Origin of the sequence: Pseudomonas sp. StFLB209, from assembly GCF_000829415.1 — a bacterium.
Taxonomy (GTDB): Bacteria; Pseudomonadota; Gammaproteobacteria; order Pseudomonadales; family Pseudomonadaceae; genus Aquipseudomonas.
On record NZ_AP014637.1, the window covers coordinates 3,625,481 to 3,680,366 of the forward strand.

At 59.3% G+C, this 54,886-nt stretch carries 61 protein-coding genes, 3 tRNA genes and 1 pseudogene (2 of these 65 cut by a window edge); 48 read left to right on the forward strand and 17 right to left on the reverse strand.

The window, feature by feature from the left end; translation table 11 throughout:
* Positions 1–22 carry the start of a S24 family peptidase gene (locus PSCI_RS16170; protein ID WP_331711507.1) on the reverse strand. It extends 647 nt beyond the left edge of the window, so 22 of the gene's 669 nt are visible here — the first part of the coding sequence; the start codon lies at positions 20–22; its stop codon lies off the left edge, out of view.
* A 204-nt stretch (positions 23–226) separates the two neighbouring features.
* Between PSCI_RS16170 and PSCI_RS16175 the strand changes: the two genes are divergently transcribed.
* From PSCI_RS16175 to PSCI_RS16185, 3 genes are read left to right on the forward strand one after another with little or no spacing between them, the layout of a single operon-like run.
* Positions 227–442, forward strand: coding sequence for a Cro/CI family transcriptional regulator (locus PSCI_RS16175; RefSeq protein ID WP_231906431.1), 216 nt, complete (start codon positions 227–229; stop codon positions 440–442).
* Positions 439–1,068: a hypothetical protein gene (locus tag PSCI_RS16180; RefSeq protein WP_045488826.1), complete on the forward strand. Its 630-nt coding sequence runs from the start codon at positions 439–441 to the stop codon at positions 1,066–1,068. Before PSCI_RS16175 ends, PSCI_RS16180 begins: the two co-directional genes overlap by 4 nt.
* 5 nt (positions 1,069–1,073) lie before the next feature.
* Positions 1,074–1,964 (forward strand): hypothetical protein, encoded by an 891-nt coding sequence (locus PSCI_RS16185; protein ID WP_144403264.1) that lies wholly within the window; start codon positions 1,074–1,076, stop codon positions 1,962–1,964.
* A 652-nt stretch (positions 1,965–2,616) separates the two neighbouring features.
* On the opposite strand, the gene PSCI_RS16190 is transcribed toward PSCI_RS16185, so the two are convergent.
* The 3 genes from PSCI_RS16190 to PSCI_RS16200 form a co-directional block, all read right to left on the reverse strand.
* Positions 2,617–2,877 carry an ogr/Delta-like zinc finger family protein gene (locus tag PSCI_RS16190; protein WP_045488829.1) on the reverse strand — a complete coding sequence of 87 codons (261 nt, stop codon included), beginning with the start codon at positions 2,875–2,877 and terminating at the stop codon, positions 2,617–2,619.
* A gap of 78 nt (positions 2,878–2,955) precedes the next feature.
* Entirely contained in the window at positions 2,956–3,810 is an 855-nt protein-coding gene (locus PSCI_RS16195) for a phage portal protein (RefSeq protein ID WP_045488833.1), read from the reverse strand.
* Complete coding sequence (locus tag PSCI_RS16200; RefSeq protein ID WP_045488836.1) at positions 3,737–5,812, reverse strand: terminase large subunit domain-containing protein; 2,076 nt, start codon at positions 5,810–5,812, stop codon at positions 3,737–3,739. Before PSCI_RS16200 ends, PSCI_RS16195 begins: the two co-directional genes overlap by 74 nt.
* A gap of 163 nt (positions 5,813–5,975) precedes the next feature.
* Between PSCI_RS16200 and PSCI_RS16205 the strand changes: the two genes are divergently transcribed.
* From PSCI_RS16205 to PSCI_RS16325, 25 genes are all read left to right on the forward strand, one after another.
* Entirely contained in the window at positions 5,976–6,908 is a 933-nt protein-coding gene (locus PSCI_RS16205; protein WP_045488839.1) for a GPO family capsid scaffolding protein, read from the forward strand.
* 1 nt (position 6,909) lies between these two features.
* The gene (locus tag PSCI_RS16210) at positions 6,910–7,938 is read left to right on the forward strand and encodes a phage major capsid protein, P2 family (protein ID WP_045488842.1); all 1,029 of its coding nucleotides are present in this window, start codon (positions 6,910–6,912) and stop codon (positions 7,936–7,938) included.
* Complete coding sequence (gpM, locus tag PSCI_RS16215) at positions 7,935–8,759, forward strand: phage terminase small subunit (protein ID WP_045488845.1); 825 nt, start codon at positions 7,935–7,937, stop codon at positions 8,757–8,759. Before PSCI_RS16210 ends, gpM begins: the two co-directional genes overlap by 4 nt.
* Positions 8,760–8,859: 100 nt before the next feature.
* On the forward strand, positions 8,860–9,324 hold the full coding sequence (locus tag PSCI_RS16220; RefSeq protein ID WP_045488848.1) for a head completion/stabilization protein: 465 nt from the start codon (positions 8,860–8,862) through the stop codon (positions 9,322–9,324).
* Positions 9,321–9,815, forward strand: a complete 495-nt coding sequence (locus PSCI_RS16225) for a hypothetical protein (protein ID WP_045488851.1) — start codon at positions 9,321–9,323, stop codon at positions 9,813–9,815. Before PSCI_RS16220 ends, PSCI_RS16225 begins: the two co-directional genes overlap by 4 nt.
* Complete coding sequence (locus PSCI_RS16230) at positions 9,812–10,255, forward strand: phage tail protein (RefSeq protein WP_045488854.1); 444 nt, start codon at positions 9,812–9,814, stop codon at positions 10,253–10,255. The genes PSCI_RS16225 and PSCI_RS16230 overlap by 4 nt, the downstream gene beginning before the upstream one ends.
* A complete protein-coding gene (locus PSCI_RS16235; protein WP_045488857.1) occupies positions 10,248–10,925 on the forward strand; it encodes a phage virion morphogenesis protein in 678 nt (225 codons plus the stop codon). Before PSCI_RS16230 ends, PSCI_RS16235 begins: the two co-directional genes overlap by 8 nt.
* 12 nt (positions 10,926–10,937) lie before the next feature.
* On the forward strand, positions 10,938–12,056 hold the full coding sequence (locus PSCI_RS16240; protein ID WP_045488860.1) for a DUF2586 domain-containing protein: 1,119 nt from the start codon (positions 10,938–10,940) through the stop codon (positions 12,054–12,056).
* Positions 12,057–12,059: 3 nt separating this feature from the next.
* Positions 12,060–12,515 carry a phage protein gene (locus PSCI_RS16245; protein WP_045488862.1) on the forward strand — a complete coding sequence of 152 codons (456 nt, stop codon included), beginning with the start codon at positions 12,060–12,062 and terminating at the stop codon, positions 12,513–12,515.
* Positions 12,512–12,721 (forward strand): TraR/DksA C4-type zinc finger protein, encoded by a 210-nt coding sequence (locus PSCI_RS16250; RefSeq protein WP_045488865.1) that lies wholly within the window; start codon positions 12,512–12,514, stop codon positions 12,719–12,721. The genes PSCI_RS16245 and PSCI_RS16250 overlap by 4 nt, the downstream gene beginning before the upstream one ends.
* Entirely contained in the window at positions 12,721–13,023 is a 303-nt protein-coding gene (locus PSCI_RS16255; RefSeq protein WP_231906433.1) for a hypothetical protein, read from the forward strand. The genes PSCI_RS16250 and PSCI_RS16255 overlap by 1 nt, the downstream gene beginning before the upstream one ends.
* Positions 13,020–13,553 (forward strand): lysozyme, encoded by a 534-nt coding sequence (locus PSCI_RS16260; protein WP_045488868.1) that lies wholly within the window; start codon positions 13,020–13,022, stop codon positions 13,551–13,553. The genes PSCI_RS16255 and PSCI_RS16260 overlap by 4 nt, the downstream gene beginning before the upstream one ends.
* Positions 13,550–14,047, forward strand: a complete 498-nt coding sequence (locus PSCI_RS16265; protein WP_045488872.1) for a lysis system i-spanin subunit Rz — start codon at positions 13,550–13,552, stop codon at positions 14,045–14,047. Before PSCI_RS16260 ends, PSCI_RS16265 begins: the two co-directional genes overlap by 4 nt.
* Before the next feature lie 22 nt (positions 14,048–14,069).
* Entirely contained in the window at positions 14,070–14,360 is a 291-nt protein-coding gene (locus PSCI_RS16270; RefSeq protein WP_045488875.1) for a putative phage tail assembly chaperone, read from the forward strand.
* Between the two features lie 23 nt (positions 14,361–14,383).
* Positions 14,384–14,524 carry a DUF6890 family protein gene (locus PSCI_RS29530; protein WP_045488878.1) on the forward strand — a complete coding sequence of 47 codons (141 nt, stop codon included), beginning with the start codon at positions 14,384–14,386 and terminating at the stop codon, positions 14,522–14,524.
* 6 nt (positions 14,525–14,530) lie between these two features.
* Positions 14,531–16,573, forward strand: coding sequence for a phage tail tape measure protein (locus PSCI_RS16280; RefSeq protein ID WP_045488881.1), 2,043 nt, complete (start codon positions 14,531–14,533; stop codon positions 16,571–16,573).
* Entirely contained in the window at positions 16,573–16,896 is a 324-nt protein-coding gene (locus PSCI_RS16285; protein ID WP_045488884.1) for a DUF2590 family protein, read from the forward strand. The genes PSCI_RS16280 and PSCI_RS16285 overlap by 1 nt, the downstream gene beginning before the upstream one ends.
* Positions 16,886–18,058 carry a baseplate J/gp47 family protein gene (locus PSCI_RS16290; RefSeq protein WP_045488887.1) on the forward strand — a complete coding sequence of 391 codons (1,173 nt, stop codon included), beginning with the start codon at positions 16,886–16,888 and terminating at the stop codon, positions 18,056–18,058. Before PSCI_RS16285 ends, PSCI_RS16290 begins: the two co-directional genes overlap by 11 nt.
* Positions 18,051–18,650, forward strand: coding sequence for a phage tail protein (locus PSCI_RS16295; protein ID WP_045488890.1), 600 nt, complete (start codon positions 18,051–18,053; stop codon positions 18,648–18,650). Before PSCI_RS16290 ends, PSCI_RS16295 begins: the two co-directional genes overlap by 8 nt.
* 10 nt (positions 18,651–18,660) lie before the next feature.
* Positions 18,661–20,922 (forward strand): Kelch repeat-containing protein, encoded by a 2,262-nt coding sequence (locus PSCI_RS16300; protein ID WP_045488893.1) that lies wholly within the window; start codon positions 18,661–18,663, stop codon positions 20,920–20,922.
* A gap of 7 nt (positions 20,923–20,929) precedes the next feature.
* Positions 20,930–21,436: a DUF4376 domain-containing protein gene (locus PSCI_RS16305; protein ID WP_045488896.1), complete on the forward strand. Its 507-nt coding sequence runs from the start codon at positions 20,930–20,932 to the stop codon at positions 21,434–21,436.
* Complete coding sequence (locus PSCI_RS16310; RefSeq protein ID WP_045488898.1) at positions 21,433–22,359, forward strand: hypothetical protein; 927 nt, start codon at positions 21,433–21,435, stop codon at positions 22,357–22,359. The genes PSCI_RS16305 and PSCI_RS16310 overlap by 4 nt, the downstream gene beginning before the upstream one ends.
* Positions 22,356–22,907, forward strand: coding sequence for a baseplate complex protein (locus PSCI_RS16315; RefSeq protein WP_045488900.1), 552 nt, complete (start codon positions 22,356–22,358; stop codon positions 22,905–22,907). Before PSCI_RS16310 ends, PSCI_RS16315 begins: the two co-directional genes overlap by 4 nt.
* Positions 22,904–23,599, forward strand: a complete 696-nt coding sequence (locus PSCI_RS16320) for a hypothetical protein (RefSeq protein WP_045488903.1) — start codon at positions 22,904–22,906, stop codon at positions 23,597–23,599. The genes PSCI_RS16315 and PSCI_RS16320 overlap by 4 nt, the downstream gene beginning before the upstream one ends.
* Positions 23,584–24,555, forward strand: a complete 972-nt coding sequence (locus tag PSCI_RS16325) for a hypothetical protein (protein WP_045488906.1) — start codon at positions 23,584–23,586, stop codon at positions 24,553–24,555. Before PSCI_RS16320 ends, PSCI_RS16325 begins: the two co-directional genes overlap by 16 nt.
* A gap of 230 nt (positions 24,556–24,785) precedes the next feature.
* On the opposite strand, the gene PSCI_RS16330 is transcribed toward PSCI_RS16325, so the two are convergent.
* A complete protein-coding gene (locus tag PSCI_RS16330; RefSeq protein WP_045488909.1) occupies positions 24,786–25,481 on the reverse strand; it encodes a hypothetical protein in 696 nt (231 codons plus the stop codon).
* A 532-nt stretch (positions 25,482–26,013) separates the two neighbouring features.
* Between PSCI_RS16330 and PSCI_RS28680 the strand changes: the two are divergent.
* Positions 26,014–26,193 (forward strand): annotated as a pseudogene (locus PSCI_RS28680) (DNA adenine methylase); the annotation flags it as partial.
* Between the two features lie 178 nt (positions 26,194–26,371).
* Here the strand turns inward: PSCI_RS28680 and PSCI_RS16335 are convergent.
* From PSCI_RS16335 to PSCI_RS16345, 3 genes are all read right to left on the reverse strand, one after another.
* A complete protein-coding gene (locus PSCI_RS16335) occupies positions 26,372–26,773 on the reverse strand; it encodes a type II toxin-antitoxin system HicB family antitoxin (RefSeq protein WP_045488912.1) in 402 nt (133 codons plus the stop codon).
* Between the two features lie 106 nt (positions 26,774–26,879).
* Complete coding sequence (locus PSCI_RS16340) at positions 26,880–27,062, reverse strand: type II toxin-antitoxin system HicA family toxin (RefSeq protein ID WP_045488915.1); 183 nt, start codon at positions 27,060–27,062, stop codon at positions 26,880–26,882.
* Between the two features lie 81 nt (positions 27,063–27,143).
* Positions 27,144–27,485: a hypothetical protein gene (locus PSCI_RS16345; RefSeq protein ID WP_045488917.1), complete on the reverse strand. Its 342-nt coding sequence runs from the start codon at positions 27,483–27,485 to the stop codon at positions 27,144–27,146.
* Positions 27,486–27,679: 194 nt separating this feature from the next.
* On the opposite strand from PSCI_RS16345, the gene PSCI_RS16350 reads away from it, so the two are divergent.
* Positions 27,680–28,138, forward strand: a complete 459-nt coding sequence (locus PSCI_RS16350; protein ID WP_045488920.1) for a hypothetical protein — start codon at positions 27,680–27,682, stop codon at positions 28,136–28,138.
* Between the two features lie 469 nt (positions 28,139–28,607).
* Positions 28,608–30,503, forward strand: coding sequence for a potassium transporter Kup (locus PSCI_RS16355; protein WP_045488922.1), 1,896 nt, complete (start codon positions 28,608–28,610; stop codon positions 30,501–30,503).
* A gap of 58 nt (positions 30,504–30,561) precedes the next feature.
* Here PSCI_RS16355 and PSCI_RS16360 read toward each other — a convergent pair whose 3' ends face one another.
* The 5 genes from PSCI_RS16360 to PSCI_RS16380 all read right to left on the reverse strand — a co-directional run bounded on the left by PSCI_RS16360 (position 30,562) and on the right by PSCI_RS16380 (position 35,633).
* The gene (locus PSCI_RS16360) at positions 30,562–31,899 is read right to left on the reverse strand and encodes a virulence factor family protein (RefSeq protein ID WP_045488925.1); all 1,338 of its coding nucleotides are present in this window, start codon (positions 31,897–31,899) and stop codon (positions 30,562–30,564) included.
* The gene (gene mprF, locus PSCI_RS16365; RefSeq protein ID WP_045488928.1) at positions 31,899–34,541 is read right to left on the reverse strand and encodes a bifunctional lysylphosphatidylglycerol flippase/synthetase MprF; all 2,643 of its coding nucleotides are present in this window, start codon (positions 34,539–34,541) and stop codon (positions 31,899–31,901) included. Before mprF ends, PSCI_RS16360 begins: the two co-directional genes overlap by 1 nt.
* Positions 34,542–34,976: 435 nt before the next feature.
* Positions 34,977–35,053, reverse strand: a tRNA-Met gene (locus PSCI_RS16370).
* Positions 35,054–35,188: 135 nt separating this feature from the next.
* Positions 35,189–35,265: transfer RNA gene (locus tag PSCI_RS16375), tRNA-Met, on the reverse strand.
* A gap of 291 nt (positions 35,266–35,556) precedes the next feature.
* Positions 35,557–35,633 (reverse strand) — tRNA-Met (locus PSCI_RS16380).
* A 224-nt stretch (positions 35,634–35,857) separates the two neighbouring features.
* Here PSCI_RS16380 and dinB point away from each other — a divergent pair.
* Positions 35,858–36,913, forward strand: coding sequence for a DNA polymerase IV (gene dinB, locus PSCI_RS16385; RefSeq protein ID WP_045488930.1), 1,056 nt, complete (start codon positions 35,858–35,860; stop codon positions 36,911–36,913).
* 3 nt (positions 36,914–36,916) lie between these two features.
* Here dinB and PSCI_RS16390 read toward each other — a convergent pair whose 3' ends face one another.
* The 3 genes from PSCI_RS16390 to PSCI_RS16400 all read right to left on the reverse strand — a co-directional run bounded on the left by PSCI_RS16390 (position 36,917) and on the right by PSCI_RS16400 (position 41,151).
* Positions 36,917–37,873 (reverse strand): lipoprotein, encoded by a 957-nt coding sequence (locus PSCI_RS16390; protein WP_045488933.1) that lies wholly within the window; start codon positions 37,871–37,873, stop codon positions 36,917–36,919.
* Positions 37,874–37,944: 71 nt separating this feature from the next.
* Entirely contained in the window at positions 37,945–39,660 is a 1,716-nt protein-coding gene (locus PSCI_RS16395) for a proline--tRNA ligase (protein ID WP_045488936.1), read from the reverse strand.
* Positions 39,661–39,828: 168 nt separating this feature from the next.
* Positions 39,829–41,151, reverse strand: a complete 1,323-nt coding sequence (locus tag PSCI_RS16400) for an OprD family porin (protein WP_045488938.1) — start codon at positions 41,149–41,151, stop codon at positions 39,829–39,831.
* A 708-nt stretch (positions 41,152–41,859) separates the two neighbouring features.
* Here PSCI_RS16400 and PSCI_RS16405 point away from each other — a divergent pair.
* Positions 41,860–42,288: an HIT family protein gene (locus PSCI_RS16405; RefSeq protein WP_045494454.1), complete on the forward strand. Its 429-nt coding sequence runs from the start codon at positions 41,860–41,862 to the stop codon at positions 42,286–42,288.
* On the forward strand, positions 42,285–42,491 hold the full coding sequence (locus PSCI_RS16410; RefSeq protein WP_045488941.1) for a SlyX family protein: 207 nt from the start codon (positions 42,285–42,287) through the stop codon (positions 42,489–42,491). The genes PSCI_RS16405 and PSCI_RS16410 overlap by 4 nt, the downstream gene beginning before the upstream one ends.
* 46 nt (positions 42,492–42,537) lie before the next feature.
* Here PSCI_RS16410 and PSCI_RS29990 read toward each other — a convergent pair whose 3' ends face one another.
* The gene (locus tag PSCI_RS29990; RefSeq protein ID WP_045488945.1) at positions 42,538–43,143 is read right to left on the reverse strand and encodes a cold-shock protein; all 606 of its coding nucleotides are present in this window, start codon (positions 43,141–43,143) and stop codon (positions 42,538–42,540) included.
* Positions 43,144–43,443: 300 nt separating this feature from the next.
* On the opposite strand from PSCI_RS29990, the gene PSCI_RS16420 reads away from it, so the two are divergent.
* The 14 genes from PSCI_RS16420 to ybgF form a co-directional block, all read left to right on the forward strand.
* Entirely contained in the window at positions 43,444–43,917 is a 474-nt protein-coding gene (locus tag PSCI_RS16420) for a Dps family protein (protein WP_045488947.1), read from the forward strand.
* A gap of 261 nt (positions 43,918–44,178) precedes the next feature.
* Entirely contained in the window at positions 44,179–44,514 is a 336-nt protein-coding gene (locus PSCI_RS16425; RefSeq protein ID WP_045494457.1) for a ribbon-helix-helix domain-containing protein, read from the forward strand.
* Positions 44,515–44,758: 244 nt separating this feature from the next.
* The gene (gene aspS, locus PSCI_RS16430; protein WP_045488948.1) at positions 44,759–46,534 is read left to right on the forward strand and encodes an aspartate--tRNA ligase; all 1,776 of its coding nucleotides are present in this window, start codon (positions 44,759–44,761) and stop codon (positions 46,532–46,534) included.
* Between the two features lie 119 nt (positions 46,535–46,653).
* The gene (locus PSCI_RS16435; RefSeq protein ID WP_045488949.1) at positions 46,654–47,400 is read left to right on the forward strand and encodes a YebC/PmpR family DNA-binding transcriptional regulator; all 747 of its coding nucleotides are present in this window, start codon (positions 46,654–46,656) and stop codon (positions 47,398–47,400) included.
* A gap of 110 nt (positions 47,401–47,510) precedes the next feature.
* The gene (gene ruvC, locus PSCI_RS16440; protein ID WP_045488951.1) at positions 47,511–48,035 is read left to right on the forward strand and encodes a crossover junction endodeoxyribonuclease RuvC; all 525 of its coding nucleotides are present in this window, start codon (positions 47,511–47,513) and stop codon (positions 48,033–48,035) included.
* A 90-nt stretch (positions 48,036–48,125) separates the two neighbouring features.
* A complete protein-coding gene (ruvA, locus tag PSCI_RS16445; protein ID WP_045488954.1) occupies positions 48,126–48,734 on the forward strand; it encodes a Holliday junction branch migration protein RuvA in 609 nt (202 codons plus the stop codon).
* Positions 48,735–49,793: a Holliday junction branch migration DNA helicase RuvB gene (gene ruvB / locus PSCI_RS16450; protein ID WP_045488957.1), complete on the forward strand. Its 1,059-nt coding sequence runs from the start codon at positions 48,735–48,737 to the stop codon at positions 49,791–49,793.
* A gap of 136 nt (positions 49,794–49,929) precedes the next feature.
* Positions 49,930–50,409, forward strand: coding sequence for a tol-pal system-associated acyl-CoA thioesterase (gene ybgC / locus PSCI_RS16455; RefSeq protein ID WP_045488960.1), 480 nt, complete (start codon positions 49,930–49,932; stop codon positions 50,407–50,409).
* Positions 50,410–50,428: 19 nt separating this feature from the next.
* Complete coding sequence (gene tolQ / locus PSCI_RS16460; protein ID WP_045494459.1) at positions 50,429–51,094, forward strand: protein TolQ; 666 nt, start codon at positions 50,429–50,431, stop codon at positions 51,092–51,094.
* Between the two features lie 14 nt (positions 51,095–51,108).
* Positions 51,109–51,573, forward strand: a complete 465-nt coding sequence (gene tolR / locus PSCI_RS16465) for a protein TolR (RefSeq protein ID WP_045488962.1) — start codon at positions 51,109–51,111, stop codon at positions 51,571–51,573.
* Complete coding sequence (tolA, locus tag PSCI_RS16470) at positions 51,573–52,679, forward strand: cell envelope integrity protein TolA (protein WP_045488965.1); 1,107 nt, start codon at positions 51,573–51,575, stop codon at positions 52,677–52,679. Before tolR ends, tolA begins: the two co-directional genes overlap by 1 nt.
* 47 nt (positions 52,680–52,726) lie before the next feature.
* Positions 52,727–53,977 (forward strand): Tol-Pal system beta propeller repeat protein TolB, encoded by a 1,251-nt coding sequence (gene tolB / locus PSCI_RS16475; protein ID WP_231906435.1) that lies wholly within the window; start codon positions 52,727–52,729, stop codon positions 53,975–53,977.
* A 55-nt stretch (positions 53,978–54,032) separates the two neighbouring features.
* Positions 54,033–54,533, forward strand: a complete 501-nt coding sequence (gene pal, locus PSCI_RS16480) for a peptidoglycan-associated lipoprotein Pal (protein WP_045488968.1) — start codon at positions 54,033–54,035, stop codon at positions 54,531–54,533.
* Positions 54,534–54,539: 6 nt separating this feature from the next.
* On the forward strand, positions 54,540–54,886 hold the 5' portion of the coding sequence (gene ybgF, locus PSCI_RS16485) for a tol-pal system protein YbgF (RefSeq protein WP_045488970.1). Its footprint extends 463 nt past the window's final position; only the first 347 of its 810 coding nucleotides appear in the window; its start codon is at positions 54,540–54,542; its stop codon lies beyond the right edge, outside the window.

Sequence of the window (54,886 nt, forward strand, 5' to 3'; positions counted from 1 at the left end):
TGGCAGCGTTTGCCTCAGCCATTAACTCTGGGGGGAGTGGTTTTTTTGTGTATGCCATCAACAAATTATAAGCCGTTGGCTAATTGAAAGGGATGAGCCTGAGGGTGGCAAATCATGAGATTTTCATAAGCCTTAGGCATATAAAGCTTGTTTATGTGTATGCCTGAGGCTAATATTCGCCCATTCATAGGCCCAGGATGGGGGTAATGGTGTGGAAACAATCTCGTTGAGTGACTTCGTCAGGAAGATCGGGCAAGCCCGAGTTGCTCGCGCGCTCGGCGTGAAACCGGCGTCAATCGCCAAGGCTCTGAAAACCAAGAGAAACATCCAGGTAATGGTTGAGGAGGATGGCTCGTGTGCCGCACAGGAGATCCGCCCATTTCCATCAAATATCCATGATCTGCAAGCCGCGCAGCAGCCTATCGACGCGGTTTCCGTATGACTACGTCTGGTTCCGGACAGGCGCTCACGTCCCGCGACCAGGTGCTGGTGGCCCACGCCGCCGGCATGATCGCCAGAACTGGATTCAGCCAGGACGGATTTGCCAAAAGCCTGAGCCAGAACCTGCATCGCATGGCGCCGGAAAAGGCCAGCAGCAAAGACGTACCGGACTTTGATCGTCTCTCCCTGGGCGACTGCACCACGTTCATGAGAGCGTCGGCCACTTGGTCACGTCGCCTATGCCGCTGGTTAAGCGGTGAGGTCGACCTGCCATGCTGGATCGAGGAAGCTTGGGTTCAGTCGCTTACTGGCGAGTTCCAGGAGCACTGTCTGAACGAGCTGGCCAGTCGGCACGGCCTCACCGGTGCGCGTGAGTTGGACAGCGACGACAACGCCCTGGGCGAGTTTGGCCAACTGGTGACAAAGCTGGGCCAGACCATCCAGATCGGCAGTGAGATCCTGGCGGACGGCCGCATTGATGCCGGCGACCTGGCCAAGCTGCCGGAGTTCGTTGATCAGCTTCGTGCTGTCGAAGCCCGCTGCAGCGGCTTACGGTCGCACGCAGAAGAAGTCCTCGAGCAGCAGACAATGCCGGCGCCGCCGCCGGCGCTTCACCAGGTGAACTAGCGCACGTGAGTTCCCTGGATAAGGATGTCCCCCCGCGAAACAGTAAGGCCGGCCCCAAAAAGGGTCGGCCTGCTGCTATCGACAAGAAACTGCCGCACTCAGGCCTCTACGCGCCGACCAGGCCGGCGCGGTATCGCGAGAAACGCTATCTGACCGAAGAGCAGCGGCGAGTCCCGCTCATACGCACGGCGTTCAAGCGCCTGAGCGAGATCGACAAACTTCGTGGCCAATACCTTCGGGAGTTGGACACAGTCCATGGCGGCCGTCGTACACGCTCTGAAAAGTTTGTCACGTTGGCCAAAGCGGCTGAGCAGATCCTTGTGCGTCTTGACCTGGCCACGGGGGTATTGGGATGGCTCGACGTTGATAAGATGCAGTATTGCCTCAGCACACAGTGTAACGTCGCCGAAGACTCTGACATTGCGCCGTCGGTGTTCTGTCGTCTGTTGCACACAATGGAGCGGGCAGACTACGTGTACCTGCGCTCCGAGAGGGTACGCCTGGAGGAAAAGGACGAGAATGGACTGCATATGGTGCGTACCCGCATGCTGGTGCGGTTCACCGAGAAGTTCTTTGCAGATCTGGGTGTTCGGTATCTGTGGTTTCGCGCAAAGAAGGCTGCGAGAAAGAAGCGAGAGCAGCAGCTCCTTCAGATTAGCGGCGCAATAATCGCACGTCAAGAGCGAGCCTCGATCGAGGAACTTAGGCGACAAGAGTCCCGAATGAACTGGGAGCGCAGCCAGGCGCGCCAGGCGGGGCATGGCGAACTGGAGGCGTCCAACGCTAGCCTCGGCGGGCCAGAGCCGCCCAGGGAGCCTGACAGAGGCCCAGTTAAGCCCGACGAGCTGCTGGCCAACGTCATGGCCAAGTACGGCAAGACCCCCCCTTCGAAATAATCGCGGCTCCCGCGAGGCCTGGTCACGCCTGGCCGGCCAAAAAACTCACCATCCCCTGACTTCTACAGCCGGCGTACAGGCAAATTGCCACGCGGCCGCCTATTCTCGCCCACAGTTTCCTGCCGACGCCGGCGCCTGGCCCGGGCATCCAGGTGCCTGAAGTATTAAATGGAATTTTAAGGTCCACTCAGTAACCCCTTCGGGTATAGAAAGAGATTTTCGAGGTGTCCACACCCTCCCATGCTTGGTACCAATTAGGCCTTCGTCCCAAGGGACTCAGTTCGCTGCGCTCAGCTTTTTATGACCATCGCGGGCACGCGCCCGCACGGCGGCAGGGCAGTGCCCTGCACCCAAGCTGGCCACCCTCCACGCTGTGGCGGGGTGCCAGCGGGCAGAGGCAGAGTAATTGGGCGCGGCTTGGCGCCGGGGAAATTTTCCGTCCAGCGCTCGCGGGCGGGCACCGGCGGGGCCGCGGGCATTTCTGGGTGCGTGGTTGGCGGGCGACCGGCCGCTGCGCGGGTTCCGCCGCGCAGGGGGCAATGCTTTCAGTTGAGATTTGTGCGGCGGCTCATATGCCTGCGGGGCAGGCATTGGCGTGGCGGACTGGCGATCGGGGAGGGCAGTGGTATCGCAGGGAGGTTGCGACTTTGTTTCAGGCGCTTGGCTGCTTACTCAATTGGGCAAGCAACTGAGCTTGTTCCGCTGCCGGCATATCACGGAAGTGATCGAGCAGTAGGGTATCCAGTGTCCGGACAGGCTCATTCAGTGAGTGCGAGAACTCCAGGTGTGACACCCATCGGTGGCCACACTCCGGGTCCAGGCAGGAACAGTACAGTTTGGAAAACTCATCAGTCAGCCTTCTGGGCGTATCGATCTTGCCTTTGCCCTTGCAAACCTTGCAGTAGACGCGCATTAAACCCCTCCATGATCCTTTTTTTGCATGGCATCATTTTGCCACAATTTGACGATTTTTGCCTGTAAGTCTGGCTTTTTATACAGTGTTTCCGGTTGTTTCCGGCGGCTCCCGCCAGGCAAATCGACGGTCTTCGCGCAGCACCGCATTGGCCTGATTGAACAACTGGCAGATGGGCCGGATCTCGTTCTCTGTGTACACCCGATCAATCTTCTCGATGTCACCGAAACCGCCGCTGTTCTCCGGGATGATTCCGGCCAGGGCTGGGTTCATACGCCAAGCAGCGATGATGTCGTTACGAGTGATGTTCTTGACCTTCTCCAACTCGTCCTTGGCCTGGAAGTCACCCACCGGGATGATCTGAATGGCTTTCTCAGCGCCGCCCGGGATGTTCACGAACATGCTGCGGAAATTGCCCACGCCCTTGCTGGCGGACATTTGCTCCTGCAGCGCTTGTTCGTCTTCTTCGGACAGGTTCGGGTCGTTGGTGTAGAAGATGTACCCGGCATGTGCGCCGTTGTTGTAGTAGCGTCGACGGAACAAGGTCGCGGCCTCGTTCAGCAGCAGCGCCTGCAGGCCGCCCAGGTACTCGGGCACGCCGTAGACGTTCTGCTCTACGTCGTAGTTGAAGACATGGACGATTTCGTCCTGATCAAACTCTTCCTCCTTGCCATCTGCGAACAACTGGACAAAACCGCCACCGACCTTGACCCGCATGTTTATCGCAGGGAGTTGCTGCAGCGCGATGGTTTCGCCCCACATGTTGGGTACCCGGTAGAAGTAGCTTTCGCCGAACACCATGAAATCCAGGCCTGCGCACCCCATCGTCATCTCAGACATTCCTGCGGAAGGGATCAACTCACGCAGCAGCATGTTGCGCTTGAAGCCGGGTATTGCGCCGTGATGCGCGTTGGCCCTGAGCAGCTTGGCCAAGCCGATCTTGGACACTGGCGGTGTGTATAGGCGACCGTCGTGAGTGGCGGTGACGCCCATGTACTGCCCGATCCGGTCCTGCAGCACGGGTTCTGCTGCGCCGAACGTGAACGTCCGCATCGGTTGTTGAATTGCGGGCGGCTGCGCGGTTGCCGCCGGCACCTGGGGCTGTCTTTTGCGTTTTGGCATTGTGGGACTGTCCAGTGATTGCGTACTTGCTGCTGCGCCGGCGACCACCGACATTCAGCGGTTCATGGTGCAGCGCGTGCATGATCGACCACGCCACGTCGGCATGGCCGGCCGCGTCGGTGCGCGATGCGCTGTAAGTGACCTGGCCGCTGCCAGTCGTGCCGCGCTTGATGCTGAGGAAGGCCTGGGAAATGTCGTTCATGCCGGCGTCCCAAACGATGCGGCCCTTCTGGATCGTGTCCTGGGCCTTCAGCACAAGGATGTTTTTGGTTTCCAGGCTGTAGTGAATCGACATCACGCGGGGATAGAACGAGCGCACCAGGTCGAACACCCCGTAGCCGATTCCGGTGGTATCGATGCCGATGTGTTGGACGTTGAAGCGGCCAACGAGCTTCTCGATCTGCTCGGCCTGATACGTGAACGACTGGCCACGCCAGGAGTATTTTTCCAGGATCCGGAACTTGCCGCCCTGTTCCAGGGGCGGTGCCACCACCACGCATGAGGCATCGTCGCGGGTCCGGCTCGGGTCGTAGCCGATCCAGACGGGACTGTTGCCAAAAGGCCGGTCAGACTCTGGGTCGTAGTCGGTCCATAGCGACGAGTCGGAGTAGCAGCGCTCCAGATCCTTGAGCGTGAACGCGCCCTGGGTGCTGTCGATGAATTTGCACATGAACAGCTGATCGAATGCATCGTCGTCGTACTCCAGCTGCAGCTGCTCCAGGTTGAACAGTTGGCAGCCGCCGGCGATGGCGTCGAGGATCGTGATTGTCTTGCGCCATTGCCCGTCCGGACAAAGTGCGCCGGCCTGGTAGGCGCTCTCCGCTGGCCACTCCTTGCCAGCGCTGGCTTTCTTGCGCTTCTTGCTGTTGCGAAACGACTCGCCGGTCCAGAACGGATAGGCAGGATGGGATACCGCGCTGGGTGTGCTGAAGTAGGTTTTACGCCACTTGTGGTGGGTGGCCATGGCCGACGCTACTTTGTTCAGCTTCTGGAAATCGCGGATCCAGAAGTATTCATCGACATAGACGTGCCCGTTGTAGCCCTGGGCGCTGCTGCTGTTCGTGCTCATGAACTGCAGCTTTGCGCCGTTGCTGAGAATGATCGGGTCGCCGGTCAGCTCGATGTCGAACCATTCTTTGGCGAAACCGATGATGTAGCTGCGGAAAATCTCGGACTGGGCGCGGCTGGCGGACAGGAACACCTGGTTATCGCCGGTCAACACGGCGTCCATGAACGCTTCGCCTGCAAAGTAGTACGTGGCACCCACTTGGCGGGATTTGAGGATGTTCCGGATCCGGGCTGTCAGCGGATTCTGTTTCGCCGCGAACAGCTCCTTTTGGTACCCGAACATCTTGGAGATGAACTTGTCCAGAAAGTCGACTTCGGTCAGGTGATCGATGTCGTTCTTGGTCTTTTTCTCCCGCTTTTTTCCTTCGCGCTCGCGCCGTGGCTTGCGGCCGCTGTCACCCCGCTGACGGTCATCCGGTTGCGCTGAGTCGGCCTCTTGGGCATACGCAAGCGTCGGCTTAGTCACTTGCTTTTGCAGTCGCTCGCGCAGCGTGGTTAGGCGCTCCAGCTCGCTCAGCTCGTCTTTTGTAAGAGTGCCGGCCTTATCAAGCAGCAGAGTGATCCGCCGACTGCAGGCGGTCAGCGGCTCCTCATTCGACAGCATGTCCTCCCACTTACCCTGTTGGATCCAGTGATAAACGATGCGGATATGAGGCAGGCCCAGTTGCGCCTGTATTTCCTTCGCTTTGTAGCGACGGAGGTACATGCGTTTTGCGGCTTCTCGGACTTCGATTGAATATTGCATGGGCCGCAGTCTATGCGGCGAAAAAACGGAAAACGTGCTGAAAAAATCCGCTTTTGTCTGCGATCGCTCAATAACGGATTAACACGGATCTCAAGTGTTTGTTGGTGCGCTGGAGGCTCCCTATGGTGACGCCTCAATCAACCGATGAGCGCAGTTCCTACTCATGCCCCGATCCCTCGTCTCACCCTGGAAACGTGTTGCAGTCAGCGGTCCGACCGTCGACGGCCGCGAGATATTTCCCCAGGAGTTGATCGACCTCGCTGAGACGTACAACCCGTCGTTCTACACCGCGTCGATCTGGCTTGAGCATGAGCGTGGGTTCGGCACCTTCGGCACGGTCTACGCGCTGCGCCTGGCAGAAGACACCTCTGATTTGCAGCCCGGCGAGGTCGCCCTGGAAGCCCGCTTGAAGCCCAACGACAAGCTGCTGCAGCTCAACGATCTGGGCGAAAAGCTGTTCACCAGCATCGAGATCCGCCCGAACTTCCGTAAGACAGGTCGCAACTACTTGGGCGGTCTGGCCGTGACCGATGAGCCGGCCAGCGTGGGCACCCAGGAACTGTACTTCACCGCCCGGCGCGAACTAGGCGCCGAGCGCCTCATGACCGCACCTCGGCTAAGCCCCGGCATTCCTCTGGACTTTAACGACATGAGCGCAACCGCTGACGAATCCAACTTGTTCGGTGCTTTGGCCCGCTTCTTCAAGCGCTTCGCCGAGCAGGAAACCGCACCATCGACCGACAACCCTACCGAGAAAACCCCAATGGATGAAGTAACAGCCAAGGCAGCCCAAGGCCTGGTGGAACAACTGCTGGTCGTAGCGGCCGGTATTCAGGCTCTTGTCGATGCCTCCGCACCGACCGAACCTGAAGCTGACGCGGATGCTGTCAGCGATGTGAAGGCGGCCGTAGACACTATCGTGGCCGCTGCCCAGGAAGAAAAGCAGTTGAGCCGCCGTCAGAACTCCGGCAACCAGGCAGTGCTGGCTGGCCAGGCCCGCATTGAAAAGATGTTCCAGGCGCTTCTGGACACTCCGAAGGGTCGCCAGTTCGCACGCACCACCGGCGACGCTGACAAGAAAAAGCGGGTGCTCTGACATGGGCCATCCTCTGAGTAATTACGGCACGAAGATGTTCGCCGAACTGCAGATGGCCATCGCCGAGACCTACGGTGTCGAGACGGCTTCGCGCATGTTCAATGTCGAGCCATCCGTTGCCCAGGAACTGAACGATGCGATCACCCACCAGGCGGACTTCCTGGAGCGGATCAACATCGTCATGGTCACCGAGATCAAGGGCCAGAAGGTCTTTCTCGGTACCAATGGCCCAGTGACCGGCCGCACCAACGTCAAGACCACTGACCGCGAAGCCGTCGATGTGTCTTCGCTGGACGATGACACTTACGAGCTGTCGCCTACCGAGTCCGATGTCAGCCTGTCCTACGCGAAAATCGACGCCTGGGCGAAGTTCCCGGAGTTCCACGCGAAGTATTCGGCAGCGGTGCAGCGCCAGATCGCGCTCGACCGCATCATGGTCGGTTTCCACGGCACGCACGCAGCTCAACAGACTGACCGCATTCAGTACCCGATGCTGCAGGACGTGAACAAGGGTTGGCTGCAGCAGTTGCGCGAGAAAGCCCCGGCTCAGGTCATGAGTTCGGGCAAGGTGGCCGGCAAGGTCACCATGGGCGCCGGTGGCGACTACGCCAACCTCGACGCCCTGGTGCATGACGCCAAGCAACTGGTCGACGAGCGCCTGCGCGATGCCGGCGATCTGATTGCGATCATCGGTTCGGATTTGCTCGCAGCCGACAAGGCCAAGCTGTACGCGAAGCAAGGCAGCACCCCTACCGAGAAAGAGCGCATCGAGTCGGCCCAGGTGATCGCCACCTACGGCGGCCTGCCATCGTTCAGCGTGCCTTACTTCCCGGCCAACGCGGTGAAGGTCACCAGCTTCGACAATCTGTCGATCTACGTCCAGGACAGCAGCTGGCGTAAGCAGACTGTCGATAATCCGAAGCGCAGCCGCGTCGAGGATTACAACAGCCGCAATGAAGGCTACGTCATCGAGCAGCTGGAAAAAGCCGGTCTGATCGAGAACGTCGAAGTCCTCGAGGATGCAGCGTGAGCCTGGCCTTGGCGCACAAGCGCCGCGTTCTCGCCCAAGGCCAAGCCGTAGCCGCTGCCGCCAGTGCACCACCGGCACCGTACTCGGCGGACACGGCGATGGCCAGCCCCGCCAATGCCAAGAAACACCTGGTTCTGATGGAACAGAGCCTGGCGGTGGATCTGGAGCGCATCAGCAACATCGACAGCCGCGAGCAGCGTCAGTCGCTCAAGCGTGACGAGCTGCTGCCCAAGTACCTGGAGTACGTGCAGCGCTACCGCGACTCAGGCCTGAACTTTGCCAATGCGGTCGTGGTGTACGTGATGATCTGGCTGTTCGATACACGCCAGTTCACCAAGGGGCTTGAGCTGGCCGACTTTGCCATGAGCCAGGGCCAGGCGCTGCCTGAACGCTTCAACCGCAACATTCAGACGTTCGTTGCGGACGAGGTGATCGAGTGGGCCGAGGCTGAGCACAAGGCCGGCCGCAGCCCGGAACCCTACGTCTCCAACTTGCTGCATCGCGTCGATGGCGAATGGCAGTTGTTCGAACGGATTCCGGCTCGCTACCACAAGCTGCTGGGGATTCTGGCCATGGACCGCAAGGACTGGTCTGCCGCGATCGTGCATTTCGAACGGGCCGAAAGCCTGTACGAAAAAATCAGCGTCAGCACTCGCCTGGAGGGCTGCCGCAAGGCCTTGGCCAAGGTGATTGCTGCCGGCGGCCAGGCAACTGCAACCGTAGCCATGCGCCTGGATGAGGTCCTGCGGGAATCCGCTGAGCCTGATCCCGGCTACGACGCCGGCGACTCTGGCGACAACGACACCAGCAGCACCGATTAACCGACTTCCCCCCGCAGGGAGCTGCGCACGGATAGACCTGGTCATTTATGACCTTCCGTCTACACCGACGCCGCAACCTGCCCCTATTTGAGTGATCTGGATGGGCTTTTCCGGCACAGCAGCAGCGATCGCACCACCGCAGCAGATCGAGAACGATGGGTTCTGGCCCAATCTCGACCTCAGCGAATTCCAGCGTATCCATCGTCTGCCTGGCAACCTGGCTGTCGACCTGCAGGTCACTGAACTGAAACTGGCCAGGGGTGCTGTCAACACCGACCTGGCCAAGCTTAAAGCGCGCTGGCAGGCCAGTGGAGTGTCAAACGTTGAATCCGCAGACACCACGATCCTGCCAGAGCGCACCTATCAAGTGGACCTGTACAAACAGGCCGTCTACTACCGTGCAAAGGCCAAGCTGCTGCCACAGTTCGCCACGACCACACGCCGCGAAACGGCGGAAAACACTGGCAAGGAAGCCCCGGAAAGCACTGAAACGCTCTTGAAGTTCAGCCAAGAGGTTATCCGTGCGCTGCAGGGTCGTAGCCGCATCACGGCGGCGCTGCTATGAGCCAGGTGAAGATCGCTTACCTCGAAATCTCCGGCCGCATGACCGGCAAAACCGAGCGCCTGGCTGAGATGGCCAGCGAGCTGGCTGCCCAGGGCCGCACTGTAATTTTCGTCGTCTGGTCACCACGCGCAGTGCTGGACCTGGGCTGTCGTCACCCCGGCCTGCTTGTCATCGCCGATGGCCAACCGTTGCCTGCAGGCGTCGATCCGGAAACGGCTGTGTGGTTTTACGACGAGTTCGATTACCTGAAGTCTGCAGTTGTTCGCCCAGGTGCGTACTACTCGACCACTCCGCGCTACCTACGGGTTGCTGGGGAGCCAGCGGCGGACAAGGACGTGTTGCTGCAACTGCTGGAAGCGAACGGCTACCGGTACGACCGGTACGTCATGCCTCCTTACATCAGTAGTGATGGCCAGTTTTACCGTGAGCACCGTCTGAACAGGACACCCGAGCAGTTCCGCATGCACATGTTCGGGGAGTTCCTGTCGTGAACAAGCTGCGGTTCCTGACCGATTACCTGAAATCGTTCAACTTCGTGCTGCCCGAGCAGTTCGATAGCTGGGTATCGGATGCTACCCAAGAACTGGTGTGGAAGCCCGACGAGAACGGCATGTTCATGGGCGACATGAGCTACACCGCGCATTTCAGCATGGACGACTACAGCGGCCATCCGGCGCGGTTGATGGCCCTGCTGGGTAGCTGGCTGGAAACCCACGACGACCGTGACGGCATGGATGATCCGGTTTTTGCGATCGACGTCACCGACCTGGCTCAGAACCTTTCTGATGTGACCATCAGTATCAAGTTCGTCGAGGCTCAGTACCTGACCGAAGATCCAGACGGCGAGGTGCCGGCATTCGGCAAGCGCTGGTCGATCAAGCCATACGATCTGTGGGTCGCAGAGCAAGGCGAGGTCGTCCGCAATGGCTGATGCCTTCAACCTCGACATTCGCGGGATGCTCGAAGCCCAGGATCTGCTTGAGCTGCTGTCGCTACCGCCACAGAAACGCCGGCGTTTGATGAATAACGTCAGCAAGCGCGTGCGCTCGCTGAGCCGGCAGCGGGTCCGTGACCAGCAGAATCTGGACGGCACCCCCTTTGCGCCCCGTAAGGACACCACCGGCAAGGGCAAAAAGAAGATGGAGACCGGCCTGGGCAAGCTGCTCGATGTCGTGCGCCTGACTGATACCGAGGCGGAACTCGGCTGGAAGAACCGGCTGACGCGCTGGGTCGCCAGTCAGCAGCACCACGGCGCGACCGAGCGGGTCACCGCGCAGCAGATGCGCAAGCTGACCGAGGTTCCCCCCGGGACGGCAGCCACTGAAAAGCAGGCCAAGCGCCTGCGGCAGCTTGGCTACAAGGTCCGTTTGCCTGGCAAGAAGACCGAAACCCGCCCAAGCGTGGCCTGGATTCAGCAGCACATGGAGTACCCGAAGGCGGGTCTGCTGATTCGCGTTCTCGACGCCGAGCGCAAGGCCTCAACGGGCGCGCAGAGCTGGGACATCAAGCTCCCATCCCGCCAGTTTCTGGGCGCGAGCGAGGCCGAAACCAAGGCCTTGGTCAACCTGGTGCTGCGCCAAATCATCACCGCACCCGTTTAGTTAGAGGCTTACATGGCACTCGGCAAAGCTACAGTCAATAACCTCAATCTCGGGCAGGGTTCTGTCACCGAAGTTGAACGCTACTTCCTGTTCATCGGCCCTGGTGCCAAGAACATCGGCCAGATCCTGGCCCTCAACACTGAAAGCGACTTGGACGCCCAGCTGGGCGTGCCTGCCAGCGATCTGAAAACGCAGATCAGCACCGCCCGCGACAACGGCGGCGAGCGCTGGTCCTGCCTGGCAGCGCCGATCGCGGCCGATGGCGATTGGTTGGCAGCATTCACCTATGCCCAGCAGCATGGCTACGACGTTGAAGGGGTGGTCATCACCAAACCGGTGACCACCGCCGACGAGCTGTCGGCCATGAACACCGCAGCCAACAACGTGCAGAGCACCTACGGACGCCGCGTCTTCGTGCTTGCGGCCACTGCCGGCATCGTCAGTGCGGAACAGACGTGGGCCGAGTACCAGGTCCAGCAGGTTGGCCTGGTCAACAGCCTGGTCGCGGATCGCGTTGTGGCCGTTCCGCAGTTGCACGGCAATGACCAAGGTGTGCTTGCCGGCCGGCTGGCCAACGCGGCCGTCAGCATCGCTGATACCCCGATGCGGGTAGCGACCGGCGCGGTGCTGAGCCTGGGGCCGACCCCGAAAGACAAGGACGGCATCCCGCTGCAGTCGGCCACCCGCGCTGTGCTTGATGCTGCACGTCTGTCGGTGACCCAGACCTATCCCGGCTATCCAGGCGTGTACTGGGCTGATGCCAACCTGCTGGCAGCACCGGGCGCCGATGTCCAGGTGATCGAGTACCTGCGCGTCTTGGACAAGGCCGCGCGCCGCGTTCGCGTGCTGCTGATCCAGCGTGTCGGTGATCGCCGGCTGAACAGCTCGGCAAACAGCATGGAAGTGAACCGCACCGCGCTGATGAAGCCCCTGCGCGCCATGGCCAAGTCCACGACCGTGGGAGCCAACGTGTTCCCTGGCGAGATCGAGGCGCCTGGCAAGGATTCCATCGTTCTGTCCTGGACAAGTAAAACCGCCGTGGTCGCGTACCTGACCCTGCGGCCTCTCAACTGCCCGAAAGACATCACCGCCAACCTGGCGCTGGACCTTTCGACCAACACTGCGGAGTAACCCATGGCAGGACGTATTGGTGGCAAGAACTTCGACGTGAACCTGGGCGATATGAAGGTTCACGTTGAAGCCGCGACGCTGGATATCACAGACAACACCGCCGTGGCCCAGAGCCGTGGTGTGCCCAATGGCCATGTGGACGGCGACGTGTCGGCCAGCGGCGAGATGGAACTCGATCTGACCAACTTCAAACTGCTCAAGGAGCAAGCGAGCACCGCCGGCAGCTTCCGAGGACTGGAGCCGTTTGACATCGTGTTCTTCGCCAAAGCCGGTGAGGACGAAATCAAGTACGAGGCCTTCGGCTGCAAGATTCGTTTGTCCAGCCTGCTGAGTATTGATCCGAAGGGCGGTGCGAAGTCGACGGTGAAGGTGCAGTACGACGTTACCAGTCCGGACTTTGTGCATATCGATGGCGTGCCGTACCTGGATCCCGTCGAAATCGAAGGCCTGATTGAATGACCTGTCCGTTCGATCAGGCCCAGGCATTCGATCAGCACATGCGTGACCTGGAGATCGCAGCGGCGCTGGCGGGTCCTCGACCGAGCGGCCCAAGCCTCACCCATTGCAAGGACTGCGACTGTGAGATCCCCGAGGCGCGCCGCGCTTTGGGTGGCATCACCCGCTGTGTGCCTTGCCAAACACTCACCGAGAAAGGACGCCGCTGATGACCGGATCCGTAGCCAATGATCCAGTTCGTGAACTGGAGCGTGACATGGCAGTCATGAAGCACCGCCTGGTGGCCATGGAAAAACGCCAGGAATCGGTGCCGACCCGCGTCACCAAGCTGGAGCAGCAGTTCGAGCACATGTCTGGCCAGCTCTCGGAACTCAACAAAGGCCAACAGGAACTGACCGGAGTTGTCGCCGGCATCGGCAAGAAGATCACCTGGGCACTGGCCATTGCCAGCACCCTGTGGGCGATCCTGCAGATGGTCGGGCCAACCCTGCTGCGGGCGGTGTTCCCATGAGCCTGCGCAAGAAGATCCTCACCGGTGCCTTGGGCCTGGTGCTGGGCAGCGGCACGCTGATGGGGTTCCTGGGCAAGTGGGAAGGTGAAGGCCAGAACCACGTGTATGCCGACAAGTTGGCACGAGGGCTGCCGACCGTCTGCAAAGGCGTAACCAAACACAGCAGCCCGTACCCCGTAATCGTCGGCGACTACTGGTCACCTGAGCGTTGCGCGGAAGTCGAGGAATTGGTCGTGCAAAAAGGGCAGTTGGCCCTGGCCGACTGCCTGACCAATGAAGCAATCAGCCAGAACACCTTCGACGCCCTGAGCAGCCATTCCCATAACTTCGGCTCAGCTGCGACGTGCGCGAGCCGTGCCTTGGTCCTGATCAACGCCGGCCGGATCCGCGAGGGCTGCAGGGCGATCGCCTGGGCCTCGGATGGCAAGACGCCGGTGTGGGCCTACGTGACCACCGCCCAGGGCGAGAAGCAATTCGTCCAAGGGCTGCACAACCGCCGGCTAGATGAAATGGGGCTTTGCCTGAAATGACCATCAGCCTGCGCTACATCCTGATCTTCCTGTTCGTGGGCTTCGTGGTGGCTTTCAACTGCTACCTGGACAGCCAGCTGAACGCCACCCGCGCGCAACTGAGCGATGCCTGGGACGAACTGGCGACCGCTAACCAAGATCTGGAAAACGCCCGCGAAGCCGCCCGCCTGACCGGCGAAATGCTTGAGGCGCGCAACCAGGTCGACACCGAACGTACCGAGGCCCTGAACGATGCACTCACCAAGAACCTGGCTCTGCAGCGCGCTGTTGCTGACGGCCGTCGCCGGCTGCTCATCCAAGCCACCTGCAGCGTGCCCCACGCCGCAGATCCCGGCGCCGCCGGCCTGGCTGATGCAGGAACCGCCGAACTCACTGCAGACGCTCGATCGGATTATTTCACCCTCCGAAACGAGCTTGCCCGCGCCCGGGAAATGATCCTGGGCCTGCAGGACTACATCCGCCGCGTCGTGCTGCGCACGCCGGCACAACCCTGAAACACACCCTACGGAAAGCACCATGAGCGAAGTTAACCGCGAAATCACCCTTGAAGTCGGTACCGAAGAGTTCACCTTTTCCATGACCCCGATGGACGTGACCAAGTACTACAACGCGACCACGCCGAACAACAAGATCGCGCCGGCGCACAACCTGCTGATGAACACCATCAAGCAGGAGCAGAAAGCTCGACTCAAGCCGCTCCTGGTCAACCCGATCGGCGCGATGCAGATCGCCAGTGCGCTGCTTGAGGACTACTCGCCTGACGTTGAAGTCATCGTAAAAAAGCCCTCGACCACGCCGAAGGACTGAAGGACGACGGGCTGGGCCAGTTAATGGCCCTGCAACTGCGCTGGCTGCCAGGGATGGTGGCCACCACTGACACCCTGGGCACGGCCAAATGGCTTGAAGACGAATATTGGCGACGGATGGGAATCGCGGTCGCCGAAGGCATTGCCCAAGCATTCAAAGGATAAGCAACCTTGGCTGATACCTCATCCCGCCTGGCTTTCATCCTGTCACTGACTGACAAGATCACTGCGCCCTTGGGCAAAGTGAAAGCCAGCATCACCGACTTGGCCGACCAAGGGCAGCAGAGCATCGTCAAGATGGGTGCTGGCTTCGCCGGCATGGTCGGTGCCGGGATGGCTATCACCGAATCGCTGCAGCCGGCGCTGGAGGTCAACCGGGCATTGGGAGATGTGCGCGCCCTGGGCGTGGCTGAGGACGCCTTGTCATCGCTCAACAGCAAAGCCTTGGAGTTTTCCGTCGATTACGCGGCCAGCGCCGCTGAGTTCGTGGCATCTTCGCGTGCGATCGACGGGGCGATCAAAGGGCTGGTCGGCGGTCAGTTGGCCGCCATCACCAATTCCAGCAACCTGCTGGCCAAGGTCACCAAGGCTGACGCGGAAACTGCAGGCGCTTACATCGGCTCGATGTATAACCTCTTCAAAACCGAAGCCGACAAGATGGGCAAGGTCGAATGGGTCGAGCAGCTGACCGGGCAGACGGCTCTGGCCGTGAAGCTGTTCCGCACGGACGGCGCGCAGCTCAAGGACGCATTCAAGGAAGTCGGAGCAATCGCCACGACTGCCGGCATCAGCGTGGCCGAGCAAATGGCGGTCATTGGCACCCTGAGCAGCACAATGGAAGGCGGTGATGCCGGAGGCCGGTACAAAGCCTTTTTCGAGAACATCGGCGCAGCCGCCGAGAAGACCGGTCTGAAACTCACCGACGCCACGGGCAAAACCCTGCCGATGATCCAGATCCTGGACAAGCTGCAGGGCAAGTTTGGCGACCTGACCACGGCGGCCGCCGGCACCAAGCTGACCGAGGCATTCGGTGGTGAAGGTGCCCAGGTAATCGCCGCCCTGGCCAAGGACAGTGACAGGCTGCGCAACGGCCTGGAGCAGATCGGTAAGGTCCGAGGGCTGGAGAACGCCGAGGCGATGGCCAAGGCGATGGTGGATCCGTGGCAGCAGTTCGGCGCCGCCGTTCAAGCGCTGCGCATCGCTTTCGGGCAGTCGTTGATCCCAATGCTGACGCCGCTGATGGATCGCCTGGTTGGCATTGCCAAGACCCTGACCCGCTGGACCCAGCTGTTCCCGAACATCACCCGGGTGCTGGGTATCACCGTGCTGGCTGTCTTTGGCCTGGTCGCGGCGATGTCCGCCCTGACCCTGGTCGTCGGGATCGGCAAGCTGGCCTGGCTGGGCATGGTCACCGTCTGGAACATCTTGACCTGGACCGGCTTCCGCTCGATCGCCATGTTCGTGGTGCATGCCGCTGTGTTTGCTGCCCAGGTCGTGGCCATGACCGCGTTCTACACGGTCATGGGCGTGGCCCGCGCCGGGATGCTGCTGTTCCAGGGTGCGATGTGGCTGGTCAACGCGGCCATGCTGGCCAACCCGGTCGGCTTGATCATTGCCGGCATCGTCGCCCTGGGCGTGGTTGTCGCGGCCGCCGTCATCTATTGGGATGAGTGGACCGGCGCCCTGATGAACACCGCGGCGTTTCAGTGGATCGCGGGCCAGCTCGACGCGCTGTCGGCCTGGTTCGGCACGATCGGCGGCTGGACCGGCCTGGCCAGCGCGGCATGGGACGGGATCGTGGCCATCTTCCGCGATGCCATCAACGGCCTGGTTGCCATGCTCAACAAGATCCCGGGCGTCGAGATCGATGCCGTGTTCGGTGACATGCCTAAAGCCCCTGAGATCCCTGGCATTTCCGCGCCGCTGGTGACCACGCCTGCAGCCGCGCAGTTGGTCACCACTCCAGATCTGGGCGAACAGGCCGAGCAGACCCGCAAGCGCATGAGCGCCGCAGTGGGCAGCGTGTCGCCCCAGCGCGCCGAGTCCGTGCCCCAAGGCGGCTTGCTGCGCCAGATCCAGACCAACAACAACGCGACCAACACCAGCGCGCAGCCTGCGAAATCCGGCGTGCACGTTGAAAACTTGAACCTGACCAACACCAAACCAATGACCAACCTGGAGCTGGAAAACATGATCGGCATGGCGGTGGGCTGATGAGCGACTTTGTAGATCTGCTGATCGTCGAAAACGACTTCGCCCTGGATCTGGCCCGCCAGCCGGAACAGGTCACTGACCGTGCGTGTATCGCGCAGGACATCGGTCACATGATCCGAGAGTCCGGGTTGCTGGTGACCCTGCTGGGCGAGCGCAACACCCTGCGGCAGCGCGACTGCATTCAGCAGTTGGAGCTGCTGGTGGAGAACGACGTGCGGCTGGTACCGGGCACGGCCCGGATCATCAAGCAGGATCTGGGCAAGTACCTGGTTACGGCCAAGACCCTGCAGTTCGGTGATGTGGGGGTGACCTTTGGCCGTTGACTTCAAGCAGGCACTGGCTGATTCGGGTATCCCAACGACCGAGGCAGGCCTGCGCGCTGCCTGGGAAGCCGAGGTTATTGCCCAGGGCAGCCAACTGTCGAACACGTCGGCTTACTCGCCGTTCTGGCGGGTCATCAGCGCGTTGGTCACCAAGCCGCTGCTGTGGCTGCTGACGTTTGTCAGCGATACGGTGTTGCCGAACTTCTTCGTCAAGACCGCCGGCGGCGCCTGGCTCGACATGCTGGCCTGGGCGGTCGACGTGGAGCGCAAAGGTGCCGGCCGCGCGGTGGGGCAGATCCTGTTCACCCGGGCTGACAGCACCGGCACGCTGCAGGTGCCGATCGGCACGGTCATTCAGTCGGCCTCGATCAACGGCACGGTGTATCAACTGGTGACCACGGCCCTGGGCGTATTCCAAGCCGGTCAGTCACAACTACAAATTCCGGCTATCGCGGCTCAGGCCGGTGCCGGCTACAACCTGGCGCCGGGTTACTACGCGGTTTTGCCGACGCCAATCGCCGGCATCGTTGCAGTTACCAACGCGGCCGACTGGCTGACCACACCCGGCCTCGACGACGAGCTGGACGACGAACTGCGGCTGCGCGTGCGCAACCAGTTCAGCGCTGTGAACCAGTGGCACACCGATAGCGTGTACAGGGCGATCCTGAGCAACTTCAAGGGCGTGTCGGTCAACGGTGTGTATTTCCAGCACGGCGCGCCACGTGGCCCGGGCACGGCCAACGCCTTTGTGCTGTTTGACCAGGGCGTGCCGGCGGCGAGCTACATCGAGCAGATGAACGCCCAGGTCACGATCGAGGGCAACCATGGCCACGGCGACGACCTGCTGGTCCAGGTCATGCCGGAAACCCAGCACGACATCAGCCTGCAGATCTGGCCGCGATTGACGCTCAATGCGGACGAGCGCCAGGCGCTGCTGGCCAGCGTTGAGCAGTTCGTGCGTACCGCCTTCCGCGAAACCGCCGGCACCGGCTACGTCCTGACTCTGACGCTGCCGCAGTCGCGGTTTTCTTTCAGCCGCCTGGGCGAAGAGCTGCACCAGCAGTTCCCAGGTCTTGAGTCGCTCCGCTTTGAGAACACCGACATCGTGTCGCAGTTGAACATCCCCCGGATCCGCAACCTGCAGGTGGCCATCGGTGATTAAGCTCGAACTCCCGTTCTGGCTCGATGGAGCCGAGGCCACAAAGCTCAAGGCCGCCGCACAGGCTTGGTGGGACCGGGCCGAGGCCTGGATGACCTGGCCGCTGCTGCAGCTCGATCCGGAAACCTGCCATGTGCAGATCCTGGACCTGCTGGCCTGGCAGCGCGACATCAGCCGGTTCCGTGGCGAACCGCTGAGCCTGTACCGCCTGCGCGTGAAATACGCCTTTGCCAATGCCAAGGACGCCGGTTCAACGATCGGTTTCAAGCGGATTTTCCAGCGTTTGGGCATCGGTGACGTGCAGATCCTGGAGCGGCAGCACAACCGGGATTGGGACGTGGTGCAACTGCTGCTGAGCGACCAGCAGCTATCGGACTACCCGATGCTTTTGGACCTGATCGTCAATCAATACGGGCGCACCTGCCGGCGTTACGAACTGGTCGGTACTACGCATGTCGTGCTGCAGCTCGATGCGTACGACGTGGCCAGCGACCACATGACGATCACCGCTCGATTCGACGACACAGACACCGTGGGGGTCGCGTTGCTGGCCCACCAGCTTGACCACGACCACATGACCCTCATTACTCAGTAAGGAAACACCCATGGGTGCAAGCATTACCCTGGCCGGCGAGAGCCTTTTTGCGCAGAAACAAGCGGCCAAACAGACCGTCGACGTGACCCGGTTCATCCTGGCCAATGTGCCGGGCCTGGACACCTCAAAGCCCGTTGACCGGGCCGCAGGCCTGCCGGCCGCCGAGCAGATCGTGCACAGCGAAGACGTTCAGCACTTCGGCTACCTGGACGCGAACCGGGTCGTCTACAGCCTGCTGATGACCAGCGAGCTGGGCGACTTCGATTTCAACTGGATCGGTCTGCAGACGACCGAAGGCACGTTGCTGATCGTGGCCTATGTGCCGCTGCTGCAGAAGCGCCGCGAGATCCCGCCGCTGCAGGCCGGCAACAACCTGACCCGCAACATCGTGCTGGAGTACAACGGCGCCCAGGCGCTGACCGGCATCACCGTGCCGGCGAAGACCTGGCAGTTTGATTACTCGGTGCTGTTCGCCCGGGTTAACGACCGCCTGGCTGTGATCGAAACCAAGCTGGAAAAGAAGCTGGATCTGGACAACTGGACGCCGCCGGCGTTGGTCAACCTGGACGGCCCCAACCTGGTCTACCCGGGCAGCAACAACACGTACAAGATCACTGACTACAGTATCGGCGCCACGTGGGCCGTGCGCACCAGTCTGGGCACTCTGGCCCGCAGTGGCGACACCATCACGCTCACCATCCCATCCGGCGCCGCTGCCGGTGTTGTCACGCTGACCGTGACCCGTGACGGTGTCGATGTGCCGTTCAAGGTCGCGCTGGGAGCGCCTGCGATCGCGGCGCCGGTGATCACCTCACCGGCGAACAACGCGGCAAACGTAGGGTTTGAACCGACGTTCGCGCTATCGGCATTCACCGTCTACCCGACCGGCTACGACACGCACAAGCAAACCCGCCTGCAGGTCGCACGCGATGCCGCGTTCACTGACCTGGTGCTGGATGAAACCGTGGCCACGGATCTGGTCAACATTGCCCTGGCGCGATTCAGCAAACGCCTGGATCCGTCGAAGCGCTATTACACGCGGGGGCTGTTCGTGGGCCAGACGCTGCAATCGGCGTGGTCAACGGTGGTGACGTTCAACACGGCATCGGTGTACATCCGCCGGCCGACGATCACCAGTCCGCTGGACGGGGCAGTCAAGGTCAGCCCCTCGGGCAAGCTGACGAGCGACGCCTTCAGCGTTTATGGGGGCAGTGACACCCATGCGTCCAGCCGCCTGCAGTTGTCCCTGAAAGCCGACTTTTCGACGATTCTGTACGACTCAGGGTTCAGCACCACGCAGTTGGTGTCGTTCCAGCCGCCCAACGCGCTGCCGTTTGCCACGCTGGTTTATGGCCGCCTCAAGCACAAGGGCGCGACCCTGGGCGAGTCCGAATGGTCCGCCGTCGTGTCGTTCACCACCAGCGACATTTTGAAAGGCGTGTATACCTTCCTGAACGCCGGCGCGACGGCGAGGTCTTTCGCCGCAAGTGCCGTTTGTAATGGCCAGCTCTATGTGTACGGCGGGTCGAACGGCGGCTACCCCACTGACTTCTGGCGCTACACCCCAGCGACCAATCAATGGGCGCAACTGGTCGGTGAGCAAACAGGTGCAGCACGTAGCGGTGCCACGATGGTTGAGTTTGAGGGCAAGCTGTACCTGTTCGGGGGTGGTGGCGACACGTCCCCGACCTGGGTAAAAACCCTTCGGGTCTACGACCCGGTAGCAGGTACCTGGACGTCCAAGGCGAACGCGCCCTCAGAGCGAATCAGTCATTCGGCAGTGGTAATCGGACGAAAGATGTACGTCTGGGGCGGCATCCAATACTACAACTACGGTCCTGCCGCACTGTGGGTCTACGAGTTCGACACCGACAAATGGGTAACCATCGGTGAGCGGCCAGCGCTGAACTACAACGGCATCGATGCAGTGGCGTGCGTCGGCAAAATGTATGTCTACGAAAACGGTTTTTTCAAGGCATTTAATCCGGCTGACAACACCTGGGCCGCGCTGACGGCACTGCCGACCAGACGGGTCTACGGCCGGCTTTCCGAGGTCGACGGCAAGATTTACCACTACGGCGGTATGACAGACAACAACACGGTTATCGCCGAACTGTGGGTGTATGACCCGCCAACAGACAAGTGGGAACAACTGCCGTCTGGTGGCGGCGTTCGCCGTAGCCAATCCCAGAACGTCATCAATGGCGAAATCTACGCCTTTGCCGGGCAATCCGGTGCCGGCTTCCTCAACTCCTTTGTCAAAATCGCGTAGGTGACTCATGTACCAGGTCCAATCGTTTGCTGACGGCCAGGCGCTGATCATCAACACAGAACAGATGTACGAAAGCTATTGGCTTGCCGACTCTGCCGAGGCGGCCGAGGCGCTTGCTGTCGGCCTCAATCAACCCGATCTGCAGGCCGAGCTGGCCAGCCACCGCTTCACGTTCGAAACCACCGGACTGACGCTTGCAAACGGGTTGCAGATCCTCACTGACCGCGAGAGTCAAGCACAACTCGGGAATGCGTACACCACGCTCAAACACGGGCTGATCCCTGATACTGACTGGAAAGCGGTCAACGGCTGGCAGGTCGTGACCCTGGCCGAGATCGAGCCGATCGCAAAGTCGATGGCCGCGCATGTGCGCGGATGCTTCCGGGGTGAACGCGCCGTGTCTGAACTGATCAACGCGGCGAAAACCCTCGATGACATTCGGGCGATCAATATCGCTGAGCAGTTCTTCGCGCATTACCAGGTGGCGTACGACGAAGTGATGGTGCCGGCATGACCTGGGCACCGGTGACGCTGCAGTGGCCAACCGAGGCCACGAGCTGGATGGATGACATCGCCCAGGGCCAGGAGCTGGCCGCTGCGCAGCTTGCCGGTGCCAGCGAGCGTTTGGGTCAACTGCAGGCGCTGGCCAGCACGGATTTGAGTACGATCGGCGCCGCTGTCCAGGGCGTGATCGGCACCGGCCGGGCAGCGCTCGATGCGCAGTTTGGGGAGGTGCCGCAGTGTATTGTCGTGACACCGTTCCAGTCCGGAGTCGGTGAAGGCAAAGGCTATCAGCGTTACCTTTCGGCCCCGAACGTGCTGCAGCGTCTGGCAGACAAGCTGCAGGACGGCAGCGACCCGCAGCGCCCGGCCGGCGAGCAATACGCCCTGGTGCTGCTGTTTCTGGGCACGCGCTATGACGGCTTGGCCAGCACGTTGTCCACCTTCAATGCGCTGATGCCGATACCGGATCTGCAGCGAGCCGAGCGCCGGGCCGGGCAGATCTTCCGCCTCGAGGCCGAAAAGTGGGAACTGCCCACTGCCGGCGCGCTGCCGCGTTGGTCAGCGCTGCCCCTGGAGCGCTGCACCGTGCTGAAAGCCGCCAGCCAGGCGATGACCAGCCAGATCGCACAACTGGAAAGCTACGCGGCCGACAGCTCACCGCTCAGCGACTTGGCCCAACTGGCGCAGCGCAAGGCGCAGCAGACCCTGGAGCACAGCCAGACGCTGACTGACCTGCAGGATCTGCTCGCCAATGGGTCGCCAGACGCCTCGATGCAAGCGCGCCTGGTCGGCCCGGGTGATCCTGCCGAGTTGCGCCGGCAGATCCTGGAAGGCGCAGACGCCCCGGGGCATGAGTGGGCCTTGTCGTCGGGCCTCATGCTGGTGGGGTCATTGCCGGGTCTGGGCTTCGTGCGGGAACTGGTGGGCCTATGACGATCCTGCTCAACGGCACACAGATAGTCGGCAACCGGATGAAGCTCACCGGCAGTTTGAAGATCGAGGCGGCCGACATGTCCGGGCAGACCAGCGCGACCGACAAGTCCGAAAAGGGCTTCAAGCCGAAGACGCTCACCGTGGCCATGACCATCCCGTTCAAAAAGGTTGAGGATCTGCAGACACTCATGCGCCTGGCCGAAGGTACCGAAGGCGGTGGCCAGCAGACGACATACCGGATCGTCAACGATACGGCCCAAGCAATGGGGATCCGTCAGGTCACGTTTACCGAGGGTGTAAGCGCCCGGGAGGACGACACGCTGCAGCAGTGGATCATTCAGTTCACCCTGACTGAAAAGCTGTCGAACCCTGAGAAAAAGGAGCAGCGCCGCGCCGGCAACGACGTGGCCAGCCAGTCCGCACCAGGTGACGGCGTTGCTGGCAGCAATAGGTCTGCCGCCTCAGGCCAAGACGATGCACCGCAGGAGCTGACCGGGTTTGAAGCGGTTCTGAAGAAAGTCGACAACTACCTGGGGGGCAAAGCATGAAGCTGCACCAGGTACTGACGATTGGCGGCGCCGTCCAAGCTCTGGTTCAGGACGACGTGCGTCTGGACCTGAAAAGCCCAGGGCGGGCCACGTTCACCGTCCAGGCCAGCGCCGCGAAGCCTGGCCAACTGGTCACGTTCGACATCGGCTACAACGACGCGACCCTGCAGCGGCACTTCATCGGCTACGTGGAGCGCAGCACCGCGGCGAATGGCCGGGAGCAGGTGGTGTACTGCCGCGAGCTGGCCGCAGTGCTGACCCAACCGCTGCCGATGAACCTGCGCCATGTCGACCTGCGCGCCGTGCTGGCCGACATCAGCAGCAAGACCGGCCTCAAGTTTCGGGTACCGGACCAGGACTACACCCGGGTAAAGGCGCCGTTCTTCTACAGCCTGGCCGCCGGCACCTTGGCCATGGACAGCCTGGCCCGGGTTTTCGGCATCGACGATCTGATCTGGCAGCAGCAGGGTGACGGGGAAATATTCGTCGGCTCTTGGGCCGACAGCTTTTTTGGCGCACGCGAGCCGCTGCAACTGCCGGTCAACCTGTTCGACGGGTACCAGGGCAACCAGAGCGCGATGATTTCAGCACTGCCAGGCCTGCGGCCGGGCGTGACAATTAACCAGGGCGAGCGCATCACCAGTGTTGCGCTGGCCGGCACACAGATGGCCATCAAATGGACGACGCAATAAAGCGCAGCGTAGAGCGCCTTTTCCCTGAACTCACCGGCGGTTACCACCTGCCGCGCTTTGGCCGCGTGGTTGCGGTACCGGACGCCCCGGCCGACGCTGGGCTATGCGATGACTTCCGCCCGCGCTACGGCGTCGACATCGAGGTCTTGGGTCAGGACGGCGAGCCAGATCCGGCGCTGCCGATCCTTGCCGGCGTGCCGCTGCCGTTGCCTTCGGGCGGCGAGGAAATGGGCATGTTCGCGTTTCCCCAGGAGGGCACCCGGGTTGTCGTGTGCTTCGCGTATGGCTCGCCCAGCCATCCTTATATCCAGTCGGTCCTGCCGCATGGCCTGAGCCTGCCCAAGGTGCCCAACGGCGACCAGCTCTGGCAGCACAGTGACGGCGTGCAGCAGCGGGTCACGGCGGACGGCGACTGGCTGCGACAGACTGACGGCAAGATCCGCGACCAGGCGATCACCCGGGAAGTCGAGGCGCTGGGCAACAGCGAGCAGTACCAGAGCCACGTCCAGGACGTGAAGCACCATTCCACCGAGACGGTAGGGGGGATCAAGAAGGTCGAGGCCCTGGGCGCGCTCAAGCTGGCCAGCGGCGGGACCGCGAGCCTGGCCGCCCTGGACGACATGCACCAGGCCACCGGGCGCGATTACAACCTGGTCGTGGGCAAGAAGCACAACACAGCCGTCCAGGGCGATATGTCGGAGCGGATCGCAGGCCTGCGCGAGAGCATCACCCAGGGCAGCCAGCGCCTGGTTGCGCCGAAGAACCATATCGGGTCGGGCAACGTGAATTTGTTCCAGGTGGTGGTCGACCTGCTCGATCTGGTGCAAGAGATGAACACGCAGATCGCGGCCCATACGCACCCTCAGTCGCCGCCACCGAACAATGCGGCTGCTTTCACTGCAGCGGCGGCGAAGGCGGGCGGGCTGTCCGCATTGTTGGGGGCTGTGACGCTTTAGGGAGCACAGAATGAAAAAGGCCCGCATCAATGCGGGCCTTTTCTTTAACGCTGCCTATTCGGCAGTGGACAGATTGGCTATGAATAGCTTTTTCTGAGCTGCCTATTCGGCAGTGGGTACAGCTTCGGTAGAGCTATTTACTGAGCTGCCTATTCGGCAGTTGGGCTTAGAAAGCCACAATCTTTTCTGAGCTGCCTATTCGGCAGGCAGAAGACTTTATAGCCTGCGGTTCAGTGTGAGGCAACCCCCACACGCTGAATATCCAGACGGTCTAGCAGTAGATGCCACATTGCGAAGCTGATCGACTGGCGGCTGGACGTGTCCTCAGAGGCCATGTATTTGCGGAAGTTCTGAGGGGTAACACCCACCAGTGCGGCAGCTTCAGCTCCCGACACTCCGGTGAAAGAACCCTGGCCGACAACGTACCGGATCTCCCAGCGCGATGGAGCACGCCATGCGCTTGGATCGGTTGTAGTCACCTCATCTGGCAGAACACCCACCATCCAGGCATTGCGTGGAGCCTTGTGCTTAGCGCTGATCTCCAGCAGACCGCCCAAGGTTACTGCCTTGGAGCGTAGGCGGTTCTTGCTACGAAGCCACAGATCAGATCGATCATCAATAAGTCCGGCGGTCAGGCCCACGTCACCTACGACCTGCAGGCAAGCCAGAACTTCATCCGTTTCGAAGTCGATTACTTCCACGACTTCCGGCTCGTGCTGCAGCTGCAGATCACGTTTAAACGCCGCGAGCTCGTCAGCGAACAATTCCAGGACATCAGGCTTGGTACTGGTTGAGGAAGTAGGGGCTGTCTTTTCCGCCAGGAATGTCTCATCGAACTCAACGTGCCAGCGGGTATGGGGTTTGCCAGCGATTTTCGGGCCTTTCTCCGGGTAGAACGAAAAGGGGCCGGATGCGAATGCTTGCATGGTGTCATCTCCAAGAGGTACAGCGCTGGCGGGATGCCGTGCTGATGGAGATAACTATATATAGCGCGATTCGCGCTATCAAGAGATTTTCAGGAAAAATCAGCAAAAATCTCATCGGCAAAAAAAATCTCGAAGGAAAATCACTTATCCCCCTCCCGCCGACGGGCTTTGTGTCCCAAAAAAGTGCAAACCCTTGGTGTGGTGCAATCAATGCTCCAGGCCACGCCGTCTGTGGGCTTGCGCAGGGCAGAGGCCATTGCACACAGTGTCAAGTTTTGCAGAAAAATGTCACGGGTTTGCACAGCGGGCTGTAGGCCGTCCACGGCGACCGATCTGGCGAAAGGCCCGGCCCGCCTGGACGAAAAATTGGAAAACTGGCGAAAGGTGCGGTTTTCAAAATCTGCACAGGTCCAAAACATTTGGTGACAGTGCTGTGTGGGCCAAGGACGCATTACGGGTCGAGAGCCGCAGGGAGCAAGGGCTGGCGGCTATTTCGGGACGCTCGTCGCTTTGCATTGCCTCACACAAGCTTGGAAGGGTGATGGTCGGCATCAACGACCACCCGGACATCCGTGAAGTGTTCCAAGGCTTTCACATCAAGGAGCTGGACATCGGGTACACAATGACAAACCAGCGGATCGGGAAGTCCGAGGTTGTGGGGGAGCTGGTGGTCATGAATTGGCAGCCGAGCTTGATGGGGATGCTGTTCTGATCGCCGAGGCAAATTCGCCTGGTTCCGGGGGACTAGAAACGGATAGGGCGCACAAGTGCGCCCTAGAATTCCGGTGATACTACTATTCGTGAAACCTAAAATCATTTACTCCATTAAGGAAATTTACCCAATGTCGCCGAGTAACCCAATTTTTCCAATTTCCCCAATTTCCCTTTTGTTAGATTGAGAGTTCGTGCAGTGCTGCGCTTGCGAGAAAACCGGAACGGGACGCGTATCGGCTGTCTTGCTTCACTCGTTCGTCAATGCGGCTGAGAAGCTTCTCAGGTAACGTTGCATTAAATCGAACGGCTTTACCAGAGTAGGGGGTTACGTCGAACTCTACGACTGCCCAAATGCCGCCTTGATACTCAGGGTTTGTAATGTGGCTTTCGATAGATGCGGCCTCAGGAAGTTCTTCGTCATCCTCGACCAAACCTTCGAAATGTAGCGCTAACGCTTCCCGTACGTTGTCCAGTGCCTCCTCGAAGGTGGCTCCAGCGCTGAAACATCTTGGGACGTCAGGAATTGTCACGCCAAAATCTGTATTGCTGTCTTTGTGTAAAACTACTGGAAATTTCATAATGTATTCGTACCTCCAGAACCTATTCGTAGTATCCCGGAATTCTCAATCATTCCCTCTGTAGGTTGATGGTTTCTGTAATCCGCGAAGCTTTGGGTGAAGCCGGTCATTTCAGACCGGCTTGTTTTAGGATGTTGTTGATAGTGCCAATAGGGATGTCGGAATTTGGGTGTGCAATCGTGACCCGCCCCTTTTTGGTAGGATGTTTGTACTGATGATGGCTACCTTTAGTAGCCACCAGATACCAACCATCCTCCTCGATCAGCTTCATCATATCCCGGCTTCGCATAGGTCCTCCTGTTCTCAGCCGTTGATGGTGTGTACTGTACACATTGGTTTTTGTTTTGTACACACAGTACACACAAAAACTTCAGGATTTTTGTGCAAGCCGCTTTGCTTCTGCCTCCCGAACACCGAGTTCATACCTTTCGTACATCATCTGCGTGCTTCGCAGCTTGTTATCGAGCTGAGACGTCTGCAGATGCAGGCTGGAAATCGTGGTTCCCGCTTGCCTCAACTCAACGCGCAGCTTGTCGCGCTCCGCCGTTGCAATCGACAGCATGTCTATCAGCTTTGCCTGGTTCTGACGGTAGCGATCGAGATCTACGCGCAGAAGATCATTTTCAGTTTCGATCAGGTCGCAATGATGTCTCAGCATTTCCTCTTGGGTGGGAGTGCCGAGCCATTCTTCGGCAGCAAAGTCGATGTTCATGGTGAAGCCTCTTTACTGTTTGGATGTACAGTAATTCATGGCAAGGCAAGTTGATAGGGCTGGGCGATATGTGGCTATCATCGGGCTATCTCTCGTGGCATTCTCACCTGTGAGATTAGCTCATTCGTGCTCCATCATTTCGCACAGCAGGGCAACCCAGCTCGTGGCTTGTGCGCAACCAGGAAGGTAGAGAAATGTCGAATATTGAACGGCTCGTGCAAAAGCTCAAAGACTACGATGACGCCAAGCAAAAGGCTTTGGTTAAAGCCAGGATTTTAGTGTCGGCAGCTCAGAGGGAGACCGAGCTCTTTGTAGACCACGCATTCGGCTCTTTGAACCAAGCCAAAGCTACAGGTCTATTAGAACTGAAGCGTCCAATTTCCGCGCAAACTGTGGATGTTCACGGGCATCAGCTTCCAGCACATTTCCACGGGCTTCAGGTCCATGCTGCGGGTCAAACTCTAACGCTTGCTCCACACGCTGAGCCTGAGGACACGTCGGTGCCGGTCAGATTTTCAATCAAGGGGTCCCATGACGACCAGCGCGTAATTCAGCGTCTCGGTGGCCAGTGGAAGATATCCCGACCTGACTCCCACGAACACGAGCTGGTGGACGATGAAGTGATTGTTGGCTTGGTGTTGGAATTGCTTTGAGGATATCGCTTGGACCGAGAAGAGCTATTTCGATGACAGGAGCCCGCTTAAAAAGTGGGCTTTTGCATTTCTGAGCCTCGAAACATGCTCAAGGGCCCGAAAACAATGGATCGGAAGCGAATCTAAAAAAGTATAGAGAGACTATCATTGGGGCAGCCGAGACTTACGAATCCGACTTTGGGAGCGGATGCGGGGGTATTAGTGGTGGACATGGCAAACCTCGGTGTAATGGTGGGCCTCGTCGCACAGCGCGGGCACCGACTGGGCGCTGGGTGCGCCTCTGGTCAAAAAGTGCGCAATTCTAGCGATCACGCGGCGTCATGACCAGTGGTTAGAAGAGAAATAAGACGAGTGCTGCGCTATGCTTCGCGCCGTTGCGCACGGCGAATGTCAATAAACCGTGCAAACTCAATTGTTTCCTGTTGTTAATTCTGTTTTGGATCTCAGGTTCCGGCTTCGGGAGTGTTCGATGAGTCATGCAAGTAGTCAGGCCGGAACAGGAAGTGCCGCCAAGCCCTTGAGTCTGCTGGTCGCGGCGGTCGGGGTGGTGTACGGGGATATCGGTACCAGTCCGTTGTACACGCTCAAGGAAGTGTTTCAGGGGGGGTATGGGGTGGAGGTCACCCATGATGCGATTCTCGGCGTCTTGTCGTTGATCTTCTGGTCGCTGATCTGGGTCGTGTCGTTCAAGTACATGGTGTTTGTGCTGCGTGCCGATAACCAGGGTGAGGGCGGGATCATGGCCCTGACCGCGCTGGCGCGGCGGGCTACGACGCAGTACCCGCGCTTGCAGATGGTGATGATTGCCTTTGGCCTGTTCGGTGCAGCGCTGTTCTATGGCGACAGCATGATCACCCCGGCGGTGTCGGTGCTGTCGGCCATGGAGGGGCTGGAACTGGCCTTCGAGGGGCTGGAGCGCTGGATCGTGCCCATGGCGCTGGTGGTGCTGGTGGGGCTGTTCCTGATCCAGAAACACGGTACGGCGCGAATCGGGGTGCTGTTCGGGCCGGTGATGGTGACCTGGTTTCTGGTGCTGGCGGCACTGGGCATCTATGGCATCGTGCATACGCCCGAGGTGCTCAAGGCGGTTAACCCGGTCTGGGCGGTGCGGTTCTTTATCGTCCATCCTGGCATCGGCGTGGCGATTCTGGGCGCTGTGGTGCTGGCGCTGACCGGTGCCGAGGCGTTGTATGCCGACATGGGCCACTTTGGCCGCAAGCCGATTTCCCGGGCCTGGTTCATCCTGGTGCTGCCGGCGCTGCTGCTTAACTATTTCGGTCAAGGCGCATTGGTGCTGGAACACCCTGAAGCAGTGCGCAACCCCTTCTATCTGCTGGCACCGGGCTGGGCGCTGTTGCCGCTGATCGCGCTCTCGACCCTGGCGACCATCATTGCTTCCCAAGCGGTGATTTCCGGGGCCTTCTCCATGACCCTGCAGGCCATTCAGCTCGGGTACATCCCGCGCATGTTCATTCAACACACCTCCAGTGACGCCCAAGGGCAGATCTACATCGGTGCGGTGAACTGGGCGCTGATGGTCGGCGTGATCCTGCTGGTGTTGGGGTTTGAGTCGTCCGGCGCGCTGGCCTCGGCCTACGGTGTGGCGGTGACCGGAACCATGCTGTGCACCACGTTCCTGGTGGCGGCAGTGATGCTGCTGCTGTGGAAGTGGCCGCCGCTGTTGGCGGTGCCGCTACTCGTCGGCCTGTTGCTGGTCGACGGTCTGTTTTTTGCTGCCAACGTGCCGAAGATCGTCCAGGGCGGCGCCTTCCCGGTGCTGGCCGGTGCGGTACTGTTCATCCTGATGACCACCTGGAAGCGCGGCCGGCAGTTGTTGTCCGAGCGCATTGACGAGGCGGGTCTGCCGCTGCCGATCTTTATCGGCAGTATTCGTGTGCAACCGCCACACCGGGTACAGGGTACGGCGGTATTCCTGACCGCGCGCTCTGATGCTGTGCCGCATGCGTTGCTGCATAACATGCTGCACAACCAGGTGCTGCACGAACAGGTGGTGTTACTGACAGTCGTCTATGAAGATCGTCCGCGAGTACCGGCCAGTGAGCGTTTCGAAGTTGAAGCTTATGGTGAGGGTTTCTATCGGGTGATCCTGCACTTTGGCTTCATTGACGAACCGGACGTGCCTCAGGCCCTGGCTCTGTGTCATCTTGAGGATCTGGACTTCAGCCCGATGCGCACCACCTATTTCCTGAGTCGGGAGACCGTGATCCCCTCGAAAATTGTCGGCATGGCCCGTTGGCGCGAAGCGCTGTTCGCCTTCATGCTCAAGAATGCCAACGGCAACCTGCGGTTCTTCAAGTTGCCATACAACCGGGTGATCGAACTCGGGACCCAGGTCGAAATCTAGACCGCAAAAAAGCCCCGCGACCGGAAGGTGGCGGGGCTTTTTTTACCAAGCTGGCGGCTTATTGAGCGTTCGCAGGCACCTTGCCTTGCCACTGATCGATTTTGCGCATCAGTCGCTTGGCCAGTGCCGGATAGTTCTCATCAAAGTGATGCCCGCCCGGCAGTTCCAGCACCTCGCCGACGATGCTGGTATCGGTGCAGCCGCTGTCCTTCTTCTCCTCGGCACCGTAGACACACAGCACTTTGGCTGCCGGCAATTTGGCAACCTCCGGTCCGGTCCTGGCCTCGGTGCCGGCATTACCCAGCCAGCCATCGACGTGAATCTCGAAGTTGCCACTGCGCGCCAGGGCCAGCAGGATCATGCCATCGACGCGCTCCTGATCTTCCGGTGCCATGCGGTTATACGCCGCTGGCAACACGTCGGCGCCAAATGAATAGCCCGCCAGGATAAAGCGCTTGGCGCCCCATTTCTGCCGGTAGTGATTCATCAGTTCGGTCAGGTCTGTGGCGATCTGTTCCGGTGACTTGCGCTCCCAGAAGTAGCGCAGCACATCGATGCCCACCACCGGGTAACCGACCTTGGCCATATCACCAGCGATAACCTTGTCCAGATCGCGCCAGCCGCCGTCACCGGACAGGAACAGGGTCACGGTATCGCTGCTCTGGCTGGCTGGTACCTCAACGGTGGGCACGCCCAGGCCGCCGGCGTCATTTTCACCAAGCAGGGCATGACGCAGCTCGGTATTGAGCACTTGGCTCAGGGGGATGTCGTAGTCGCTGATGCTGGTCTCGGCATTGGGCTGGTCGCGTACAAACGCCGCACTCGGGTCATCCGGGGCGTCGTTGAAGGCTGCCAGCCATTTGCCATGCGGGGCTTTTTGCGGCAGTGGCTCGTCGCAGATCTGCGGCGGGATGTCGCCTTCTTCAAGTTCCGGTGGCGGATTGGAGACATGCTGCAGGGCAAAGCCCACCGAAATTGCCTGGGCCTTGTCGTCGGTCTGGGCAGCCAGCCAGCGCCAGGCCAGGGTGGCACCGTGGCCGATGCCCCCGACGACGGTGGCCGGGCCGTCCAGTTTCTGCAAAGCGTTACTGAACACCTGGCTTTGCAGCACACAGTCATCGGCAGGCAGTTCTACCTGAATGATGCTGGCGGCGGCGTCAGTGCCCAGTGCCTGCAGTTGCTTGTCGCTGAGTTTGTCTTTGCTGTTGACTGCCAGAGCAATGCGGGCCTTGACCCGGCTGGCCGGGGTTACCAGGGTGATAGCCGAGCCATCCTCAAGAGAGGCGTGCTCGACGGTGGCCGGTGTAGCGGGGCGGTGCCAGAACCATGTACCCAATGCGGCAAGCAGAACCAGCGCCAGTATTATCAGTACATAGCGTAATACACGTCGAATCATCAGCGTTTCACCAATCCAGTCAGGCCGCCTGCAATCAGGGCGGCGGTGTCTGCCAGGGCCACCAGCGGATCGAGTCCGGCCGGTACGGCCATGTAGCGCGGTTCCCAGTCAGGCTGGAATTTGTCCTTGAAGCGGCGTAGCCCCTGAAAGTTGTACAGCTGTTCGCCACGACGAAACACCATCGAACCCAGGCGTTGAGTCAGCGGCGCGCCGCGCCTTGGTTGCAGGCCCGACAATGGCACCATGCCCAGGCTGAAGCGGGCATAGCCTTCGGCTTTATAGTGCTGGATCAGGCCGATCATCATGAACTCCATGGTGGACTTCGGTGCGTCGGGGTGGGCGCGCATCAGATCAAGGCTGGACAGCTCCAGGCTGGAAGTCTCCAGCAAGTTGGCGAAGGCCACCGGCTTGCCTTGAAAGCGGATGATGGCGATGCGGAAATACTGCAGGTACTCGGGGGTGAAGCGTCCGAGCGAGAAGCCTTTTTCGCGCACATTCTTGCCGCTGAGCCAGGCATCGGAAATCACTTTGAGCTCGTCCAGCGGAGCCTGCCCGCGTTCGTGGATCTCCAGGGTCAGGCCGTCACGGCTGCCGCGGTTCCAGGTATAACGCAGGTCTTTCATCTCCTTGCCCTTGGCGTCGATGTCAAAGCGCCGCAAATCAACCCGTGCTTCTTCACCGAGCTTGATCGCGGTCAGGCCAATATCCATGTAGTAGGGCAGGTTTTCGGCGCGAACCTGATAGAACACTGGCCTTGCGTGGTGTACGTCGCACAGGTCGCGGAACTGCCAGATCATTTCGGCGCGCTGCTGGGCCGGGCCGATCGGGTCATACAAGGCCACCAGGCTGCGCCCGCGATGCGAATACATCAGGAAGGCGTTGTTGTCCGGGTGGAACAGAATGGCTTTGTCGCCGGTCAGCGCCAGGCCGCCGTCGGGCTGGTTGGAGGCCTTGAGGATCGCGGCGGCTTTGTCCAGTTCCTGGGCGTCAGGCAGTTTGATGCCGGGGCGGGCGGTGCGCAGTAGCCAGGTCAGGGACACCACCAGCAGCAATACCGCGCTGCCCAGCGCCGAGCGCAGGCCGCGCGGGGCGTCGGCGTCCAGGGTGAACTGCCACCACAATTGATGGCTATAAGGCACGTCCTGGTAGGCAAACAGCAGCAGCCAGATCGACGCACCTACTACGCAGGTACTGGCAATCACATACAGCGGAGAAAACGGCAGTTCCAGCAAGCGGCTGGGACGGTAGAACGAGCGCCGGAAAGCGATCAACAGCACGGCGGTCAGCAGCAGCAGACTGGCTTCTTCCCAGTCAAAGCCCTTGAGCATCGACAGCACTGCACCTGTCACCAGCAGGATCACGGTGAGCATCCACGCCGCTGACAGGCGCCGCCGCAGTCCTTGGGCCAACAGCAGGCAGAGCACGCCGATCAGGCTGGCACCAAAGTGAGAGGCATTGATCAGGCGATGCGGAATCATGAACCCGACATTTTCCAGGCGGGTGTCGATCTCTGGGGTGGCACCGGAGAATAGCAATACGACCCCAGAGAGAAACACCAGCAATGCCAGGACCGGTGCGCCCAGCCCGGAGGCAACCCGCAGCGCCTGTTGGGCAAACAGCAGGCGCTTGGCTTCGGTGAACAGCAGCGTCAGGCACGCCAGCAGCAGTGGCAGGACCACGTAGATCAAGCGATAGAGCAGCAGGGCGGCGGCCAGTGGTGCGGCGCCCAGTTCATTGGCGAACGCCGCCAGCAGGACGGCTTCGAACACTCCGACGCCGCCTGGTACATGGCTGAGCACGCCAGCCGCCAGGGCCAGCAGATAAACCAGAATGAACGCGCCCAAGGGCGGTGACTGTGGCAGGAGCAGGTACAGCACCAATGCTGCTGCAACGACGTCCAGTGCGGTAATCACCAGTTGAGCCAGGGTCAGGCGCAGGTCTGGCAGACGTAGCGAGCGCCGCCCGGCGCGCACCAGCAGCACGTGGGGCACGTCTTGTTCCGGCAGGCGCCGACGATAGACCGCGATAGCCAGGATCAGGCTGCCAGCCAGTACCGCGATGGCCACACTGGCCAGCACGTCGACGGGCAGCTTCAACGCCAGCGATGCGCCAGACAGGTTACTCAGTGTCGCAATGGCGGCCAGTGGCGGCAGTGCGCAACCCAGCGACAGGCTGGCGAACACGGTCATGCGGGCAATTTCGATGGCGCCGATACCATGGCGTGAATACAGGCGGTAACGCACCGAGCCGCCGGATAGCATCGACAGGCCAACCGCGTTGCCAATCGCGAATGAGGTGAAACCACCCAGCAAGAGGGTGCGGGTTGGCAGGTTGACGCCCGCGTACCGGCTGGCTGAGAGTTCATAGCCCATGAGAATCACGTAGCCGATGATCGCTGCCAGCAGAGCGCCGCCCAGCGCCGGGAGCGGGACGGCGTACAGTGCGTCGCGCAGGGCAAAGAAATCCATTTCGATCAACATGTGCCGGCAGGCGATCAAAGCCATGCCAAACAGCACCAGCATGACTGCCAGCCCTATGGGCTGGCGATACTTGCTCAGGCGCTCCAGCCATTGCAGGCGCACAGGTTGTATCGGTTGGGTCGCCGTAACGGCTTCGAGGGGCTCTGACGGATGATCGCGCATCATTCACTTCCTGGAGTGCGCGCGACAGGATTGAGGTCTACAACCAAGTTACCGATCCCTACGCAAAAGTATGTCGAGATGTTAGCGCGTCAGCGACTGGCGAGCGACTGGCCAATGGAGCAGGGCGCAACTGTTCAGCAGCGATTCAGACTGGCTCTTTATCACAATGATCGCAAGACGATGAGTGGGCGCGTGCCATTACTGATAGCCGGTTGAGATCGTTGCATTTTGAGACTAGTCATAAAGGTGTCGGCAGGGCAGCAAAAAACTGGTGTTGCCGACACATCCGGTTACGGGGAAGGATAATAGGGGGTTCCTGGCAGTCAGGCTAAAGAGTTTTTTATCAACGACTTGCGTGAATGCTTCAGGTGGCTGGAAAAGCTTTCGTGCAGACGCAAAAAAGGCCACTTTTTCAAGTGGCCTTTTCTGTGTATCTGGTTGCGGGAGCCGGATTTGAACCGACGACCTTCGGGTTATGAGCCCGACGAGCTACCAGGCTGCTCCATCCCGCGTCTGTGAGGCGGCATTGTACGGATTAATAAGTTTGTGTCAAGCGTGAAGTGAAAATAACAGGTTGTAAGCAGTGGCGCAGATAAAAACGGTGCACAAAAAAAGGCCACTTTTTCAAGTGGCCTTTTTCGTGTATCTGGTTGCGGGAGCCGGATTTGAACCGACGACCTTCGGGTTATGAGCCCGACGAGCTACCAGGCTGCTCCATCCCGCGTCTGAGGTTGCGCATTCTACAGATAAAAAAGAGTGTGTCAATAAAATAGTCGAAGAAGTAGGGATATGTCTTTGAAAGACAATGCTGTTCAGATAAACGCTGCGGACCGGGTGGGAGCAAGCTCTGCTCGCGAAGAGGCCAGTAAGATCACAGCATATGCAGTGACTTTGCTGGCCTCTTCGCGACCAAGGTCGCTCCCACCGGGGGCATAAAGCGCCTGATCGAACAGTATTGCTTTTAAAAATAAAGCAACAAAAAAGGCCACTTTTTCAAGTGGCCTTTTCGTATATCTGGTTGCGGGAGCCGGATTTGAACCGACGACCTTCGGGTTATGAGCCCGACGAGCTACCAGGCTGCTCCATCCCGCGCCTGTGGATGGAGAGTCTACAGAATGATAATTTTCTGTCAAGCGCATAATTCAAAAAAATGCTTTTTCTTCAATCAGTTAGTGATCGTTTGTCTGACCGGCGGCGGGTTTGGTCAGTCGGTTGACTCAGATCAGCCGACTTTTTAAGTGCCTTCCCGTGTTCAGGCGTGTCAGCTGCGCAGGGTGATGCGATACTGCCCATCTGAAGTTCACTGATCGCAGGACATGGCGCAGCGTAAGATCATCCATATCGACTGTGACTGCTTTTACGCAGCCATCGAGATGCGCGACAACCCGAAGCTTGCGGGTATTCCGTTGGCGGTGGGAGGCTCTGCGGATCGGCGCGGGGTGATTGCGACTTGTAATTACGAGGCGCGAGCTTTCGGTGTGCGCTCAGCTATGTCTTCCCACCATGCGTTAAAGCTTTGCCCGGATCTGACCATCGTCAAACCGCGTATGGATGCTTATAAAGAAGCATCCCGGGAAATTCATACGATCTTTCGCGAATATACCGACCTGATCGAGCCGCTCTCGCTGGATGAGGCCTATCTGGATGTCTCCGGGTCCAGTCGCTTCGCCGGCAGTGCGACGCGCATTGCCCAGGACATTCGCCGTCGGGTCTCCAGCCAATTGCATATCACGGTCTCGGCCGGGGTAGCGCCCAACAAGTTCCTGGCCAAGATTGCCAGTGACTGGAAAAAGCCCAACGGGATATTTGTCATTACCCCTGAGCTGGTCGAGGAGTTTGTCACTGGTTTGCCGGTCAGCAAGCTGCATGGTGTCGGCAAGGTGACCGCCGACAAGTTGGGGCGTCTGGGGATTGTCAGTTGTGCGGACCTGGCCGGCTGGCAGAAGCTGGCGCTGGTTCGTGAGTTCGGCAGCTTTGGCGAGCGGTTGTGGAATCTGGCGCGGGGCATCGACGAGCGGCCGGTGCAGAATGACAGTCGGCGCCAGTCGGTCAGCGTCGAAAACACCTACGACACCGATTTGCCTGATCTGGCCAGTTGTGTCGCAAAACTGCCCGAGCTGATGGAGTCGCTGGAGAAGCGTTTGGCACGCCTGGATAGCCATTACCGGCCCGGCAAACCGTTCGTGAAGGTCAAGTTTCATGATTTCGCCCAGACCACCCTGGAGCAGGCGGGGGCGGGAAGGGATCTGGCCAGTTATCAGCAGTTGCTGAGTCAGGCATTTGCCCGGGGCGACAGGCCGGTCCGGTTGCTCGGAATAGGTGTGCGCCTGCAGGATCTGCGTGGCGCACATGAGCAGCTTGAGCTTTTCTAGCGCTTATTCCTCTGCCGCAGTCGGTGCAACCAGGCGACCTGCATCTTTTGCCAGTGACTTGATCAGTTCGTTCTGCAGTTCCTGGTCATTGCGGGTCAGTTCCAGCAGGCTCTGTTCGAGTTCGCTGGCCTGTTCGTCCAGACCCAGTTCGGCCAGCCGCTTGACCCTGTGAACCCACTGGCTGACTTCGTCATCTTCCAGATCGTCGTAGATCAAGCCGTGAGCTTCAAGCAGCTTGCCACGCAGATTTCGGCTGACAGGCAGGCTGTCGCTGGCACGGGCATTGTCCTGCTCATCTTCCACGCTGATGTACAGGCGGGTGACCTGACGCAAGTCCTGCTCGGCGAACGGGCTGTCGAGCAGGTTCAGGCGCAGCACGCCATTGCGGTCTGTGCTCAGCTCATGGGTGGTGGCGCCGGCCTTGATCAGGACCGGGTGTTCATTCCATGGCAGTGTCGAATTTTCGATGCGTTTGTCTTGCTGGACTTCGTCAATGCTGGCCAGGTTTTGCTCGGCGCGCCCGTGAGACGGGGCATTCATGAACGGGTTCAGACCCGCCACGCCGTAGTTGATCCAGTCGTGGGTGACGCTGTCGGGCAGGTTGCCAAGGGCAAAAATATTCACCACGTTGGCGCCTGCGCCGGCTACTACCGCAACCGCGCCAAGCGGAATCTCGTAGATTTCGCGCCAGGGTTGATAGGGTGTGTAGCGGTCGTAATGGCGGGTCACTTCATATTCGGTGACTTCAAACGACTTGTGTTCGTGAATGCGGATGCGACGCTGCGGCAGTTCCAGGGTCTTGGGCTCGCCGATGTCGATTTGCAGGGTGTGTTCGAGGAGTTTGCGCTCGACGCGTTCTTCGTGCTCGCTGCGTTGTGACAGCTGATTGGCACAACCGCTGACAAGCAGGGTGCCACACAGGGCGGCGCTGCCGAGGCTCAGGGGGCTTCGCTTGAACATGAGGTCTCTGGGTAGGTTGGGCGCACAAGAACTGAAACGGCGCACCCGCAGGTTGCGGGTGCGCCGCTGAATCAGCGCTTGATGCGAGCCTGAATGAACGACAGCACGTCGGCCAGGGCCAGTGCTTGTGGTTGCGACTCGGTCCGGCTCTTGTACTCGATGTTGCCTTCGGCCAGGCTGCGGTCGCTGACCACGATGCGGTGCGGAATGCCGATCAGTTCCATATCGGCGAACTTGATGCCTGGGCTGGTCTTCTTGTCGCGGTCGTCGAGCAGAACCTCGAAGCCTGCGGCAGTCAGGTCGGCATACAGCTTGTCAGTGGCTTCGCGGACGGCATCGGTTTCATAGCGCAAGGGAACCAGCGCGATATGGAACGGGGTCAGGGTGTCGTTCCAGATAATGCCGTTCTCGTCGTTGTTCTGCTCGATGGCGGCCGCCACCACGCGAGAAACACCGATGCCGTAGCAACCCATGGTCAGGTCGATCGGCTTGCCATTCTCACCCAGCACCTGGCATTTCATGGCTTCGCTGTACTTGGTGCCGAGCTGGAAGATATGGCCGACTTCGATCCCGCGCTTGATTTCCAGTACACCATTGCCGTCGGGGCTTGGGTCGCCGCTGACCACGTTGCGCAGGTCGGCAACCTGAGGTACGGGCAGATCACGTTCCCAGTTGACGCCAAAGTAGTGCTTGTCGTCGATGTTGGCGCCGACGCCAAAGTCGCTCATCAGCTCGACCGAACGATCGATGATGCACGGCAGTGGCAGGTTCAGCGGGCCGAGCGAGCCGGCGCCGGCGCCGATGGCGTCACGCAGTTCGGCTTCAGTGGCCATGGTCAATGGGCTGGCAACCTGTTCAAGCTTGGCGGCCTTGATTTCGTTGAGTTCGTGGTCGCCGCGGATGATCAGCGCGATCAGCTTGCCTTCTTCGGCTGCGCGCACGACCAGGGTCTTGACGGTCTTTTCAATCGGCAGGTTGAAGCCTTCGACCAGTTGCGCAATGGTCTTGGCGTTCGGGGTGTCGATCAGGCGCAGCTCTTCGGTCGGCGCAGGGCGGCTCTTTTCTTGCGGCAGTGCTTCGGCTTTTTCGATGTTGGCCGCATAGTCGGAGCCGTTGCTGAAAACGATGTCGTCTTCACCGGAATCGGCCAGCACATGGAACTCGTGGGAGCCTGCGCCGCCAATGGAGCCGTTGTCGGCTTCCACCGGACGGAATTTCAGGCCCAGGCGGGTGAATACATTGGTGTAGGCCTGATGCATGCGATCGTAGGTCTGCTGCAGCGAAGCCTGGTCGGCGTGGAACGAGTAGGCGTCTTTCATGACGAACTCGCGGCCGCGCATCAGGCCGAAGCGCGGACGAATCTCGTCGCGGAATTTGGTCTGGATCTGGTACATGTTGATCGGCAGCTGCTTATAGCTGTTGAGCTCGTTGCGGGCCAGATCGGTAATCACTTCTTCGTGGGTTGGGCCCAGGCAGAAGTCGCGTGCATGGCGGTCGACCAGGCGCATCAGCTCGGGACCGTACTGCTCCCAGCGACCGGACTCTTGCCACAGTTCGGCAGGCTGGATGCCAGGCATCAGGATTTCCAGGGCGCCGGCGGCGTCCATTTCTTCACGCACGATCGCCTCGACCTTGCGCAGTACGCGCAGGCCCATCGGCAGCCAGGTGTAGAGGCCCGAAGCCAGTTTGCGAATCATGCCGGCACGCAGCAGCAGCTGATGGCTGACCACGACCGCATCGGAAGGGGTTTCTTTCTGTGTGGCGAGCAAAAATTGACTGGTGCGCATGATTAGCCGTTATCGGTTGCTTGGGACTGAAAATGACTCGGCATTGTACGGCCACAGGCGTGTCGAGTACAGGCTATGGCCGGGGAGGTGCCCTTCAGTGCAAAGGCTATATAAAGAAGAAGCCCGGCAATCGCCGGGCTTCCAGTGCTACACGGTGCAGGATTCTGGTTACAGAATCGAGATCGGGTAGTCGACGATCAGGCGGAACTCGTTAACATCACCTTCGCCCTGGTCAGCATTGGCGCGGTGCCATGCTTGACGGATACGGAACGACAGATCCTTGGCCGGGCCGGACTGCAGTACGTATTTGGCTTCGAAGTTGGTTTCGTGGTGTTTGCCGTCTGCGCCGTAATAGCCGTAAGGGCCATTGGTTGGAGCGTTGCTGCCGTCGATGTCCCAGCCTTTGATGTAGCGGGTCATGAAGCTCAGGCCTGGAACCCCGTAAGGTGCCATGTTCAGATCGTAGCGGATCTGGGCAGATTTCTCGTTCGGGCCGTTGAAGTCGGAGTACTGGATCGAGTTGTTGAGGAAGATCGAGTCGCCGCCACGGTTGTTGTTGCCGGTGCCGATGTAGTCGAACGGTGTGTCACCGTTGATTTTCTGCAGGGCTACAGTCAGGGTGTGAGCTGCCATGAACGAGTAAGCGACCGAGCCGGAGAAGGCCGTGTTGCTGATCGAGCCGGCCTTGGCCGAGCCTTCGTCAACGGTGCGATACAGGTTGGCGTCGAATGCCAAGGACTGATCGCCGCCCAGTGGCAGGGCGTAGTTCACGTTGGCGTAGTACTGGTTCCAGATGTCTTCAAGCTTGGCGCCGTACAGGGCTACACCGAGGTTGTCGGTAATCGAGTACTTGCCGCCGACGAAATCGGCAGATTTGGCGCTCACGCCAGCGTAGTTGGCGAAGATTTCGCCGCTACGGTTGGTTTCATCCTGGCTGGTGGTCGAAGTGAAGTGACCGGCTTCCAGATCCAGGCCCTTGATTTCGCTGCTTTGCAGGCTGATACCGGTGGCGGTCTGTGGCAGCAGGCGAGAGCCGCCAACTGCGAATACCGGGCTGCTAGGCTGCATGTCGCCGATTTTCAGCTCGGTTTTGGAAATGCGGAATTTGGCGGCGGCACCGGCTTTGCCGAAGCTGTCGGAGTTGCGGCCTTGACTGTCGGTCTGCAGGTTGCCGGAGCCGGAGTACTTGTCGCTGCCGTCGAGGTTGAAGCCGAGGTAACCAAAGGCGTCAACACCGACACCGACAGTGCCTTGAGTGTAGCCGGAGTTGTAGATACCCCAGAAACCCTGAGTCCAGTCTTTGTCGTCAACTGCGCCAGCTTTCTTGTCGCGGTTGTAGTAGTAGTTGCGTGCTTTCAGGTTCAGCGAACTGCCTTCAACGAAGCCCTTGGCTTCGGCTTGGTCGCTGACAAACGGCGCAGCCGATGCCAGTTGGGTGCTGGCTGCCGCCGCAACGGCCAGTGCGATTGCGCTCCACTTCATCACTCTCATCGTGATTGCTCCTTTGGTTTAGAAGTTTTCGCTGCCCCATCTGTATTTTTTTTAGGGGCGGCTCTTTCTTGTTATGCCGGCTATTTTTGGTTTGTGCCGGTCAGGGTGCAAATGCTGTATACGTCAATGTCGTCGAAAAGGATACGTATGTCGCTTAAAATGTCGCTTTTTTACAAGAACTTTATTTTCTCTATTTTGTCTTGAGCAAGATGCTTGCCAAGTACAGGGTGCCGCCGGCTGAGCTCAAAATTGGCGTGCGAGTGTTAAAGCAACAAGCGTGCTCAAACTCCCAGAAAATGAAAAAAATTTGTGAAAATCACAGGTTTTACATTCTGACTTGTTAATAAATTCTTGTTTATTAAGGAAAAAATCCATTTTTTAGCGGTGGCCTCGTCATTCTTGCTTGCCGCTGCCCATCCGGCCAGGCGTGACAAAAAGTGTTACCGGACGCCGCCGGTTCTGGGAAGATCCTGGTATTGAGGTATGCCAGATACACATTCTTGATTCGTTTTGGTGCGTTTGCATGTGCGAGTGTCAGAATCTGGTTCATCGTGCTGAAGACGCGGCGAGCGGTCCTTTGACTGACTCGACAGCTTAGCCGGGGCTGGCGTTTCTGCACGCCGGGTTGAGAGCGAGCCGGTCGTGTCGGGTTTTTGTTATCCTGCCAGCCTTGTGTGATGTTTTTGTTCTCCCGTCAGGAGTCGTATGGTGTTCGCTCTGGATTCACGTTTGCAGCAAGACACTCTGCCATTGGGGGATTTTCCTCTATGCCGCTTGCTGCTTAGCAACGATGCTCGCTATCCCTGGTTTATTCTGGTGCCGCGTCGCGCAGGTATCAGCGAGGTTTTTGAACTCGATGCCGATGACCAGGCGCAGTTATGGCGGGAAACCACCGCTCTGGCGGCCATCCTTAAAGATACCTTCAATGCCGACAAGCTTAACGTTGCCACTTTGGGTAACGTCGTCAGCCAGTTACATATGCATGTGATCGTGCGCAAGCGCGATGATGGGGCGTGGCCTGCTCCGGTATGGGGCAAGCTGACGGCGCTGCCTTATGAGCCAAGGCAGGTTGCTGCACTGATTGAGCGTCTGCGGCCTGTGCTGCCAGAGGATTTCAGGCTGGAGTCGAGCGTATGAGCCTTGAGGCGCGGATCACCGAGCTTGAGAGCAGGCTGGCATTTCAGGACGATACTATTCAGGCGCTCAATGATGAGCTGGTAGGCCAGCAGCGAATCGTGGAACGTTTGCAGCAGCAGTTTTTGCTGCTCGCCAGGCGCCAGGAAGAAATGAGCCATCGGGTCGATGGTCTGGATGATGAGGCTCCACCGCCTCATTACTAAATGAAAAAAGCCGCGTATCACGCGGCTTTTTTCATGTTGCCAGGTATTAGCGGCGTGGCGCGGCAGCTACCACATCTTCTGCCTGCAGGCCCTTGTCACGATTCATGACCGAGAACTCTACACGCTGGCCTTCGACCAGGACGCGGTGACCTTCTCCGCGAATCGCACGGAAGTGGACGAAGATGTCATCGCCTGAGTCTCTGGAAATAAAACCGAAGCCCTTTGAAGAGTTGAACCACTTCACCGTGCCGGTATCGCGCTGGCCAAGTTCATGGCTTTGCGGCACCGGTGTGGGGGAGCGCTTGTGCAGGGTGGTGCCCAGATGCAGGATGATCGCGCAAAAGGTGATTGCCAGCCCGAGCACGACGGCGGGCTGACCGGCGACGCTTGGCAGTGGCACCAGCAAGACCAGGATCTGGGCGACGACTGCCAGGACCAGCAGAATGCTGGCCAGGGTTTGCAGGCTGCGGCGCGGGCCCTTTTTCCAGTGGGGAATGACCGGTGCGATCAACAGATTGAGCAGGCCGAAGAATGCCAGGTACAACGCATCGGGCTGTGGCAGGTAGGACAATAATGCTTCATTGCGCAGGCTGGGTATGAGTGACAGCAGCAAGGCTGCTGTTCCCGTTACCAGGTGGACGATTTTCAACATGTCAAAAAACTCACATCAGGATGGATCACGAGGAAATAGCGGGTAACGCCCGGTACGCTTCAAAAATAAGGAAGGCGTGATACACGGGCTGTGTATTTAACAGCAAAGCCTTGACCTACTCAAATCAGTGCTCAGGTGAGCCGGTTGCCGTTGGTCCGGTGGAACCCTTGTGCGGTTGCAGTGTTCTCAGGGCCGCGGCGTATCAAGGTTTTCTATGGTCTCGATAGGGCTGCTTCGCAGGGCATCTCTTGCTAAAGTAATGCCTGTTGAATTTTCATCGTCGCTAAAAGGATATGCAGCATGGCAATCGATATCGGCATCAGTGAAGAGGATCGCAAGTCGATCGTTGACGGACTTTCCCATCTGTTGGCGGATACTTATGTGTTGTACCTCAAGACGCACAACTTTCACTGGAACGTCAGCGGGCCAATGTTTCGCACGCTGCACCTGATGTTCGAAGAGCAATACAACGAACTGGCCCTGGCAGTGGACTCCATCGCTGAGCGTATTCGTGCGCTTGGTTTTCCGGCGCCGGGCACCTACTCGACCTACGCGCGTCTGTCTTCCATCAAGGAAGAAGAGGGTGTGCCGCATGCCGAGGACATGATCCGCAGCCTGGTTCAGGGGCAAGAGGCCGTGGTCCGCACTGCGCGGAGCATTTTTCCGCTGCTCGACAAGGTCAGTGATGAGCCGACCGCAGACCTGCTGACCCAGCGTATGCAGGTGCATGAAAAGACAGCATGGATGCTGCGCTCGATGCTCGAAACCCGCTGAGTTCTCCGGTGAGTGGCGCTTCGGTGCCACTCACTGACAGAATCCCTGGGGGTTTCTATATATATTTATTACCCGCTCCGTTAGTTGTTGCTGTAAGCGCGGTTGAATTGACTATTCCTCGCGTTGTAGTGGTTATGTCCTACATGGTTTGCTTGCCAGACCTGCTGGATAAGCGTTCTCGTTTCGGGCTTTATAGCGAGGCATTTGTTTATTTTTAAATGTTTCTCTCAGGTTCGTTTAGATGCTTGTTCAGAGGTGATGATTATCATGGTTCGAGATGTTGAACGTGAGGTCGGTGAGCCAGGAGGCTTGGGTGCGGTGTCCGAAGATCCCTTTATAGAAGGGTTCAGCATGGCGCTGGCCCAGCCCCATTCCAAGTCGGTCAGGCTCAATGGCCTGGCGACTTGCCTGCGGCTTGAAAATGTCTACTGGAATGTCCTGTCGACGATTGCTCGGTCGAACAACTGTTCAATCAATGCCGTGCTGTCGAATATCGATCGGGAGGTTCATCTGCGTTACGGTGGGGTCAAGAATTTCAGTGGTCTGATTCGGGTCGTGTGCGTAGCCCATCTGCTCAAGGCGCAAGTCCGGCTTTGAGTATCCCTGGCTCTCTATTCTGCGGGGCTGCCTTCGGGCAGCCCCGTTCTGCTGTCCGTAATTCGCGGGGCGTGCGGCTGCAACGCTGCGATTAACTCTATATACTGCCCCGTCTGCCACTGGCACGCCTGCGCGTGGGCGGATCCGCTTGAACTGCACGTCCAGGCTCTTGCACTATTGGGTCCACGCCAGGGAGGACGAAGCCTCCACTGAATTTCGAATTACGGGAAGTGAATACACCATCATGATGCGCAGCCACTATTGCGGCCAACTGAACGAGAGTCTGGAAGGTCAGGAAGTTACCCTTTGCGGATGGGTCCATCGTCGTCGTGACCACGGGGGAGTGATCTTCCTCGATATCCGTGACCGTGAAGGTATGGCCCAAGTGGTCTTCGATCCTGATCGCGCCGAGACCTTCGCCGCAGCCGACCGGGTCCGCAGCGAGTTCGTCGTCAAGATCGTTGGCAAGGTGCGCGCCCGCCCGGCCGGTGCTGCCAACACCAATATCGCTTCCGGCGCCATTGAAATCCTTGGCTATGAGCTGGAAGTGCTGAACGAGTCGGAAACGCCGCCGTTCCCGCTCAACGAATTCTCCGATGTCGGTGAAGAGACCCGCCTGCGGTATCGTTTCATCGACCTGCGTCGCCCGGAAATGGCAGAGAAGCTGCGGCTGCGCTCGCGCATCACCAGCAGCATCCGTCGTTACCTGGACGACAACGGCTTCCTGGACGTCGAGACGCCGATCCTGACGCGCGCTACGCCGGAAGGTGCTCGCGACTACCTGGTGCCAAGCCGTACCCACCCCGGCAGTTTCTTCGCTCTGCCGCAGTCGCCACAGCTGTTCAAGCAACTGCTGATGGTGGCGGGCTTTGATCGTTACTACCAGATCGCCAAGTGCTTCCGCGATGAAGACCTGCGTGCCGATCGTCAGCCTGAATTCACCCAGATCGACATCGAAACCAGCTTTTTGAACGAAGAAGACATCATTGGTCTGACCGAGACAATGGTTCGTCAACTGTTCAAGGAAGTGCTGGGCGTCGAGTTCGGCGAGTTCCCGCACATGCCTTTCGAAGAGGCCATGCGCCGTTACGGTTCGGACAAGCCTGACTTGCGCATTCCGCTGGAACTGGTCGACGTTGCCGATCAGCTCAATGCGGTCGACTTCAAGGTGTTCAGCGGTCCGGCCAACGATCCGAAAGGGCGTGTTGCCGCGCTGCGCGTTCCGGGTGCGGCGAACATGCCGCGTAGCCAGATCGATGATTACACCAAGTTCGTCGGTATCTACGGCGCCAAGGGGCTGGCTTACATCAAGGTCAACGAGCGCGCCAAGGGTGTCGAGGGGCTGCAGTCGCCGATCGTCAAGTTCATTCCTGAAGCTAACCTCAATGTGATCCTTGATCGTGTGGGCGCGGTCGATGGCGATATCGTGTTCTTCGGTGCCGACAAGTTCAAGGTTGTCAGCGAAGCTCTTGGCGCGCTGCGGATCAAGCTTGGTAACGATCTGAATCTGCACACCTGTGAATGGGCGCCGATGTGGGTTGTCGACTTCCCGATGTTCGAAGAGAACGATGACGGTTCGTTCTCGGCGCTGCATCACCCGTTCACGGCGCCAAAGTGCAGCCCTGAAGAGCTGGAAGCCAATCCGGGTGCCGCGTTGTCGCGTGCCTACGACATGGTGCTCAACGGTACTGAGCTCGGTGGTGGTTCCATTCGTATTCACCGCAAGGAAATGCAACAGGCGGTATTCCGTTTGCTGGGCATTGCCGAAGACGAGCAGCAAGAGAAGTTCGGCTTCCTGCTTGATGCACTGAAGTACGGTGCTCCACCGCACGGTGGTCTGGCCTTCGGTCTGGATCGCCTGGTGATGCTGATGACCGGCGCCCAGTCCATCCGTGAAGTCATCGCGTTCCCGAAAACCCAGAGTGCTGCAGACGTCATGACCCAGGCTCCGGGTGTGGTGGATGCCAAAGCCCTGCGTGAGCTGCACATCCGCCTGCGCGAGCAACAGAAAGCCGAATAAGGCAGTGCAGGGCGTTTGATCGCGCCTTGCAGTTTGCGCCAAGGTCATGCAATTGCGCCTTTCGCCCGCCTTGTGTGGGCGAGAGGCGATCGTGTTTCTGAGAGATACCGGAGCAATAAATGGCAGGTCATTCCAAGTGGGCGAATATCAAGCACCGCAAAGAGCGTCAGGATGCCAAAAAAGGCAAGATCTTCACCAAGTGGATTCGTGAGCTGACTGTCGCTGCCCGTGCCGGTGGCGGCGACCCGGCTTCCAACCCACGTTTGCGCCTGGCGCTGGACAAGGCTCTGGGTGCCAACATGACTCGCGACACCATTGATCGCGCCGTGGCACGTGGTGTCGGCGCCGTCGATGGTGATGATGTAGTCGAACTGAGCTACGAAGGCTATGGTCCTGGCGGTGTGGCGATCATGGTCGAGGCCATGACCGATAACCGCAACCGTACCGCTGCTGCAGTGCGCCATGCTTTCAGCAAATGTGGCGGCAATCTGGGCACGGACGGCTCGGTTGCGTACCTGTTTGATAGAAAGGGGCAGATTTCTTTCGCTGCCGGTGTCGAAGAAGATGCCCTGATGGAAGCGGCGATGGAGGCCGATGCTGACGACGTGGTCAGTAATCCTGATGGCTCTTTCGATGTGTTTACTTCTTTTGCCGGTTTCTATGCGGTGCGTAATGCGCTGGAGGCTGCTGGCTTCAAGGGTAGTGATGCGGAAATCGTGCTGTTGCCAAGCACCAGTGCGGTGCTGGACCTGGACAATGCACAGAAGGTTCTCAAGCTGATCGACATGCTTGAAGACCTCGACGACGTGCAGAACGTCTATTCGAACGCGGAAATCCCTGACGAGATCATGGAACAGCTCGGCTGATCCTGATAACACCAGAGCGCCGAAGGCGCGCAGTGACGGCTCCGGCCGCGCTGTGCACCTTCGGTTTCTGTTTTATGCGGTATCGATAGCGTGATCGGACAGCAAGCGTTATGACTCTTATTTTAGGTATCGACCCAGGCTCCCGGATTACCGGTTATGGCGTTGTGCGCGATACCGGCCGTGGTTGCATCTATGTGGCCTCCGGTTGCATCCGTACCGGTGAGGGGCAATTGCACGAGCGCCTGCAAATCGTCTATCGCGGTGTGCGAGAGGTGATTCGTACTTATGAGCCGGTCACCATGGGCATCGAGAAGGTGTTTATGGCGCGCAATGCCGATTCTGCGCTCAAGCTGGGGCAGGCGCGCGGAGCGGCGATTGTGGCCGGTGCCGAAGAGAGCCTGGAAATTGCCGAGTACACGGCGACTCAGGTCAAGCAGGCAGTGGCGGGTACCGGCGGGGCTAACAAAGAACAGGTCATGATCATGGTCATGCATCTGCTCAAGTTGACCAGCAAGCCGCAGATTGACGCTTCCGATGCCTTGGCAATCGCCTTGTGTCATGCCCATACCCGTTCAAGCCTGATAGCTCATGGCCTGGGGGCTGCACGCAGTCGGGGCGGGCGCTTGCGGCTCTGATTGCAGCATTCGCTCGCATTTTTTCACTTGCCTGCGGCAAGCTTTATGTCCATTTTTCGCCTGGGCGACAGGCAATACAGGATTTGACAGGTGATAGGACGTTTACGCGGTGCCCTGATCGAGAAACAGCCTCCGCATCTGCTGCTGGATGTCAATGGTGTCGGCTACGAGCTGGAGGTGCCAATGAGTACGCTTTATCGGCTGCCTCATGCCGGTGAGACCGTGACCTTGCACACTCATCTGGTGGTGCGTGAAGACGCGCACCTGCTGTATGGCTTTTTCGAAAAGCGCGAGCGTGAGCTGTTTCGCGAGCTTATACGGCTCAACGGTGTAGGCCCCAAGCTGGCCTTGGCGCTCATGTCGGGGCTGGATGTCGATGAGCTGGTGCGTTGTGTTCAGGCCCAGGACACTTCGGCACTGACCCGTATACCGGGGGTCGGCAAAAAAACCGCCGAGCGTCTGCTGGTCGAGCTCAAGGACCGCTTCAAGGCCTGGGAGGTCTTGCCGGGTGCCTTTACCCTGGTTTCCAATGGGCCCGAAGCGCTTGAGCCAGTGGCCAGTGCCGAGTCCGATGCGATGAGTGCGCTGATATCCCTGGGCTACAAACCTCAGGAAGCGAGCAAAGCCGTTTCCGCGATCAAGGAAAAGAATTTGAACAGTGCCGAACTCATTCGTCGTGCGTTGAAGGGGATGGCGTAAGTGATAGAAGCCGATCGCCTGATAACTGCCAGCGGGGGGCGCGACCGGGACGAGCAGTTCGACCGCGCCATTCGCCCGCTGAGCCTGGCCGACTACATTGGCCAGCCCACCGTGCGCGAGCAGATGGAACTGTTCATTCAGGCCGCGCGAGGGCGCAGTGAGTCCCTCGACCACACCCTGATCTTCGGTCCGCCCGGCCTTGGCAAGACCACGCTGGCCAATATCATTGCTCAGGAGATGGCGGTCTCGATCAAGAGTACCTCCGGACCGGTGCTGGAGCGGCCTGGCGACCTGGCAGCGATCCTGACCAGCCTCGAACCTAACGATGTACTGTTTATCGACGAGATCCACCGGCTTTCGCCGATTGTCGAAGAAGTGCTGTATCCGGCGATGGAAGACTTCCAGCTCGACATCATGATTGGCGAGGGGCCGGCAGCCCGTTCGATCAAGCTGGACCTGCCGCCTTTCACCCTGGTTGGTGCCACCACCCGTGCCGGCATGCTGACCAATCCACTGCGTGATCGCTTCGGAATCGTGCAGCGTCTGGAGTTCTACAACATTGCCGACCTGTCGACCATTGTCGCGCGCTCGGCCAATATCCTCGGGCTGGTCATCGAGCCTGAGGGCGCCTTTGAGATCGCCCGCCGGGCGCGCGGTACGCCGCGAATCGCCAACCGTCTGCTGCGCCGGGTACGCGATTTCGCGCAGGTGCGCGGCAATGGCCAGATCACTCGGCAGGCGGCGGACCAGGCCTTGAACCTGCTGGATGTCGATGAGCATGGTTTTGATCATCAGGACCGCCGCTTGCTGCTGGCCATGATTGAGAAATTCGACGGTGGTCCGGTGGGGGTCGACAGTCTCGCGGCCGCGATCAGTGAAGAGCGCCATACCATTGAAGATGTACTTGAGCCCTACCTGATCCAGCAGGGGTATATCATGCGTACCCCTCGGGGCCGAGTCGTCACTCGCCATGCGTATTTGCATTTCGGGCTGAATATTCCGTCACGAATGGGCGAAATGCCAGCTACCGGGGAACCTGTAGATGATAATGCCGACTAATGGCTCTGGAGCGGCACTAGCCTGCGCTGCAAGCTGGTGGATTGCTGTTCTCGGGCAGGCGCCTTGCGTTAGCGGGCCAAACCTTGAAAAACAGTTGCTACATCCGATTGGCAACCCGAGGAGTAAGCACTAGAGTATGCGCGCGCAAAACGGGGTTCAGTCGTTCGCACATCGCTGTCGCGTCTATTACGAAGACACCGATGCCGGCGGCGTCGTCTACTACGTCAATTACCTGAAATTCATGGAACGGGCTCGCACCGAGCAGCTGCGGCAACTGGGGTTCAACCAGTCCACGCTGGCCGATGAGAACCTGTTGTTTGTCGTGCATTCCAGTGAGGCGCGTTACCACAAGCCGGCGCGGCTGGACGACGAACTGTTGGTCACCGCGCAAGTTATCGAACTCAACCGCGCCAGCCTGCGTTTTCGCCAGCAGGTCACGCGAGTGGCCGATGCAACGCTGCTCTGCGAGGGGCAGTTCCTGGTGGCGTGTGTCAGCGCCGATAGTTTCAGACCCCGGGCCATTCCAGAAACGCTGCGTGCGGCTTTTGCCTTGCAGCACAGTGGCGCGGGCTTACCTTCAGATTCAGAGCAGGAGATAGAACGTGGAAGCTGCTAACGTCGTCGACCATACCTCCATGTGGAGTTTGGTCAGCAATGCCAGCATTGTCGTGCAGTTGGTCATGCTGAGCCTGGTGGCTGCCTCGGTTGCCTCATGGGTAATGATATTTCAGCGCAGTAACATGATCAGGGCCGGCCGGCGTGCGCTGGAAAGTTTCGAGGAGCGGTTCTGGTCGGGCATCGATCTGTCCAAGCTGTATCGTCAGGCTGGCAGCAACCCTGATCCGGATTCGGGTGTGGAGCAGATCTTCCGTGCCGGCTTCAAGGAGTTCTCCCGGCTGCGTCAGCAACCGGGCGTTGACCCGGATGCGGTGATGGAAGGCGTAGCGCGTGCGATGCGCGTGGCCATTTCCCGCGAAGAAGAAAAGCTCGAAACCGGCCTGCCGTTTCTGGCAACCGTCGGCTCGACCAGTCCTTATATTGGTCTGTTCGGTACTGTGTGGGGGATCATGAACTCCTTCCGGGGGCTGGCCACCGCCCAGCAAGCGACACTGGCCACCGTAGCGCCAGGTATTGCCGAGGCTCTGATTGCAACGGCCATCGGCCTGTTTGCAGCCATCCCGGCCGTTATGGCTTACAACCGTTTCGCCGCGCGCACCGAGACTCTGATCGGCCGTTACTACACCTTTGCCGACGAGTTCCAGGCCATCCTGCACCGTAAAGTGCATACCAGCGAAGAGTGAGCAGGTAATTCCCCATGGCTTTGATCGCTCGAGATCGTCGCAACAAACGTCGGCCGGTCGCCGAAATGAACGTGGTGCCTTACATCGACGTGATGCTGGTACTGCTGGTCATTTTCATGGTCACCGCGCCCATGATCAACCAGGGCGTCAAGGTCGACCTGCCCAAGGTTTCCAGTGAGAGCCTGCCGCAGGACAACAACAACCAGGTCCTGACCATTTCAATCAAGGCTGACAAAACCTATTACTGGAATGTGGGCAGCGAGGTCGATACCGACAAGCAGATGGACAAGGCGATGACCTTGCCCCAGCTGACCAGTGCAGTGACCAAGATCATTGCGGCCGGGCGTGATGCCGGCAAGCAGACCCAGGTCTTTATCCGTGGTGACAAGGCGGTGGACTACGGTTCGGTCATGGTCACCATGGGTGGACTGCAGAAAGCCGGTATTGCCAACGTCGGCCTGATTACTGAGGCCCCCTGATGCAGCCAATTCGAGAGCCATCCGCCTCGGAAAGCTACTTCTGGCCCAGTGTCTGGGCGGTGGCCCTGCATATCCTGATTTTCGGCATGCTCTTTGTCAGTTTTGCCATGACCCCTGAGCTGCCTGAAGCCAAGCCTGTGGTTCAGGCTACGCTGTATCAGCTCAAGTCCAAGAGTCAGGCAACCACCCAGACTAACCAGAAGATCGCTGGCGAGGCGAAAAGAACCGCTGCACGGCAGACTGAAGTCGAGCAGCTGGAACAGAAAAAGATCGAGCAGCAGAAGCAGGAAGCTGTAAAAGCGGCGGAACAAAAGAAAGCCGATGAGGCTCAAAAAGCCGAAGAACAGAAAGCTGCTGCCGCCGAAGAAGCCAAGAAGGCGGCTGAACAGAAAGCTGCCGAACAGAAAGCCGAAGAGGCGCGCAAGGCGGCTGATGAAGCCAAGAAAGCGGCCGAAGCGAAAAAGGCCGAAGAGAAACAGCAGGCTGATATAGCCAAGAAAAAAGCTGAAGAAGAAGCGAAGAAAAAAGCCGAGGAAGATGCCAAGAAGGCAGCTGCCGAGGAAGCCAAGAAGAAGGCAGCGGACGAGGCCAAGAAACAGGCCGCCGAAGATGCCAAGAAGCAGGCTGCCGAGGACGCGAAAAAGAAAGCCGCTGAAGACGCCAAGAAAAAGGCTGCTGCAGATGCTGCTGCCAAGAAGGCTCAGGAAGCTGCACGCAAGGCAGCCGAAGACAAGAAAGCGCAGGCGCTGGCTGACTTGCTTTCCGACAAGCCGGAGCGACAGCAGGCATTGGCCGACGAGGTGGGCGATCAGGTTGCCGGTAGTTTCGACGATCTGATCAGGTTGCGCGCGTCTGAAGGCTGGAGTCGTCCGCCGTCTGCCCGCAACAACATGTCTGTACAGTTGCAGATCAAGATGTTGCCCGACGGGACGATTTCTTCGGTAACAGTTGCCAAGTCCAGTGGTGACGGGCCGTTTGACAGCTCTGCTGTTGCTGCCGTCAGGAACATTGGGCGTTTGACAGAAATGCAGGGGCTGAAGCCGGCTGAGTTCGCGCCCTATCGCTCATTCAAGATGACATTTACTCCAGGAGATCTAGCCCTGTGATCAAGCTTTTTAGAGGACTGCTCGTCGTTCTCTGCTGTGTGGCCGGGATGGCCAACGCAGAAGAGAAGAACATTCTGGTTACCAGTGGCAGTGACCGCGCCACGCCGATTGCGGTCGTGCCATTCGGCTGGCAGGGCGGTAACGTCCTGCCAGATGACATGGCTGAAATCATCGGCAATGACCTGCGTAACTCGGGTTACTACTCGCCGATTCCGAAGCAGAACATGATCAGTCTGCCGGCCCAGGCCAGCGAAGTGATCTTCCGTGACTGGAAAGCGCTGGGCGCCCAATACGTCATGGTGGGTAACATCGTGCCCGCTGGTGGTCGCCTGCAAGTGCAGTACGCCCTGTTCAACGTCGCTACCGAGCAGCAAGTGCTGACTGGCAGTGTGTCGGGGACTACTGATCAATTGCGCGACATGTCGCACTTTATTTCCGACCAGTCGTTCGAGAAGCTGACAGGTATTAAAGGTGCGTTCTCGACCCGTATGCTGTACGTGACTGCCGAGCGTTTCTCCGAAACCAACACTCGCTACACCTTGCAGCGTTCCGACTACGATGGCGCACGTGCAGTGACCCTGCTGCAATCGCGTGAGCCGATCCTTTCGCCACGCTTTGCGCCGGATGGCAAACGTATCGCTTACGTCTCGTTCGAGCAGAAGCGTCCGCGTATTTTTGTACAGCATATCGATACCGGTCGCCGTGAGCAGATCACCAACTTCGAAGGCCTCAACGGTGCACCAGCCTGGTCGCCGGATGGCAGCAAACTGGCGTTCGTGCTGTCCAAGGACGGTAACCCGGAGATCTACGTGATCAACCTGGCCAGCCGTCAGCTGAGCCGAGTCACCAACGATTCTTCGATCGATACCGAACCGTTCTTCGGTAAGGATGGCTCGACCATCTACTTCACGTCCGACCGTGGCGGCAAACCGCAGATCTACAAAACCAGCATTAATGGTGGTGGTGCCACTCGCGTAACGTTCGTGGGCAACTACAATGCCAATCCGAAACTGTCGGCTGACGAAAAGACCCTGGTAATGATCCATCGCCAGGAAGGCTTCACCAATTTCAAGGTTGCGGCTCAGGATCTGGCCCGCGGAAGTGTAAAAATCCTTACAGATAGCAACCTTGATGAGTCACCTACTGTTGCGCCCAACGGCACCATGGTAATCTACGCCACCCGCCAGCAGGGCCGGGGAGTCTTGATGCTCGTGTCCCTTAACGGACGCGTAAGGCTCCCGCTTCCTACCGCTCAAGGCGAAGTCAGAGAACCTTCCTGGTCCCCTTACCTGAACTGACGCGGCGCTACACAAGTTTTTGCTTAACACACTGGGGTTCATTAGGAGTTTCAAGATGGAAATGCTGAAGTTTGGTAAGTTTGCTGCGCTGGCTCTGGCCATGGCCGTAGCTGTAGGTTGTTCCTCCAAAGGCGGCGACAATGCCGGCGCTGGTGGTGCAGTTGATCCTAACGCTGGTTACGGCGCCAACTCTGGTGCTGTCGACGGCAGCCTGAGCGAAGAAGCTGCTCTGCGCGCAATCACCACCTTCTACTTCGAATACGACAGCTCGGACCTGAAGCAAGAAGCCCTGCGCGCGCTGGACGTTCACGCCAAGGACCTGAAAGCCAACGGCGCTCGCGTCGTTCTGGAAGGTAACACCGACGAGCGCGGCACTCGTGAATACAACCTGGCACTGGGCGAGCGTCGTGCGAAAGCCGTTCAACGCTACCTGGTTCTGCAGGGCGTGTCCCCAGCTCAGCTGGAGCTGGTTTCCTACGGTGAAGAGCGTCCAGTTGCTACCGGCAACGACGAGCAATCGTGGGCTCAGAACCGTCGCGTCGAACTGCGTAAGTAATTCGATATGACTTGCCGTCGTGCTCTAACCGTTCTGGCCCTCACCCTGCCGCTTACTGCATGGGGTGCGGTTCCTGTAGTCGGTGACAATTCTGGCTCTGGCAGCAGTTATCCGCCAGCGGGTTATGGCACGTCCGGCGCCTACGTCGGAGGCGAGGCTTCGGCCGCGCCTTCGGCGCAGGGTCAGCTGTTCATGCAGCTGCAACAGATGCAGGAAGAAATATCGCGTTTGCGCGGTATCGTCGAGGTTCAACAGAATGACATCCAGCGCATGAAGCAGGAAGCTCTGGAGCGTTATCAGGACCTGGACCAGCGTATCGTCAGTGGCGCTTCTGCTGCTGCGAACAATAATTC

What these genes read in the sequence shown, in the direction of transcription:
- PSCI_RS16180 (WP_045488826.1), top strand. Translation starts at nt 439, where the DNA reads ATGACTACGTCTGGTTCCGGACAGGCGCTCACGTCCCGCGACCAGGTG.
- PSCI_RS16190 (WP_045488829.1), bottom strand. Translation starts at nt 2,877, where the DNA reads ATGCGCGTCTACTGCAAGGTTTGCAAGGGCAAAGGCAAGATCGATACG.
- PSCI_RS16200 (WP_045488836.1), bottom strand. Translation starts at nt 5,812, where the DNA reads ATGCAATATTCAATCGAAGTCCGAGAAGCCGCAAAACGCATGTACCTC.
- PSCI_RS16205 (WP_045488839.1), top strand. Translation starts at nt 5,976, where the DNA reads ATGCCCCGATCCCTCGTCTCACCCTGGAAACGTGTTGCAGTCAGCGGT.
- PSCI_RS16210 (WP_045488842.1), top strand. Translation starts at nt 6,910, where the DNA reads ATGGGCCATCCTCTGAGTAATTACGGCACGAAGATGTTCGCCGAACTG.
- PSCI_RS16220 (WP_045488848.1), top strand. Translation starts at nt 8,860, where the DNA reads ATGGGCTTTTCCGGCACAGCAGCAGCGATCGCACCACCGCAGCAGATC.
- PSCI_RS16225 (WP_045488851.1), top strand. Translation starts at nt 9,321, where the DNA reads ATGAGCCAGGTGAAGATCGCTTACCTCGAAATCTCCGGCCGCATGACC.
- PSCI_RS16235 (WP_045488857.1), top strand. Translation starts at nt 10,248, where the DNA reads ATGGCTGATGCCTTCAACCTCGACATTCGCGGGATGCTCGAAGCCCAG.
- PSCI_RS16240 (WP_045488860.1), top strand. Translation starts at nt 10,938, where the DNA reads ATGGCACTCGGCAAAGCTACAGTCAATAACCTCAATCTCGGGCAGGGT.
- PSCI_RS16245 (WP_045488862.1), top strand. Translation starts at nt 12,060, where the DNA reads ATGGCAGGACGTATTGGTGGCAAGAACTTCGACGTGAACCTGGGCGAT.
- PSCI_RS16250 (WP_045488865.1), top strand. Translation starts at nt 12,512, where the DNA reads ATGACCTGTCCGTTCGATCAGGCCCAGGCATTCGATCAGCACATGCGT.
- PSCI_RS16255 (WP_231906433.1), top strand. Translation starts at nt 12,721, where the DNA reads ATGACCGGATCCGTAGCCAATGATCCAGTTCGTGAACTGGAGCGTGAC.
- PSCI_RS16260 (WP_045488868.1), top strand. Translation starts at nt 13,020, where the DNA reads ATGAGCCTGCGCAAGAAGATCCTCACCGGTGCCTTGGGCCTGGTGCTG.
- PSCI_RS16265 (WP_045488872.1), top strand. Translation starts at nt 13,550, where the DNA reads ATGACCATCAGCCTGCGCTACATCCTGATCTTCCTGTTCGTGGGCTTC.
- PSCI_RS16270 (WP_045488875.1), top strand. Translation starts at nt 14,070, where the DNA reads ATGAGCGAAGTTAACCGCGAAATCACCCTTGAAGTCGGTACCGAAGAG.
- PSCI_RS29530 (WP_045488878.1), top strand. Translation starts at nt 14,384, where the DNA reads ATGGCCCTGCAACTGCGCTGGCTGCCAGGGATGGTGGCCACCACTGAC.
- PSCI_RS16285 (WP_045488884.1), top strand. Translation starts at nt 16,573, where the DNA reads ATGAGCGACTTTGTAGATCTGCTGATCGTCGAAAACGACTTCGCCCTG.
- PSCI_RS16300 (WP_045488893.1), top strand. Translation starts at nt 18,661, where the DNA reads ATGGGTGCAAGCATTACCCTGGCCGGCGAGAGCCTTTTTGCGCAGAAA.
- PSCI_RS16305 (WP_045488896.1), top strand. Translation starts at nt 20,930, where the DNA reads ATGTACCAGGTCCAATCGTTTGCTGACGGCCAGGCGCTGATCATCAAC.
- PSCI_RS16310 (WP_045488898.1), top strand. Translation starts at nt 21,433, where the DNA reads ATGACCTGGGCACCGGTGACGCTGCAGTGGCCAACCGAGGCCACGAGC.
- PSCI_RS16315 (WP_045488900.1), top strand. Translation starts at nt 22,356, where the DNA reads ATGACGATCCTGCTCAACGGCACACAGATAGTCGGCAACCGGATGAAG.
- PSCI_RS16320 (WP_045488903.1), top strand. Translation starts at nt 22,904, where the DNA reads ATGAAGCTGCACCAGGTACTGACGATTGGCGGCGCCGTCCAAGCTCTG.
- PSCI_RS16325 (WP_045488906.1), top strand. Translation starts at nt 23,584, where the DNA reads ATGGACGACGCAATAAAGCGCAGCGTAGAGCGCCTTTTCCCTGAACTC.
- PSCI_RS16330 (WP_045488909.1), bottom strand. Translation starts at nt 25,481, where the DNA reads ATGCAAGCATTCGCATCCGGCCCCTTTTCGTTCTACCCGGAGAAAGGC.
- PSCI_RS16335 (WP_045488912.1), bottom strand. Translation starts at nt 26,773, where the DNA reads ATGAAATTTCCAGTAGTTTTACACAAAGACAGCAATACAGATTTTGGC.
- PSCI_RS16340 (WP_045488915.1), bottom strand. Translation starts at nt 27,062, where the DNA reads ATGCGAAGCCGGGATATGATGAAGCTGATCGAGGAGGATGGTTGGTAT.
- PSCI_RS16345 (WP_045488917.1), bottom strand. Translation starts at nt 27,485, where the DNA reads ATGAACATCGACTTTGCTGCCGAAGAATGGCTCGGCACTCCCACCCAA.
- PSCI_RS16350 (WP_045488920.1), top strand. Translation starts at nt 27,680, where the DNA reads ATGTCGAATATTGAACGGCTCGTGCAAAAGCTCAAAGACTACGATGAC.
- PSCI_RS16355 (WP_045488922.1), top strand. Translation starts at nt 28,608, where the DNA reads ATGAGTCATGCAAGTAGTCAGGCCGGAACAGGAAGTGCCGCCAAGCCC.
- PSCI_RS16360 (WP_045488925.1), bottom strand. Translation starts at nt 31,899, where the DNA reads ATGATTCGACGTGTATTACGCTATGTACTGATAATACTGGCGCTGGTT.
- mprF (WP_045488928.1), bottom strand. Translation starts at nt 34,541, where the DNA reads ATGCGCGATCATCCGTCAGAGCCCCTCGAAGCCGTTACGGCGACCCAA.
- dinB (WP_045488930.1), top strand. Translation starts at nt 35,858, where the DNA reads ATGGCGCAGCGTAAGATCATCCATATCGACTGTGACTGCTTTTACGCA.
- PSCI_RS16390 (WP_045488933.1), bottom strand. Translation starts at nt 37,873, where the DNA reads ATGTTCAAGCGAAGCCCCCTGAGCCTCGGCAGCGCCGCCCTGTGTGGC.
- PSCI_RS16395 (WP_045488936.1), bottom strand. Translation starts at nt 39,660, where the DNA reads ATGCGCACCAGTCAATTTTTGCTCGCCACACAGAAAGAAACCCCTTCC.
- PSCI_RS16400 (WP_045488938.1), bottom strand. Translation starts at nt 41,151, where the DNA reads ATGAGAGTGATGAAGTGGAGCGCAATCGCACTGGCCGTTGCGGCGGCA.
- PSCI_RS16410 (WP_045488941.1), top strand. Translation starts at nt 42,285, where the DNA reads ATGAGCCTTGAGGCGCGGATCACCGAGCTTGAGAGCAGGCTGGCATTT.
- PSCI_RS29990 (WP_045488945.1), bottom strand. Translation starts at nt 43,143, where the DNA reads ATGTTGAAAATCGTCCACCTGGTAACGGGAACAGCAGCCTTGCTGCTG.
- PSCI_RS16420 (WP_045488947.1), top strand. Translation starts at nt 43,444, where the DNA reads ATGGCAATCGATATCGGCATCAGTGAAGAGGATCGCAAGTCGATCGTT.
- aspS (WP_045488948.1), top strand. Translation starts at nt 44,759, where the DNA reads ATGATGCGCAGCCACTATTGCGGCCAACTGAACGAGAGTCTGGAAGGT.
- PSCI_RS16435 (WP_045488949.1), top strand. Translation starts at nt 46,654, where the DNA reads ATGGCAGGTCATTCCAAGTGGGCGAATATCAAGCACCGCAAAGAGCGT.
- ruvC (WP_045488951.1), top strand. Translation starts at nt 47,511, where the DNA reads ATGACTCTTATTTTAGGTATCGACCCAGGCTCCCGGATTACCGGTTAT.
- ybgC (WP_045488960.1), top strand. Translation starts at nt 49,930, where the DNA reads ATGCGCGCGCAAAACGGGGTTCAGTCGTTCGCACATCGCTGTCGCGTC.
- tolQ (WP_045494459.1), top strand. Translation starts at nt 50,429, where the DNA reads ATGTGGAGTTTGGTCAGCAATGCCAGCATTGTCGTGCAGTTGGTCATG.
- tolR (WP_045488962.1), top strand. Translation starts at nt 51,109, where the DNA reads ATGGCTTTGATCGCTCGAGATCGTCGCAACAAACGTCGGCCGGTCGCC.
- tolA (WP_045488965.1), top strand. Translation starts at nt 51,573, where the DNA reads ATGCAGCCAATTCGAGAGCCATCCGCCTCGGAAAGCTACTTCTGGCCC.
- tolB (WP_231906435.1), top strand. Translation starts at nt 52,727, where the DNA reads ATGGCCAACGCAGAAGAGAAGAACATTCTGGTTACCAGTGGCAGTGAC.
- pal (WP_045488968.1), top strand. Translation starts at nt 54,033, where the DNA reads ATGGAAATGCTGAAGTTTGGTAAGTTTGCTGCGCTGGCTCTGGCCATG.